At 56.0% G+C, this 57,671-nt stretch carries 46 protein-coding genes and 3 pseudogenes (1 of these 49 running past the window's edge); 30 read left to right on the top strand and 19 right to left on the bottom strand.

What is annotated here, in order from left to right:
• A protein-coding gene (locus ACYASS_RS06230; protein WP_463585488.1) for a valine--tRNA ligase crosses the window boundary here: on the top strand, nt 1–2,061 show its 3' portion. 786 nt of this gene lie to the left of the window's left edge; 2,061 of the gene's 2,847 nt are visible here — the last part of the coding sequence; its start codon lies beyond the left edge, outside the window; it ends in the stop codon at nt 2,059–2,061.
• 170 nt (nt 2,062–2,231) lie between these two features.
• The gene (gene rlmF / locus ACYASS_RS06225; RefSeq protein ID WP_463585487.1) at nt 2,232–3,254 is read left to right on the top strand and encodes a 23S rRNA (adenine(1618)-N(6))-methyltransferase RlmF; all 1,023 of its coding nucleotides are present in this window, start codon (nt 2,232–2,234) and stop codon (nt 3,252–3,254) included.
• 190 nt (nt 3,255–3,444) lie between these two features.
• Here the strand turns inward: rlmF and ACYASS_RS06220 are convergent, their stop codons facing one another.
• Nucleotides 3,445–3,726 carry an HU family DNA-binding protein gene (locus ACYASS_RS06220; RefSeq protein WP_027900723.1) on the bottom strand — a complete coding sequence of 94 codons (282 nt, stop codon included), beginning with the start codon at nt 3,724–3,726 and terminating at the stop codon, nt 3,445–3,447.
• Nucleotides 3,727–4,130: 404 nt separating this feature from the next.
• On the opposite strand from ACYASS_RS06220, the gene yejK reads away from it, so the two are divergent.
• Nucleotides 4,131–5,132 carry a nucleoid-associated protein YejK gene (gene yejK / locus ACYASS_RS06215; protein ID WP_463585486.1) on the top strand — a complete coding sequence of 334 codons (1,002 nt, stop codon included), beginning with the start codon at nt 4,131–4,133 and terminating at the stop codon, nt 5,130–5,132.
• Nucleotides 5,133–5,144: 12 nt separating this feature from the next.
• Nucleotides 5,145–5,495, top strand: coding sequence for a glutaredoxin family protein (locus tag ACYASS_RS06210; RefSeq protein WP_243245526.1), 351 nt, complete (start codon nt 5,145–5,147; stop codon nt 5,493–5,495).
• A gap of 93 nt (nt 5,496–5,588) precedes the next feature.
• Here ACYASS_RS06210 and ACYASS_RS06205 read toward each other — a convergent pair whose 3' ends face one another.
• The 4 genes from ACYASS_RS06205 to ACYASS_RS06190 form a co-directional block, all read right to left on the bottom strand.
• Nucleotides 5,589–6,521, bottom strand: coding sequence for a glutathione S-transferase family protein (locus ACYASS_RS06205; RefSeq protein ID WP_463585485.1), 933 nt, complete (start codon nt 6,519–6,521; stop codon nt 5,589–5,591).
• A gap of 316 nt (nt 6,522–6,837) precedes the next feature.
• Nucleotides 6,838–7,149, bottom strand: a complete 312-nt coding sequence (locus tag ACYASS_RS06200) for a GIY-YIG nuclease family protein (RefSeq protein ID WP_463585484.1) — start codon at nt 7,147–7,149, stop codon at nt 6,838–6,840.
• 44 nt (nt 7,150–7,193) lie between these two features.
• A complete protein-coding gene (locus tag ACYASS_RS06195; RefSeq protein ID WP_463585483.1) occupies nt 7,194–7,679 on the bottom strand; it encodes a nuclear transport factor 2 family protein in 486 nt (161 codons plus the stop codon).
• An 86-nt stretch (nt 7,680–7,765) separates the two neighbouring features.
• On the bottom strand, nt 7,766–8,995 hold the full coding sequence (locus ACYASS_RS06190; RefSeq protein WP_463585482.1) for a CynX/NimT family MFS transporter: 1,230 nt from the start codon (nt 8,993–8,995) through the stop codon (nt 7,766–7,768).
• Between the two features lie 574 nt (nt 8,996–9,569).
• Between ACYASS_RS06190 and ACYASS_RS06185 the strand changes: the two are divergent.
• From ACYASS_RS06185 to ACYASS_RS06170, 4 genes and pseudogenes are all read left to right on the top strand, one after another.
• Nucleotides 9,570–9,782: pseudogene (locus ACYASS_RS06185) on the top strand (DUF6124 family protein); the annotation flags it as partial.
• A gap of 255 nt (nt 9,783–10,037) precedes the next feature.
• On the top strand, nt 10,038–10,520 hold the full coding sequence (locus ACYASS_RS06180) for an Hcp family type VI secretion system effector (RefSeq protein WP_463585481.1): 483 nt from the start codon (nt 10,038–10,040) through the stop codon (nt 10,518–10,520).
• Nucleotides 10,520–11,224 (top strand): DUF4225 domain-containing protein, encoded by a 705-nt coding sequence (locus tag ACYASS_RS06175; protein WP_463585480.1) that lies wholly within the window; start codon nt 10,520–10,522, stop codon nt 11,222–11,224. Before ACYASS_RS06180 ends, ACYASS_RS06175 begins: the two co-directional genes overlap by 1 nt.
• A gap of 674 nt (nt 11,225–11,898) precedes the next feature.
• Nucleotides 11,899–12,459, top strand: coding sequence for a hypothetical protein (locus tag ACYASS_RS06170; RefSeq protein ID WP_463585479.1), 561 nt, complete (start codon nt 11,899–11,901; stop codon nt 12,457–12,459).
• A gap of 75 nt (nt 12,460–12,534) precedes the next feature.
• Here ACYASS_RS06170 and ACYASS_RS06165 read toward each other — a convergent pair whose 3' ends face one another.
• The 4 genes from ACYASS_RS06165 to ACYASS_RS06150 form a co-directional block, all read right to left on the bottom strand.
• Nucleotides 12,535–13,299: an amino acid ABC transporter ATP-binding protein gene (locus ACYASS_RS06165; protein WP_027900712.1), complete on the bottom strand. Its 765-nt coding sequence runs from the start codon at nt 13,297–13,299 to the stop codon at nt 12,535–12,537.
• Between the two features lie 10 nt (nt 13,300–13,309).
• Nucleotides 13,310–14,407 (bottom strand): amino acid ABC transporter permease, encoded by a 1,098-nt coding sequence (locus tag ACYASS_RS06160; RefSeq protein ID WP_122666080.1) that lies wholly within the window; start codon nt 14,405–14,407, stop codon nt 13,310–13,312.
• 10 nt (nt 14,408–14,417) lie between these two features.
• Nucleotides 14,418–15,599, bottom strand: a complete 1,182-nt coding sequence (locus tag ACYASS_RS06155) for an amino acid ABC transporter permease (protein WP_087268992.1) — start codon at nt 15,597–15,599, stop codon at nt 14,418–14,420.
• A gap of 70 nt (nt 15,600–15,669) precedes the next feature.
• Nucleotides 15,670–16,698, bottom strand: coding sequence for an amino acid ABC transporter substrate-binding protein (locus ACYASS_RS06150; RefSeq protein WP_027900709.1), 1,029 nt, complete (start codon nt 16,696–16,698; stop codon nt 15,670–15,672).
• A 480-nt stretch (nt 16,699–17,178) separates the two neighbouring features.
• Here ACYASS_RS06150 and ACYASS_RS06145 point away from each other — a divergent pair, with 480 nt between their 5' ends.
• Nucleotides 17,179–17,835 (top strand): alpha/beta hydrolase, encoded by a 657-nt coding sequence (locus ACYASS_RS06145; RefSeq protein ID WP_463585478.1) that lies wholly within the window; start codon nt 17,179–17,181, stop codon nt 17,833–17,835.
• 575 nt (nt 17,836–18,410) lie between these two features.
• Nucleotides 18,411–19,691: pseudogene (gene rhlB / locus ACYASS_RS06140) on the top strand (ATP-dependent RNA helicase RhlB); the annotation flags it as partial.
• Between the two features lie 126 nt (nt 19,692–19,817).
• On the opposite strand, the gene moaE reads toward rhlB, so the two are convergent.
• The 5 genes from moaE to ACYASS_RS06115 all read right to left on the bottom strand — a co-directional run bounded on the left by moaE (nt 19,818) and on the right by ACYASS_RS06115 (nt 24,040).
• Nucleotides 19,818–20,267, bottom strand: a complete 450-nt coding sequence (gene moaE / locus ACYASS_RS06135; protein WP_463585477.1) for a molybdopterin synthase catalytic subunit MoaE — start codon at nt 20,265–20,267, stop codon at nt 19,818–19,820.
• 2 nt (nt 20,268–20,269) lie between these two features.
• Nucleotides 20,270–20,515, bottom strand: a complete 246-nt coding sequence (locus ACYASS_RS06130; RefSeq protein ID WP_463585476.1) for a MoaD/ThiS family protein — start codon at nt 20,513–20,515, stop codon at nt 20,270–20,272.
• Complete coding sequence (moaC, locus tag ACYASS_RS06125; protein ID WP_463585475.1) at nt 20,512–21,000, bottom strand: cyclic pyranopterin monophosphate synthase MoaC; 489 nt, start codon at nt 20,998–21,000, stop codon at nt 20,512–20,514. Before moaC ends, ACYASS_RS06130 begins: the two co-directional genes overlap by 4 nt.
• Before the next feature lie 177 nt (nt 21,001–21,177).
• Nucleotides 21,178–22,572, bottom strand: a complete 1,395-nt coding sequence (locus ACYASS_RS06120; protein WP_122666088.1) for a PhoH family protein — start codon at nt 22,570–22,572, stop codon at nt 21,178–21,180.
• Nucleotides 22,573–22,903: 331 nt separating this feature from the next.
• Nucleotides 22,904–24,040, bottom strand: a complete 1,137-nt coding sequence (locus tag ACYASS_RS06115; RefSeq protein WP_463585474.1) for a polysaccharide deacetylase family protein — start codon at nt 24,038–24,040, stop codon at nt 22,904–22,906.
• 324 nt (nt 24,041–24,364) lie between these two features.
• Between ACYASS_RS06115 and yaaA the strand changes: the two genes are divergently transcribed.
• The 18 genes and pseudogenes from yaaA to ACYASS_RS06025 all read left to right on the top strand — a co-directional run.
• Nucleotides 24,365–25,144, top strand: a complete 780-nt coding sequence (yaaA, locus tag ACYASS_RS06110; protein ID WP_463585473.1) for a peroxide stress protein YaaA — start codon at nt 24,365–24,367, stop codon at nt 25,142–25,144.
• A gap of 814 nt (nt 25,145–25,958) precedes the next feature.
• Nucleotides 25,959–27,275, top strand: coding sequence for a nucleotide sugar dehydrogenase (locus ACYASS_RS06105; protein ID WP_463585472.1), 1,317 nt, complete (start codon nt 25,959–25,961; stop codon nt 27,273–27,275).
• 106 nt (nt 27,276–27,381) lie between these two features.
• Complete coding sequence (alg8, locus tag ACYASS_RS06100; RefSeq protein ID WP_463585471.1) at nt 27,382–28,863, top strand: mannuronan synthase; 1,482 nt, start codon at nt 27,382–27,384, stop codon at nt 28,861–28,863.
• Nucleotides 28,864–28,904: 41 nt separating this feature from the next.
• Nucleotides 28,905–30,077, top strand: a complete 1,173-nt coding sequence (locus ACYASS_RS06095; RefSeq protein ID WP_463585470.1) for a PilZ domain-containing protein — start codon at nt 28,905–28,907, stop codon at nt 30,075–30,077.
• Between the two features lies 1 nt (nt 30,078).
• Nucleotides 30,079–31,497, top strand: coding sequence for an alginate biosynthesis TPR repeat lipoprotein AlgK (gene algK / locus ACYASS_RS06090; RefSeq protein WP_463585469.1), 1,419 nt, complete (start codon nt 30,079–30,081; stop codon nt 31,495–31,497).
• Entirely contained in the window at nt 31,494–32,975 is a 1,482-nt protein-coding gene (locus ACYASS_RS06085) for an alginate export family protein (RefSeq protein ID WP_463585468.1), read from the top strand. Before algK ends, ACYASS_RS06085 begins: the two co-directional genes overlap by 4 nt.
• A 26-nt stretch (nt 32,976–33,001) precedes the next feature.
• The gene (algG, locus tag ACYASS_RS06080) at nt 33,002–34,618 is read left to right on the top strand and encodes a mannuronan 5-epimerase AlgG (protein WP_463585467.1); all 1,617 of its coding nucleotides are present in this window, start codon (nt 33,002–33,004) and stop codon (nt 34,616–34,618) included.
• Nucleotides 34,619–34,631: 13 nt separating this feature from the next.
• A complete protein-coding gene (locus ACYASS_RS06075; protein ID WP_463585466.1) occupies nt 34,632–36,071 on the top strand; it encodes an alginate O-acetyltransferase AlgX-related protein in 1,440 nt (479 codons plus the stop codon).
• A gap of 8 nt (nt 36,072–36,079) precedes the next feature.
• Nucleotides 36,080–37,201: a mannuronate-specific alginate lyase gene (locus ACYASS_RS06070; protein ID WP_463585465.1), complete on the top strand. Its 1,122-nt coding sequence runs from the start codon at nt 36,080–36,082 to the stop codon at nt 37,199–37,201.
• 203 nt (nt 37,202–37,404) lie between these two features.
• Nucleotides 37,405–38,982 carry an MBOAT family O-acyltransferase gene (locus ACYASS_RS06065; protein ID WP_463585464.1) on the top strand — a complete coding sequence of 526 codons (1,578 nt, stop codon included), beginning with the start codon at nt 37,405–37,407 and terminating at the stop codon, nt 38,980–38,982.
• Nucleotides 38,983–38,991: 9 nt separating this feature from the next.
• A complete protein-coding gene (locus tag ACYASS_RS06060) occupies nt 38,992–40,179 on the top strand; it encodes an alginate O-acetyltransferase (RefSeq protein WP_243245548.1) in 1,188 nt (395 codons plus the stop codon).
• Between the two features lie 14 nt (nt 40,180–40,193).
• Nucleotides 40,194–40,862, top strand: a complete 669-nt coding sequence (locus tag ACYASS_RS06055; protein ID WP_243245549.1) for an alginate O-acetyltransferase AlgF — start codon at nt 40,194–40,196, stop codon at nt 40,860–40,862.
• Between the two features lie 117 nt (nt 40,863–40,979).
• A complete protein-coding gene (locus ACYASS_RS06050; protein WP_122666101.1) occupies nt 40,980–42,431 on the top strand; it encodes a mannose-1-phosphate guanylyltransferase/mannose-6-phosphate isomerase in 1,452 nt (483 codons plus the stop codon).
• 305 nt (nt 42,432–42,736) lie between these two features.
• Nucleotides 42,737–43,201, top strand: a complete 465-nt coding sequence (locus tag ACYASS_RS06045) for a multidrug transporter (RefSeq protein WP_463585463.1) — start codon at nt 42,737–42,739, stop codon at nt 43,199–43,201.
• A gap of 235 nt (nt 43,202–43,436) precedes the next feature.
• Nucleotides 43,437–44,369, top strand: a complete 933-nt coding sequence (locus ACYASS_RS06040) for a hypothetical protein (protein ID WP_463585462.1) — start codon at nt 43,437–43,439, stop codon at nt 44,367–44,369.
• A gap of 160 nt (nt 44,370–44,529) precedes the next feature.
• Nucleotides 44,530–45,342, top strand: coding sequence for an SDR family oxidoreductase (locus ACYASS_RS06035; protein WP_463585461.1), 813 nt, complete (start codon nt 44,530–44,532; stop codon nt 45,340–45,342).
• Nucleotides 45,343–46,714: 1,372 nt separating this feature from the next.
• Entirely contained in the window at nt 46,715–47,479 is a 765-nt protein-coding gene (locus ACYASS_RS06030; protein ID WP_463585460.1) for a hypothetical protein, read from the top strand.
• Nucleotides 47,480–47,653: 174 nt separating this feature from the next.
• Nucleotides 47,654–47,841 (top strand): annotated as a pseudogene (locus tag ACYASS_RS06025) (SDR family oxidoreductase); the annotation flags it as partial.
• A gap of 301 nt (nt 47,842–48,142) precedes the next feature.
• Here ACYASS_RS06025 and ACYASS_RS06020 read toward each other — a convergent pair.
• A complete protein-coding gene (locus ACYASS_RS06020) occupies nt 48,143–48,355 on the bottom strand; it encodes a DUF6124 family protein (protein ID WP_122703880.1) in 213 nt (70 codons plus the stop codon).
• 644 nt (nt 48,356–48,999) lie between these two features.
• Here ACYASS_RS06020 and ACYASS_RS06015 point away from each other — a divergent pair.
• The gene (locus tag ACYASS_RS06015) at nt 49,000–51,060 is read left to right on the top strand and encodes a hypothetical protein (RefSeq protein WP_463585459.1); all 2,061 of its coding nucleotides are present in this window, start codon (nt 49,000–49,002) and stop codon (nt 51,058–51,060) included.
• 201 nt (nt 51,061–51,261) lie between these two features.
• Here the strand turns inward: ACYASS_RS06015 and ACYASS_RS06010 are convergent, their stop codons facing one another.
• The 4 genes from ACYASS_RS06010 to ACYASS_RS05995 all read right to left on the bottom strand — a co-directional run bounded on the left by ACYASS_RS06010 (nt 51,262) and on the right by ACYASS_RS05995 (nt 56,415).
• Nucleotides 51,262–52,134, bottom strand: coding sequence for an efflux RND transporter periplasmic adaptor subunit (locus ACYASS_RS06010; RefSeq protein WP_463585458.1), 873 nt, complete (start codon nt 52,132–52,134; stop codon nt 51,262–51,264).
• A 16-nt stretch (nt 52,135–52,150) separates the two neighbouring features.
• Complete coding sequence (locus ACYASS_RS06005) at nt 52,151–52,351, bottom strand: DUF1656 domain-containing protein (protein WP_463585457.1); 201 nt, start codon at nt 52,349–52,351, stop codon at nt 52,151–52,153.
• Nucleotides 52,341–54,518, bottom strand: coding sequence for an FUSC family protein (locus ACYASS_RS06000; protein WP_463585559.1), 2,178 nt, complete (start codon nt 54,516–54,518; stop codon nt 52,341–52,343). Before ACYASS_RS06000 ends, ACYASS_RS06005 begins: the two co-directional genes overlap by 11 nt.
• A 388-nt stretch (nt 54,519–54,906) precedes the next feature.
• Nucleotides 54,907–56,415 carry an efflux transporter outer membrane subunit gene (locus tag ACYASS_RS05995; protein WP_463585456.1) on the bottom strand — a complete coding sequence of 503 codons (1,509 nt, stop codon included), beginning with the start codon at nt 56,413–56,415 and terminating at the stop codon, nt 54,907–54,909.
• Nucleotides 56,416–56,597: 182 nt separating this feature from the next.
• Between ACYASS_RS05995 and ACYASS_RS05990 the strand changes: the two genes are divergently transcribed.
• Nucleotides 56,598–57,545 carry a LysR family transcriptional regulator gene (locus ACYASS_RS05990; protein WP_122662158.1) on the top strand — a complete coding sequence of 316 codons (948 nt, stop codon included), beginning with the start codon at nt 56,598–56,600 and terminating at the stop codon, nt 57,543–57,545.
• Nucleotides 57,546–57,671: the final 126 nt, after the last annotated feature.

Here is a 57,671-nt window from a genome sequence, read left to right as displayed (position 1 = left end):
TACTGCGACCCTGAATTCGGCACCGGCTGCGTGAAAATCACCCCGGCCCACGATTTCAACGACTACGAAGTCGGCAAGCGCCACAACCTGCCGCTGCTGAACATTTTCGACAAGAACGCCAACGTGCTGGCCGCCGCTCAGGTGTTCAACCTCGACGGCACCCTGAATGAAACCGTGGACGGCACCCTGCCCGCCGAATACGCAGGTCTTGACCGTTTCGAAGCGCGCAAGCAGATCGTTACTGCGTTCGACGCCGCCGGCCTGCTGGTCAGCGTCGACGATCACGCCCTGAAAGTCCCGAAAGGCGACCGCTCCGGCACCATCATCGAGCCGTGGCTGACTGACCAGTGGTACGTGTCTACCAAGCCTCTGGCTGAACCGGCCATTGCTGCTGTCGAAGACGGCCGCATCGCCTTCGTGCCCAAGCAATACGAAAACATGTACTTCTCATGGATGCGTGACATCCAGGACTGGTGCATCAGCCGTCAGCTCTGGTGGGGCCACCGCATTCCGGCCTGGTACGACGAGTCCGGCAAGGTTTATGTGGGTCGCGACGAAGCCGAAGTCCGCGCCAAGAACAACCTGGGCCCCGACGTTGCGCTGCAACAGGACAACGACGTACTCGACACCTGGTTCAGTTCGGGCCTGTGGACCTTCTCCACCCTCGGCTGGCCGGAAAAGACCAAGGCGCTGGAAACCTTCCACTCCACCGACGTACTGGTCACCGGCTTCGACATCATTTTCTTCTGGGTTGCCCGGATGATCATGCTCACCATGCACCTGGTGAAAGACGAAGACGGCACGCCGCAGGTTCCGTTCAAAACCGTGTACGTGCATGGTCTGGTCCGCGATGGCCAGGGCCAGAAGATGTCCAAGTCCAAGGGCAATGTCCTGGACCCCCTGGATATCATCGACGGCATTGAGCTGGAAGATCTGGTGCAGAAACGCACCTCCGGCATGATGCAGCCGAAACTGGCGAAGAAGATTGAAAAGCAGACCCGCGACGAATTCGCTGACGGCATCGCCAGCTACGGCACCGACGCCCTGCGCTTCACCTTCTGCTCGCTGGCGTCCACCGGTCGCGACATCAAGTTCGACATGGGCCGCGTCGAAGGCTATCGCAACTTCTGCAACAAGATCTGGAACGCGGCGCGTTACGTGCTTGATAAAGGCGACGACTGCGGCCAGAACGGCGAAGAAGTCGAGCTGTCGCTGGCTGATCGCTGGATCATCTCGCAACTGCAGCGCACCGAAGCCGAAGTGACCCGTCAACTGGATCAATTCCGTTTCGACCTCGCGGCTCAGGCGCTGTACGAATTCATCTGGAATCAGTATTGCGACTGGTATCTGGAACTGTCCAAGCCTGTGCTGTGGGACGAGAATGCCCCGGTTGAACGTCAGCGCGGCACCCGTCGTACGCTGGTTCGCGTGCTGGAAGTTGCGCTGCGTCTGGCGCATCCGTTCATGCCGTTCATCACCGAAGAAATCTGGCAACGCCTTGCGCCGCTGGCCGGTGCGGAAGGCAAAACCATCATGCTGCAACCTTGGCCAGTGGCCAACGAAGCACGCATCGATCAAGCCGCCGAAGACGACATCGAATGGCTCAAGGGCCTGATGCTCGCCACGCGTAACATTCGTGGCGAAATGAACATCGGGCCGGGCAAGCCGCTGCAACTGTTCCTCAAGAACGTCAACGCCGAAGACTTGCGTCGCCTGCAGGAAAACGATTACCTGCTGAAGAAACTGGCCAAGCTGGAATCCATCACCGTACTGGAAGCAGGCGCAGAAGCACCGCTGTCGGCCACTGGTCTGGTGGGTGAAATGGAAGTGTTGGTGCCGATGGCTGGCTTGATCGACAAAGATGCCGAACTGGCGCGTCTGGACAAGGAAATCCTGCGTCTGCAAGGCGAAGTGCAACGAGTGGGCGGCAAGCTGTCCAACGCTGCCTTCGTCGACAAGGCCCCGCCTGAAGTCATCGCCAAGGAACGCGCGAAGATGGCCGAAGCTGAACAGGCTCTGGGCAAGCTGGCTGAGCAGCATGCGCGGATTGCGAGTTTGTAAATAAACCAGTCAGCCAGCCTTCCACAAGGCTGGCTGATTTATTCAAACCCTGTAGGAGTGAGCTTGCTCGCGATAGCGGTCTGTCATTCACATGATTAGTGCCTGACAAACCGCTATCGCGAGCAAGCTCACTCCTACAGGGTTTTGCGTTTCAACGAGACCTCATCGGCATGACCATCCCGAACACACCAAAACCACCCCGCAAAAAGCCCAAACCGGCGCAGCCAGGCAAACCAGCCGAGCCCCGTGAAAAAGCCACTTTGCACCCACGCAATCGCCATCAAGGCCATTACGACTTCCCCAAGCTGATTAAAAGCAGCCCGGAACTGGGTCAGTTTCTGATCACCAACCCGTATGGCAAGGAAAGCATCGACTTCGCCAACCCGGCCGCCGTACGCGTGTTCAACCGGGCGCTGCTCAAGTCGTTTTATGGCATTGCCCACTGGGATATCCCGGCAGACTATCTATGCCCGCCGATTCCTGGCCGTGCAGACTATCTGCACTTCCTCGCCGACCTGCTGGCTGAGCGCAACGAAGGCGTAATTCCTCGCGGCGCTTTGATCAAGGCGCTGGACGTCGGCACCGGTGCAAACTGCGTGTACCCACTGATCGGGCACGGCGACTATGGCTGGCAGTTCCTCGGCTCTGACATTGACCCAACAGCCATTTCTGCCGCCACTGCAATCATCAAGTCCAACAACCTGAGCAAGGCCATCAGCCTGCGTCAGCAAAGTAATCGCAAACAGATCCTGCTGGACCTGCTCAGCAGCGATGAGCGTTTCGACGTAAGCCTTTGCAACCCGCCCTTCCACTCGTCTCTGGAAGAAGCACAGCGCGGCAGTCAGCGTAAATGGCGGGCGTTGGGCAAGGCAGACCCGAAACGCAAACTGCCGGTGCTGAACTTCGGCGGGCAATCTCAGGAGTTGTGGTGTGAAGGCGGCGAAATCGGCTTCGTCACTCAACTGATCAAAGAAAGCACCCAAGCAGCGAAACAGGTGTTGTGGTTCAGCACGCTGGTTTCAAAGGCGTCGAACCTGCCGATGATTCAAAGCACGCTGAAGAAAGTCGGCGTGTTTGAAAGCCAGGTGGTCGAGATGGGCCAGGGCCAGAAGCAAAGCCGCTTCGTGGCGTGGACCTTTCATGACAAGGCCAGACAAGAGGCGTGGCGTCAGGAGCGCTGGGCGTTGAAATAAACAACCGCCACTCACCTGTGGGAGCGAATTTATTCGCGAAGACGGCGTTACTCACGATAGATATGCATTGAATGTACCGACCTCTTCGCGAATAAATTCGCTCCCACAGGCCCCGTATTTTCAATAGACAGACACAAAAAAGCCGTGCCCGGTTAACCGGTGCACGGCTTTTTCAACAGCAAGCGTGTGCTTACTTGTTGATCGAGTCGTTCAGCACTTTAGCTGGTACGAACTTGATGACTTTCTTGGCAGCGATTTCGATGGCAGCGCCAGTCGAAGGGTTACGGCCAGTGCGAGCTGGACGCTCGGCAACTTTCAGCTTGCCGATGCCCGGCAGAGTGATTTCAGCGCCGTTTTCCAGTTGGTCGGCAACAATCTGGCCCAATTGCTCAAGAGCATTACGCGCGGTGGTTTTTGGCGCGTCGATAGCTTCTGCGATATCGGCGATCAATTGGTCTTTAGTCAGAGCCATGGTGGTGTTCCTTCCCTATCAAATTCATTTGGATTGCAGAGTGCAGCATCGGCCTGGGGTCAGATCATGAACCCGACCCTCCAGTAGCAGCCACGATTAATCGCGAAATGTAGATACTGAAACCGGGCATTGGTTCGGCCCGAACGCACACAAACTGCGGTGCTTGGCGCGCTATGCTGCGCAAGACGGGGCAAAACTAGCACAGAGCCGAGCAAATATCCGCACTAACCTACCCGTTTGGACAGGATTCTGCCGAATCAGCCAAAAAAAACCGTTCAAACACCACCATGAGAGCTAAAACCAAGGGGTGCAGCCGCGTTTCGCGTCCGGGTGCGTTACACTGGCCGCCGTTAACCGAGCAGCGCCGCTCGTCAGTATCCCGCTCACAACCAGCCGAGAAATCCATGCCGATCCGTCATTGCATCGTCCACCTGATCGACAAGAAACCCGACGGTACGCCCGCAGTTCTCCACGCACGCGACTCCGAACTCGCTGAGTCCCAAGCCATCGAGAACATGCTGGCCGACCTCAACGAAAGCTATAACGCCAAACAAGGCAAGGCGTGGGGTTTTTTCCACGCTGAGTCAGGCGCGCATCCATTCAGCGGCTGGCTGAAGGAATACATGGACGGCGGCAAAGACTTCACCGCGTTCAGCCGGGTCGCAGTCGAACACCTGCAAAAGCTGATGGAAGAATCCAACCTGTCCGTGGGCGGCCACGTATTGTTTGCCCACTACCAACAAGGCATGACGGATTATCTGGTCATCGCCCTGCTGCACCACAGCGAAGGCGTCGCCGTGAGTGAAACCCTGGACGTTACACCGTCTCGCCATCTGGACCTGGGCCAACTGCACCTGGCAGCGCGGATCAACGTGTCAGAGTGGCAGAACAACAAAACGTCCAAGCAGTACATCTCGTTCATCAAGGGCAAGAACGGCAAGAAAGTCTCGGAATACTTCCGTGACTTCATTGGCTGCCAGGAAGGCGTTGACGGCCCTGGTGAAACCCGCACCTTGCTCAAAGCGTTCAGCGACTTCGTCGAGAGCGAAGACCTGCCCGAAGACTCTGCCCGCGAGAAAACCAAGACCCTGGTCGACTACGCCAGCAGCCAGAGCAAAATGGGTGAGCCCATGGGCCTGGAAGAACTCTCCGGCCTGATCGACGAAGAGCGCCCACGTGCGTTTTACGACCACATCCGTAACAAGGATTACGGCCTGTCACCAGAGATCCCGGCCGATAAGCGCACTCTTAACCAGTTCCGTCGCTTCACCGGCCGCGCGGAAGGCCTGTCGATCAGCTTTGAAGCGCACTTGTTGGGTGACAAGATCGAATACGACGAAGCCGCTGGCACCCTGATCATCAAAGGCCTGCCAACGCAGCTCACTGATCAGCTCAAGCGTCGCTGAGGACACTCGATCATGCTGATAGGTATCCTGAAGAAGTTCGCCCTGATCATGCTCGTCGTCGTGGTTTATCAGAACTGGGGCAAGATCGAGCACTTCTTCAATCCTTCGGACGCCGTTACCGCGCAAACCCAGGCGCAAGCCCGGGTGGTGATGTACGCGACCGAGTGGTGCGGCTACTGCAAACAGACGCGGCGCTTCCTCGACAGCAAAGGTATCCCGTTCAAGGAGTACGACATCGAGAAGTCAGATGAGGGACGCAAGGCCTACGAAGCGCTGGGTGGCCGCGGCATTCCGTTGATTGATGTGAATGGCACGATTATTCGGGGGTTTAGTGAAGAGGCGATATTGGCGGCTTTGAAATAAACTCGACCGGTAGGAGCTGCCGCAAGCTGCGAATCGCGGTATGTCAGACAGACCGCTTTCGCAGCCTTCGGCAGCTTCTACAGATAACGAACTTCAGTGCTTCTCGATCCGAAAACCAACCCGCGGGAAATGCACATGCACCACACCCGCCCGCTCGTCTTCACGACGCAGAATCAGCTCTTCGCGGCCACTGAACACCAACTCGCCTTCAACCGGATCAACCCCGTAATCAATCGCTGAAACGGTCACGTGATCTCCCGACTTGAAGCCATTGGGATCAGTGAACTGCTCATCCGGCAATGTGGCAGGCGTCGCGTTCAAGGCAATCTCAACCGCATCAGCCGAACTCAACTCGCTCGGTGCGCCATGGCCAAAACCCAACACGCGCCCTAACCACGCCGCCACTTCAGGGTAATCATCGACAAACGGCGCAGTCACAGGAGTTTGTTTGAGGAACCACAGGGTATGGGCAACCGAAAAGTCAGCAATCGACGGCACGCCAAACAGGAAGTCGCCATTGCGCTCCAACTGCAACTCCAGGCGCGTCATCAGCGTTGGCCATTGATGCTTGGCCTGCTCAACGGGCAGACGGGTTGCATTGCCACCCTGGAACAACGCAGCGCGATCAGCGACGAAGGCTTTCACCCCTTCAGGTGGCACCTTGGCAAAGCGCACGGCCAACGACTCAGGCTGGAAGACCAGACTCACCGCGTGCATGAACATGACCGAGTCCGCCCACGCCGCAAAGCTGGCAACCGTAAATTCCTGCCCGTCCGGAAAGAACGCAGGCGAGGCTTTCTCCTGTTCCAGACGGCGGGCCATCAGCGCTGTGTCGCAATAGATATCCGCGCCGATCTGCAGCACCGGAGTTTTGCGGTAGCCGCCAGTCAACGCGGTCAGGTCGGGTTTTGGCATGATCGAAGGGATACTGACGGAGCGCCAGGACAGGCCTTTGAACCCCAGCATCAAACGGGCTTTTTCGGCGAAAAGCGAAGTGGGGTAATGGTGCAGGATGATGTCGGTCATGGCTGGCTTTCCAACAGAAGGTAAGCCAGCAGCTTACCCGGCCAGAAGCACCGAGCCTACCCGACAACCCTGATGGCAGATCATCACAGCGAGTGATCGAAAACGCAGGCTCTTGTAGGAGCTGCCGCAGGCTGCGAACAACCATGTGTCAGACAACCGCTGTCGTAACATCCAACTGAAGTGCCTGAAAAGATATAAATCTGTAGGAGTGAGCTTGCTCGCGATAGCAGTGGGTCAGACACCCATTATTTATCTGATGCACTGCTATCGCGAGCAAGCTCACTCCTACAGATTACGTACGTCCGGAGAATTATGGTCAAGGCGCAGAGCAATACCCTGCCGCCAGACACTCCTTCGCACTCTTCCTCAGCTTCTTGATCAAGCGCTCCTGACGCAACGCCTCGCCCTTGCTCACACACCGCTCAACATAAACAAGCGCCACTGCCGGGCTGGAGTAAAAATAGCGTGCACCTTTGCCACTCTGATGGGCTGCGAAACGGCGCTGCGGATCGTCGCTGATGCCGCAGTACAAAGAACCATTTTCAGCGCGCACCAGGTACACGAACCAGGGTTTGCTGACCGCTGGTTCGGGTGTCTCGTTGACGGATGAGGACAAGGCTTCAGGCATGGCAACAGATCAAATAACGCGAAAGACGCGATTCTATCAGAGGCTCAACGCCCGGCCTGAAACGCTTTGAGGCCCTTCTGGGCCTGGGCGCGGATGGCGTTCTGCACAATCGGCGTCCAGCCGAGCAACAGGCCTTTGATGCCCAAAGCCTGTCGAGACCAGCGCCACAGGTCGAATTGATCGTGATGCTCCGCGATCTTGCCGTCGCGAAAGACGAAGCGCGCCTGGATATCGTTAACCACGGTGTTGCCCGTCTGACTGAACAGATAAGTAGCAACCCAATGTGCAGCGCCACTGCGCTCGTCAGCGCGCACGCAATCAAACGTCAGGGAGAAATCCTTGGCCCGTGACGTGAGCATGCGCCACATGTCGCTGGCCTGCTGGCCGCGCAGTTCGCCAAAGACAGGATCGCTGAACAGCACGTCATCTGTGTAGCAGGCGGCCATGGCTTCTGCGTCAAGGCGGTTGAAGGCCTCGTAGAAGCGGGTAATCAGCGCGTTATTGATCAGGCGTTTATCTTCGTCGCTCATGCATACAGGTCCATTGGAGCAAAAGGTGCCTGCACGATAAGCGGCATTTGGCCGCTTTACTACAGACATTCACCGGGCAAATTCTGCTACTCAACTTTTTCGCTGGTCACATCGACAAACAAGGCGCGCCCCGCGCCCATCCCCGCGATGACTGCACCCAGGCCCAGCACAGCGAATATCCAGCCGACGGCGTCCCAACTGCCGGTCATGTCATGCACGACACCTACGGCGAACGGCCCCATGGCCGCAATCGTGTAGCCGATGCCCTGAGCCATGCTCGACAGGTTGGAGGCCACATGCGAGTCACGCGAGCGCAGAACAATCAAGGCCAACGCGAGGCTGAACGTGCCGCCCTGCCCCACTCCCAGCAGAATGCCCCACGCCCACAAACCTTCCAGCGGCGCATAAAGACAGCCGAAAAGACCGGTCAAGGTCAGGATCATCACCAACAGAATTGGCAAACGCTGATCCTTGCCGCGCGTGGCGAGCCATGGGACGCTCAACGCACTGATGACCTGCACAATGATCGAACCTGACAGCAGCAGCCCCGCGTGTGTCGGCGACAGCCCGCGACCGATCAGGATCGAGGGCAGCCAGCCAAAAACAATGTACGACAGCGACGACTGCAACCCCATGTACAGCGTGACCTGCCACGCGAGGCGATCACGCAGCAGGCCTTTGACGCGATAGACCGCACGATTGCTGTCGTGCGCTTCGCGAGCCTGGGGAAACCAGACAATGGCGGCGATGACTGCAGGCACTAACCAGATACCAAGACCGATCGCCCAACTGTCATTGAAATACTGGCTGAGCGGCACCGTTGAGCCCGCCGCAATCGCCGCGCCCAGACACAACGCCATGGTGTAGACCCCCATCAGAGCGCCAGCTTGCCGAGGGAAGTCGCGCTTGACGATACCGGGCAACAAGACGCCGATAATGCCGATACTGGCACCAGCCAAGAGGCTACCGATGAACAGGCCGGGTTCGCCAAACAAGCTACGCAACGCCAGCCCGCCAGCGAGCGTCAGCAGAATCACCAGCACCACCCGCTCCGCACCAAAACGGCGCGCAAGCAATGGCGCAAGTGGCGCGAACAGCCCCAGACACAACACTGGCAACGTGGTCAGCAACCCGGCCTCGGCGGCGGACATGCCCAGGCTGTCAGACACATCATTGAGTAACGGCGCGATGCTTGAAAGCGCCGGGCGCAGGTTAAGCGCTACCAGCACCAGACCGAGCAAGAGCAGCCAGCGACTTTTAAGCAGTGAGGGTTGATCTTGCAGGGTCGTGCTCGCCGATGGCGCCTTGGTCGTCATTTCATTCTCGTGGGGGCAGGTGATGAAGCAGCGCAGAGCGCCAAAAAGGTGCATCGTGTTGGAGAATGCAGATGAATACAAGTTTCGCGGGGATTGAATACAGATCAAGCCTGTTGGAGCGAGGCTTGCTCGCGAACCACTTAATGAGGTCATTCAGGGATACCGGGTCTTCGTTCTTCGCGGGCAAGCCTCGCTCCAACAGGTCTACGCTTGACCGAACATCTGCGCAGCTCTGATTCTGCTTTACATGCATCTGCCGCAACACATTGCCAGACCTGATCCCTTCCCCCTGCCAGACCTTTCCGAGAAACTTGTCCCTCACTTGCGCCTGTAAATCCGGCTCACTAGGCTGCGTCGGTCGCTGCACATCAGCGATCGGGTTTAGTCGCCCGGACCAATAGGCGCACAGGTGCTCACCATTATGGTGGCTGTGCGCAGGGCATCTTCGGGTGCGCCGGTTTCTCCTATTGTCCGGTCGACTAACCTGCTGCACAGCCGCCACCCTTCGTTTAGTCGCGAAGCGTGCTGGCTCCGTATCCAATAGGAGTTGTACATGCTTAACACCAACACCGATTCAGCCGCCAAAACCATGGCCCATGCCGCCGACCTGCTGCGTTGCGCAGCGGCCACTGCCTATGAGTCCGCCGATCACTTGAGCGGCAGCAAACGCGACCTGGCGTTTTCGGTGGTGCACTTGATTGATATGGCGCGCGGGGCGGTTGAGAAATCCCTGCTCAGCACCGAGAAACCTTCGGCAACTCCTATCAAACAAAATATAACTACCTGATTTGGAATACTTTTTACTGTAGGAGTGAGCTTGCTCGCGATTGCGTAAGGTCGGGCAACAATTTATCGAAACAAAAATCGAATCGCGAGCAAGCTCACTCCTACAAGGTTCATGCTTGCTTCGCGGCAGCGTGGTATCAGAAACACCGGGCCGACGCTTACGCGCAACGTCCTTCAACAATCACAGAAACGCCCTACATAACCCTTGAACCCTCCTCCCTAAACTGATCGGCCATTTATTTCAGGACGATCAATCATGGCTCATCCCATTTACATGACCATCAAGGGCAAAGAACAGGGCGATATTTCCGCCGGCTGTTCAACCCCAGAGTCCATGGGTAACAAATGCCAGGAAGCACACCTGAACGAAATCATGGTGCTGTCCTATACGCACCAGATGGCCAACGTCGCCAACATCGACCGCGCCACGCACATGCCCGTCGTCATTACCAAGAACATCGACAAGTCATCACCTTTATTGGCACAGGCCTTGGCGCAACGGGAATCCGTCACCTGCAAGATCGATTTCTATCGCACCACGCCCAATGGCAGTCAGGAGAAGTTCTACAGCGTCGAGATCAAGGAAGCGGTCATCGAAAACCTGATTGTCCAGACACCTCACGTCACCCTCGATAACGACGCCGAACCCGTCGAACAACTGGCCATTCGTTATGGCGACATTAGCTGGACTCACCACGCAGCAGGTACTAGCGGTTACAGCTACTGGGGCGAGTCCTGATGGCAGAGCCTAAGTCGAATACGTCCGAGACCAAGCAGCTTAAACAGGCCGCTGTTGCGCTGACGAATCACGCTTGTACGTTGAGCATGCAGAATATTCAGGATGGGATGTTGCGGCTGCAATTTAATCGGGAAGTTGCGTATTACGCGCAGGGGATTGTTCGGGATGTTGAAGGTGGCAAAAAAAGTATTCTGGAGGGTTTAAAGGCATTCAGAGATAAACATACATTACTGACAAGCCACCAATGGACAGTCCTCTCTCAATCTGTAGGCCTAGTCGCAGGAGGGTTTCAGTTCGCAGGTGGAGTCGCAATATGTACTGCATCAGGTGGAGCCGCATGCGTGGGAGGTGCGTTCATGATTGCGCACGGCATGAACAACATCCACGAAAACACAGTTAACTTATGGCAGGGCAGGTCCGACACAGTGGGCGCAACTAGAATGATATACCGCAAGGCATCTGAATTTCAGGGTTACGGAAAAGCAGGAGGTGACGTTGCTTATGGAGTGATTGACATAGGCACCTCATTGTTAGGCGCATTCAGAAATACACTAAAACCAGACGCCTGGAGGTTATTTAATTATATGGACACTGACTACGCGAGAGCTTACAAATTCACATCAAAGTGGGTTCTTGGGTTTGATGCTGCGAGCGGGATCTTCACGTCTAGAGGCATTCACGACAGCCTAGAGCAAAACAATTGATTGAACTCACCTTATACATTATTTTCTTCGTTATCAGCACCCTCCTCTTCCTACCTTCAATTTGGGCGAAGCGCGCCTCATCTCGCATCGACTTCACTATTACTTCATATCGTATGTTTTTCACCTACAACATAGCGTTTATGATCATACATATCGGCATTTCCAGAACAGGAAACATACCACTAACCAACATCGAAGACGCTCCTTTCGTCGACTTATTCTCATTCATCATCGCGCTAGCATACGGGTACATGATGGCAAGCTTACGCAAGCCAGATAAACACCCAAAAAATACGCATGTATTCCATAAAGCGTTAGACGGAACCAAAATACCTCTAACCATAAATATAGATCGAATATTGTATTTTTTAAGGCTATCAATTTTCGTCTTATGCGGCGCAGGTTTTTACACAGCGGTTTTTAATTACATCCTTTCAGAGCTCATAACACTGGAGCCCCAGCAGTGGAGGATGGTTGGGTACGTCACCTACCCTATCTGCGTCGCACTAGGTATTTGGTGCGTACGTATTCACCATAGAAAACACGGACGCACGTTGTAGATAGAGAGCCATTCATATGAAACAACAGTGAGAAGAAGGTAACTTCATGATGCTATCGACGTAGAAGCCTCCGCCCGACTACATAAAAGCTCCAAAATACAGGTAACCTATTACATGAGCGAGACCATACACCCCGCAGCATTCATTACTCTGACTTTATTGCTTTACATACCGGCCCTTTGGGCAAGATTCTTATTAGACCTTGAGAGATTTTTCTTACTGAAGCTAGCTATTCTTGTCCTATACAACATTTTTATAATGATCACACTTAGAGATTTCATCAACGAAGGGGACATCCCTCTTCTTGGCGCAAACGACAGCGAAACATTAAAATCCTGGGCATCATTCATGGTCGTCGCACATGCTTTCACATTTATCCTTCCAAAAAAATTCAACCGCTGGCTAATGAAAGACAAGCCCCCTACTACGCTTTTTGTAGATATCGTACCCAAGCAAAATACCAAACCAACGAGAAGACAAAGGTTCTATGCCTTTGGAGTGTATTTGCAAATAATGTTTTTTTCGATTTTTTACACCCTCAAAATTCTGACGATGATTCTGTATTTTGCCCCACTCAACCCACTACCTCTTCTCATCACCGGAGTGCTGTTTTTTATATGCGTGAGAATAGGTTTCCAGGAAGATCGGAACAAAAAATTCACTCCCTATTTTTAATAATGAATGTGCTTTTTAACACCCATAAAAAAACCCGAACACACGTCCGGGTTTTTCAGTCCATCACTCAACCGATCAATGCAGGATCTGGCTCAGGAACAGACGCGTACGGTCACTTTGTGGATTGTCGAAGAAGTCGTTCGGCGCAGCCTGTTCGACGATTTCGCCTTTGTCCATGAAGATCACGCGGTTGGCCACGGTGCGGGCGAAGCCCATTTCGTGGGTTACGCAGAGCATGGTCATGCCTTCTTCTGCCAGACCAACCATGGTGTCCAGCACCTCTTTCACCATTTCCGGGTCGAGTGCCGAGGTCGGCTCGTCGAACAGCATGATTTTCGGCTTCATACACAGCGCACGGGCAATCGCCACACGCTGTTGCTGACCGCCGGAAAGCTGGCCCGGGAATTTATGCGCCTGCTCTGGAATGCGTACGCGCTCCAGGTAGTGCATGGCGATTTCTTCAGCCTTTTTCTTCGGCATCTTGCGCACCCACATCGGGGCCAGTGTGCAGTTCTGCAGAATGGTCAGGTGCGGGAACAGGTTGAAGTGCTGGAACACCATGCCGACTTCGCGGCGGATGGTTTCGATCTGCTTCAGGTCCGAAGTCAGCTCGGTGCCATCAACGATGATCTTGCCTTGCTGGTGCTCTTCCAGACGGTTCAGGCAACGAATGGTCGTGGATTTGCCCGAGCCCGACGGGCCGCACAAGACGATACGCTCGCCCTGACGCACGTTCAGGTTGATGTCCTTGAGCACGTGGAACTGGCCGTACCATTTATGGACGCCTTCCATCCGGATCATGCCTTCGGCGCCCAGAGGCTTGGTGATAACTTCACTCATGTCAAAACTCCTAACGCTTGTGGCCTGTGTCCAGCTTACGTTCCAAGTGCATGGAATAGCGGGACATACCGAAACAGAAGATCCAGAACACCAGGGCTGCGAAGACATAGCCCTCGGTGGCCATACCCAACCACGACGGGTCGGCGGTGGCTTGCTTGACGCTGTTGAGCAGGTCGAACAGGCCGATAATGATCACCAGACTGGTGTCTTTGAACAGGGCAATGAAGGTGTTGACGATGCCGGGGATAACCATCTTCAACGCCTGCGGCAGAATCACCAGGCCCATGCTGCGCCAGTAACCGAGGCCCATGGCCGCGGCAGCTTCGTACTGACCTTTAGGGATTGCCTGCATACCGCCCCGAACCACTTCAGCGATGTACGCCGACTGGAACAGGATCACGCCGATCAAGGCCCGCAGCAGTTTGTCGAAGTTCATCCCTTCCGGCATGAACAGCGGCAACATCACCGAGGACATGAACAGCACGGTGATCAACGGCACGCCGCGCCAGAACTCGATGAACGTTACACACACCACGCGCACTGCAGGCATGTTGGAACGACGACCCAGCGCCAGCAAAATACCCAATGGCAAAGCACCGGCAATACCAACGGTGGCGATCACCAGCGTCAGCATCAGACCGCCCCACTGGCTGGTGGCCACGTGGGTCAGACCGAACGCTCCGCCGCTCAGCAGATAGAACGCAACAATCGGGTAAATGATCAGGAAGCCAATCGCGTAAATCGCTTTACGTGGGAACTTCGAGATGAACAGCGGTGCCGCACCGACGATGGCCAGAATGGCGGTCAGGTCCACCCTCCAGCGCAGTTCGGTCGGGAAGTAGCCGTACATGAACTGGCCAAAACGCTGTTGGATAAATACCCAGCACGCGCCTTCCTTGGTGCAGTCAGCCCGTGTGGTACCGATCCAGTTGGCGTCCAGCAAAGCCCAACTGAGGATCGGCGGAACCACCAGGTAAATCAGGTACAGCGAGAACAAGGTCAGCAGCGTGTTGATCCAGCTGGAGAACAGGTTCTGGCGCATCCACGCCACAGGGCCGAACACTTTGCCCGGTGGTGGCATATCAGGTTTGAAAGTATGAGTCGTCATGCGCGTTTCCTCACCGCTCGATCAGCGCAATGCGCTTGTTGTACCAGTTCATCAGCAGGGAAATGCTGATACTGATCGCCAGGTACACGCTCATGGTGATGGCAATTACTTCGATGGCCTGACCGGTCTGGTTAAGCACGGTACCGGCGAACAGCGAAACCATTTCCGGATAACCAATAGCCGCCGCCAGCGAGGAGTTCTTCGCCAGGTTCAGGTATTGGCTGGTCAACGGCGGGATGATCACACGCAGTGCTTGCGGGATGATGACCTTGCGCAGCGTCGGCCCGGGGCGCAGGCCCAGCGAGCGAGCTGCTTCCGTCTGACCGTGGCTGACCGACTTGATACCCGAACGCACGATTTCAGCGATGAACGCTGCGGTATAAACCGTCAGTGCCAGGGTCAGAGAGATCAGTTCCGGAATCAACACCCAGCCGCCAACGAAGTTGAAGCCTCTGAGCTCTGGCACTTCCCAATGCACCGGTGCGCCAAAAATCAACATGCTCAAAGCCGGGATTGCCAGAAACAGCGCCAGGCCAGCCCAGAACTTGTGGAACGGCTCGCCAGTGGCTTCAAAGCGCTTGTTGGCCCAACGGGTCATCGCCACGATAGCGACGATGGCCACGATGATGCTGGTCACGAATGGCCACGCACCTTCAGCGGCAATGGCGCTCGGCATGTTCAAACCGCGGCTGCTGATAAAGAACATGTCGAAGTAACCATGCGCTTGCCTTGGACCCGGCAGGGTCAGGAACACAGCGGTGTACCAGAACAGGATCTGCAACAGCGGCGGGATGTTACGGAAGACTTCCACGTAGACAGTTGCCAGCTTGCTGATCATCCAGTTCGGTGACAAGCGTGCAACGCCGATGATGAAGCCCAGGATTGTGGCCAGGAAAATACCGATGACCGACACCAGCAGCGTATTAAGCAAGCCGATGACAAACACCCGGGCATAGCTGTCCGCTTCCGTGTAATCGATCAAATGCTGCGCAATGCCAAATCCGGCACTGCGTTCAAGAAATCCAAAACCCGAGGTAATACCACGGTGCTGGAGGTTGGTCTGGGTGTTGTCGAACATGAACCAGCCCAACGAGACCACCGCCAATACGGTGATGATCTGAAATAACCACGCGCGCACTTTTGGGTCGCTCAAAGAGAGCTTTTGCTTGGGTGCGACGATTTGCTTTTCCATGAAGTGCCCCAGGAAAAATGAAACAAAACGGCGCCCGACAGCCGGTGAAGGCTGGCGGGCGCCGGGTCAATCAACGAATTGGTGGAGCGTACTGGATGCCGCCGGCATTCCACAGAGCGTTCTGGCCGCGCTTGATTTTCAGCGGGGTGGATTCGCCCAGGTTGCGTTCAAACACTTCGCCGTAGTTACCGACTTGTTTAACGATCTGTACTACCCAGTCTTTCGGCAGTTTCAGGTCGGCACCGTAAGCGCCATCAGCACCCAGCATACGGGCAACGTCAGGGTTCTTGGTGGACTTGGCTTCAGCTTCAACGTTTTTCGAAGTCACTTTGGCTTCTTCGGCGTTGAGCATTGCGAACAGGGTCCATTTCACAATGGAGAACCACTCTTCGTCGCCTTTACGCACGACTGGGCCCAGAGGTTCTTTGGAGATAACTTCTGGCAGAACCACGTAGTCAGCCGGGCTGGCCAGTTTGCTGCGCTGTGCGTACAGCTGCGACTGGTCGGAGGTCAGCACGTCGCAACGGCCGCCTTCCAGGGACTTGGCGCTTTCGTCAGAGGTGTCGAAAGTGATCGGGGTGTATTTCAGACCGTTCGAACGGAAGTAGTCGGAAACGTTAAGCTCGGTGGTAGTACCAGCCTGGATACAGATGGTAGCGCCATCCAGTTCCTTGGCGGACTTGACGCCCAGCTTGTTGTTTACCAGGAAGCCGATGCCGTCGTAGTAAGTCACACCAGCGAATACCAGACCCATGCCCGAATCGCGGGAGCTGGTCCAGGTGGTGTTACGCGACAGAATGTCGATCTCGCCCGATTGCAGCGCGGTGAAACGCTCTTTGGCGTTCAGTTGGCTGAATTTTACTTTGGTGGCGTCACCGAAAACGGCAGCAGCAACAGCGCGGCATACGTCGGCGTCGATACCGGTGATCTTACCGGTAGCATCAGGAACGGAGAAACCTGGCAAACCGTCGCTCACACCGCACTGTACGAAGCCTTTCTTCTGAATGGCGTCCAGTGTTGCGCCCGCCTGAGCGAAACTGCTAACACCGAGTGCTGCTGCAGCGGCTACTACGGCCAGGGTGGATTTCAACATCTTCATTCAAACCTCCAGTTTTGCTCTTTGTTGTTTAGGCGCTTCAATCCCGTCGCACCCTTGTGAGGCATTGACAACCCGTGCTGGCTTATTTTTGGGTCATCCGACTTTAGGCCAGTTCATGAGCCGGGCGTGAGGTCATCTCATCGCTCGCATTCATGATCTTAGACGGCTTACAGGATTCAAGCCCCATGATGTTCCTGAACCAATCCGGTACAGGATGAACCGTGCCGCAAATCCTGATGCATGGACTCCGTGCTTGCCCCCGTTGCGTATCGGTAATAGCACAATAGTGTTACCGATCGAGGTAAGCGCTTCACTCCCCGGTTTTTTATAGCAAACGCCGTACCAGCATGGTGGCGATGTCGAATTAGCGACAGGTCAAGAGAAAAACTTGTAACCTTGCGACATCTTCTTTCATTTTTAACAACTCGCGCACCGCATTAACGCACTGCAAAAGAGCGAGCGCACCCGGATAGAGCACTCATGACTAACCCGCTGATTCTCGAACCTGTTAACACTTCAGACGCATGCGTCATCTGGCTGCATGGCCTGGGCGCAGATCGCTATGACTTCATGCCGGTGGCTGAAGCGCTTCAGGAATCGCTGCTGAGTACGCGGTTCATCCTGCCCCAAGCGCCGAGCCAGGCTGTGACTATCAACGGCGGCTATGAGATGCCGAGCTGGTACGACATCAGGGCTATGAGCCCCGCCCGCGCTATCGATCACGATCAACTGGAGGTTTCGGCGCAGACCGTTCTGGACCTCATCGAAGGGCAGCGCAACAGCGGAATCGACCCGGCGCGAATCTTCCTCGCCGGCTTTTCTCAAGGTGGCGCGGTGGTACTGCATACCGCTTTCAAACGCTGGCAAGGTCCATTGGGTGGAGTACTCGCCCTTTCTACTTATGCCCCGACATTCGGCGAGCAACTGCAACTTTCGGACAGTCAGAGACGCATCCCGGTGTATTGCTTGCATGGCACTTTCGACAATGTCGTGCAGAAATCCATGGGCATTGCCGCGTATGAGTGTTTAAAAGCGCAAGGCGTAACCGTGACATGGCAGGAATACCCAATGGAACACCAAGTGTTACCGGAGGAAATTTCTGACATCCGCGCCTGGCTGACCGACCAGCTCGGCTGATTGGGAGCTTGCAGGGCGCAAATCCCTAGGAGCGGCACGCTGCCTCACGGCAAACGGGACCTGTAGGAGCGCGCTTGCCCGCGATTCGGTTCATCAGTCGATGAATCTATCGCCTATGCTTACGCTATCGCGGGCAAGCGCGCTCCTACAGTAAAAAACACTCAAAATCAGATAGTTATTTGTTGTTTTATAAGACGCCGTTTGTTGGTGAGACGCAGGGCCTGCCTAGTCAGAGACTCCGCCCTCCCGGTTAAAGCCGGCCCCACAAATTTGGGCATATGTAGCCCGTTTGGCATGACACTACGCCGCGCCCGATTCTTGCTTTACACTGCTCGGCGTACATTCCTTAATCAATTGACGAGATGACCGTGCTCAAAGCACTTAAAAAGATGTTCGGAAAAAGCGAGGCTGAGCCGCTCGCCGCTGGCCCTGTTACTCCTTCCCCTGCCCCGCAAAGCAAGACTGAAGGCCACTCAAGGGATCATAGCGCTGCAGCCACAGCACCTGCCCGCACCCGCGCAGACGTTAAAGAGCCGAGTGCACAGGCTGAAACGGCGGATCAGGCCGTTGCTGCCAAACCCAAGCCTGAGCGTCCACGTCGCGAACGTGCGCCCAAGCCGGTTGTTACTCCCTGGAAACTGGAAGATTTCGTCGTCGAACCTCAGGAAGGCAAAACCCGCTTCCACGATTTCGCCCTCGCCCCGGAATTGATGCACGCGATTCAAGACCTCGGTTTCCCTTATTGCACGCCAATTCAGGCGCAGGTACTGGGTTTCACGCTCAAAGGGCAGGACGCCATCGGCCGTGCGCAGACCGGTACCGGTAAAACCGCCGCGTTCCTGATCTCGATCATCTCGCAACTGACCCAGACACCGCCGCCCAAAGAGCGTTACATGGGCGAGCCTCGCGCACTGATCATCGCCCCCACACGGGAACTGGTCGTGCAGATCGCCAAAGATGCTGCGGACCTGACCAAGTACACCGACCTGAACGTCATGACGTTTGTGGGCGGGATGGACTTCGACAAGCAGCTCAAGCAGCTTGAAGCGCGGCATTGCGACATTCTGGTTGCCACCCCTGGCCGTCTGCTGGACTTCAACCAGCGCGGCGAAGTGCATCTGGACATGGTCGAAGTGATGGTTCTGGACGAAGCCGACCGCATGCTCGACATGGGCTTCATCCCGCAGGTGCGCTCGATCATTCGTCAGACGCCACACAAAGGCGAACGGCAGACCCTGCTGTTTTCAGCGACCTTTACTGACGACGTGATGAACCTCGCCAAGCAATGGACAACCGAACCGGCCATCGTTGAAATCGAAGCCGAGAACGTCGCCAGCGAGAACGTCGAGCAGCACATTTACGCGGTCGCCGGTGCTGACAAATACAAGCTGCTTTACAACCTGGTCACCGATAACGGCTGGGAGCGCGTGATGGTCTTTGCCAACCGCAAGGACGAAGTGCGTCGCATCGAAGAACGTCTGGTACGTGATGGCGTGAACGCCGCGCAACTGTCAGGCGATGTGCCGCAACACAAACGCATCAAGACGCTGGAAGGCTTTCGCGAAGGCAAGATTCGCGTACTGGTTGCTACTGACGTCGCCGGTCGCGGGATTCACATCGACGGTATCAGTCATGTAATCAACTTCACCCTGCCGGAAGTGCCGGATGACTACGTACACCGCATAGGCCGTACAGGCCGTGCAGGCGCAGCAGGTGTGTCGATCAGCTTCGCCGGTGAAGACGACTCTTATCAATTGCCCGCGATTGAAGAGAAACTGGGTCGCAAGATCAGCTGCGAAACACCACCGACCGAGTTGTTGCGGGCAGTGGTGCGTAAGCCAGCACAGCCGGTTTAACAGCCTTGGCTGGACCTGTAGGAGTGAGCTTGCTCGCGATAGCGGTATATCTGCCAAGACTTTGTTGACTGATACACCGCTATCGCGAGCAAGCTCACTCCTACAGTTATTATTTCGGCTTCAGACTTACTTCCACCGCCCCGCCGCTGCTTTATCACTCGCCCGCCCCTCGACCCACTTCGGCCCTTCTGACGTGTTTTCCTTCTTCCAGAACGGCGCACGGGTCTTGAGGTAGTCCATGACAAAATCACAGGCCTCAAAAGCTGCCTGACGATGGGCACTGGCAACGCCGACAAACACAATCGGCTCACCCGGCTCCAATGCGCCAACCCGATGCAGCACTTCAAGCCTGAGCAACGGCCAGCGCTGTTCAGCCTCGATCACAATCTTGCCCAAGGCTTTTTCAGTCATGCCGGGATAGTGTTCCAGGAACATCCCCGACACTTCCCGCCCTTCGTTGAAATCCCGCACGTAGCCGACAAAACTCACCACCGCACCAACGCCAACATTGGCCGCGTGTAACGCGTTGACCTCGAAGCCTGGATCGAACTGTTCCGCCTGAACCCGAATCGCCATGATCAGCCCCCGGTCACGGTGGGGAAAAACGCCACTTCGTCACCCGCCTCCAGCGGCTCATCCAGCTGACACAGTTCCTGATTGCGAGCGCACATCAGGTTCTGCTCGGCCAATACCAGCCAAATCCCACCGCGCTCAAGCAAATGCAGACGCAGTGAATCAATACTGGCGAACTCGCCGTCGACCTGCTCGCTGTCGATACCCAGGGTTTCCCGGTAACGGGCGAAATACTGGACGGTGATGCTCATGACACCTCCGATGCCGTGTCGTCGGCAATGAAGTGACCGCTTTTTCCGCCAAGCTTTTCCAGCAAACGTACGTTCTCAATGACCATGCCGCGATCAACCGCCTTGCACATGTCATAGATGGTCAGCGCAGCGACGCTGGCAGCGGTCAGCGCCTCCATTTCCACACCGGTCTGCCCGGCCAGCTTGCAGCGGGCGACGATGCGCACAGCGTCTTCACCTTCGGCGCTGAGCTCCACCTTGATGCTGGTCAGCATCAACGGGTGGCACAGCGGGATCAGATCACTGGTCTTCTTCGCCGCCTGAATACCGGCGATGCGCGCCACGGCGAACACATCCCCTTTGGGATGCCCACCGCTGACGATCATCTGCAGGGTTTCGGGCAGCATACGGATTAATGCTTCGGCCACTGCCTCACGGGACGTCACGGCTTTATCAGTGACGTCGACCATATTGGCGCGACCTTGGGAATCGAGATGAGTGAGCACAGCGTTACTCCTGAACAGGAGCGGGGATTGTAAACCTAAACAAAGCAACCGACAGGGCATGAAACAATTGTGGGAGCGGATTCATCCGCGAAGAGGCTATCCCAACCGACACATTTATGTGCCTGAAACGGCCTCTACGCGAATGAATTCGCTCCCACGGGTGGGGATCTTCAATGCTTACAAATGCGACTCCGCATATTCAGCCAGGATTGAGCGTGGCACGCCTTGCAGGGAGATGTGCACGCCGTTCGGGAAGTCTTTGAAGCGCTCCGTGAGGTAGGTCAGCCCGGAACTGGTGGCCGACAGGTAAGGAGTATCGATCTGTGCAAGGTTGCCCAGACAGACCACTTTTGAACCAGCGCCGGCACGGGTGATGATGGTTTTCATCTGGTGCGGGGTCAGGTTCTGGCATTCATCGATCAAAATCAGGCTTTGCTGGAAGCTGCGACCCCGTATGTAGTTGAGGGATTTGAACTGCAACGGCACTTTGCTGAGGATGTAATCGACGCTGCCATGGGTGTTCTCGTCATCCATATGCAGCGCTTCAAGGTTGTCGGTAATGGCGCCCAGCCAAGGCTCCATTTTTTCCGCTTCAGTGCCCGGCAGGAAGCCGATTTCCTGGTCAAGACCCTGCACACTCCGCGTGGCGATGATGCGCCGATAACGCTTGCTGACCATGGTCTGCTCAATCGCAGCGGCCAGCGCCAGGATGGTTTTACCCGAACCGGCAGCGCCAGACAGGTTGACCAGATGAATATCCGGGTCAAGCAAGGCAAACAATGCCAGCCCCTGATAGATATCGCGCGGTTTGAGGCCCCAGGCCTCCTGATGCAGCAATGGCTCCTGGTGCATGTCCAGAATCATCAGCTCGTCGGCCTTGACGCCTTTGACCCAGCCGACAAAACCCTGCTCGTCGATGATGAACTCGTTGATATGAACAGCGGGCAGTTGCTCAGCAAGCTGCACGCGGTGCCAGGTACGGCCGTGATCCTGACGGGTGTCGACCTTGCTGACCCGGTCCCAGAATGAGCCAGTCACGTTGTGGTAACCACGGGACAGCATCGACACGTCGTCGACCAGTTGGTCGGTGCTGTAGTCTTCGGCCGCAATACCACAGGCTCGCGCCTTGAGCCGCATGTTGATGTCTTTGGTGACCAGCACAAGACGCAAGTCCTTGTCGCGCGCATGCAGGTCGATCAATTGATTGATGATGATGTTGTCGTTCAGGTGTTCAGGCAGAAGGCTATTGGGCTCCTCGCGCTTGCTCATCATGATTGACAGAAAGCCTTTAAACACGCCGGTGCCACGGTCGATCGGTACACCCTTCTCGACTTCCTCAGGCGTGGCTTCGCCCAGTGTTTTGTCGATCAGGCGGATGGCTTGACGGCATTCGGCAGCGACCGAATGTTTACCGGCTTTGAGCTTGTCCAGCTCTTCCAGCACGGTCATGGGGATGGCGACGCGGTGTTCTTCGAAGTTCAGCAGGGCATTTGGATCGTGAATCAGTACGTTGGTATCGAGCACGTAAAGGATTGGCTGGTTAGAAGAAGGGGTGCGTCCGTGATCATCCATACTCGCTCACCTTTATAAAAGCCAGGCGACGCAGATTACTCAAACTGCGCCACGAAAAGGCCGCCGGGCTCTCTCCTTAAGGCAGGAGAGAATTGCTCAAGATGGAGTCTTGGAGGACGCCACCTGTGTTGCAGGTTTCGGCGGTCTGATAGTGGTAATACCGCAAAACCCATGACAGAAAAAAGCTCTTTGACACTTTTTTGAAGTTTATTTCACAGTATGACGAATAGCCCTTGGCGACCTGCGCCAGCCCGTTTACAGTCGGAAGTCCGCCCCACCCGAAATCCTCCGAAAATTCGCACACCGCCTGCTCTGAAATCAACGCAACCCCTTATTCTGCGGGCCTTTCAGGGATATTGTGACAATCATCCCAAATCAACTCGCTTTGCGCGGTGCTTGCCATCAACAACGGTACTGCTGACTGCACCCGGGCACTGGCGTCATGAAACACCACTGTCCCGCGCCGCCACAGCAACATCAGGCTCACCACCCGGTCGGTGATTTGCTCGGACGTCAGGCGGCCGTTGCTGTCTTGTGCGTCGATGTTCCACAACGACACCCGCAGATTCTGATCGCGGAAGAACTGCCCGCTGTCAGCGCGGCGATGGCCATACGGCGGACGAAACAGCGGGATGAAGTTGTCGGGTAACAGCTGCTGAGTCAGGGCTTCACTACGCAGCACAGAGCTTTGCCATTCCAGCCACTGGCTATGGGAGCGATACTCCCAGCCTTGAATGCCCACACACTGCAGACGGTACAAAGACTGCAAGGCGGTGCCCGTAGTGGCGGCCAGACGGTCTTGCAGGTTTTTGCCCAACACAAAGAACGTCGCGTTCATTTTTTGCTGGCGCATGAAATCAGCCAGCCAGTCGGTGCCGCCGTCAGCGCCGGTGGGACCACTTTCGAAATTAAGCTGGAAAGTACGATCCGGCATGTTATCGCCGCTCAGCTCATCAGAGTTATAAAGGGCGATTTCACTGCTGGTTTGTGGAAACAGCGCTGCCAGATACATCAGCTCATTGAGATAGCGCTCATTAAAGGTCGCGCTGGGCGCAGCCCAGTTGGCGTAGAAAGAATCACTGGCGATGGTGAACTCGCCCGCACGCTGACGCAGTTGATCCATGTCTTCGACCAGCACGCAGAACGATGCATCCTGAGGGCAGCTCTGCTGCGCATTCTGGTAACCCTCCAGCAAGCGGTTCCAGAGGCGCTGCCGCAGCAGGTTCAATGACGGCACATTGATGTATCTGAGCCCCAGGCGGCGCTTGAGGGTCTCCTCATCCAGCTGCTCGCTGAGCCAAAGCTCATGGGCAAAGCCGAGGATCTGCGCGCGTGAAGCGACATCGAAAAGGTCAGGCGACTCCAGCCGTTCCGGCCAGAGACTGCGGTCGATAGTCGCCACCGGCGGCACCGCCGCATTGGCCTGCACCCAGAACAGACACGCGCAAACTGCTAGAAACTTACGCAACACCAATCGCTCCCTGAACATGAACCCGGATTAGCGCCGCACTATAGCTGATATGAGTAGAGTGGCTGATATCCAGGCCGATACAAATGCGTCCGCGCGCCCTTGAAACGGCGCTGTCCGGTAGGAGCGAACCTGTTCGCGAGGCGGTGTGCCTGAAGAACCGCGTCAGCCCTCTCGCCAACAAGTTGCCTCCTGCCTGAACCGGGCGACGCGGCGCTCCTGCAACCTTGCGCCTCATTTCAAATCACACACCTATCACCGTCATAGCTGGAGTCAGACTCCAACAATCCCTAGAATCCCCCAACGATTAAAGGAGACGACCCTATGCTGATGGTGATTTCCCCGGCAAAAACACTTGATTTCGACACCCCGCCGACGACCGAGCGCTTCACCCAGCCACAGTACCTGGACCATTCCCAGGAACTGATCCAGATACTGCGTGAATTGACGCCTGCGCAGATCGGCGAGCTGATGCACCTCTCGGACAAGCTCTCAGGCCTGAACGCCGCCCGCTTCGGCAGTTGGACACCCGCATTTACTCCCGAGAACGCCAAGCAGGCCTTGCTGGCGTTTAAAGGCGACGTTTATACCGGTCTGCAAGCGGAAACCCTCAGCGACGCCGAACTCAGCTATGCCCAGGACCATCTGCGTATGCTGTCCGGGCTTTACGGCTTGCTGCGCCCGCTGGACTTGATGCAGCCCTATCGGCTGGAAATGGGCACCAAACTGGCGAACGGCCGAGGCAAGGATCTGTATGCGTTCTGGGGCACGCGTATCAGTGAATGGCTGAACGAGGCGCTCGCGGAACAAGGCGACGACCTGCTGCTGAACCTGGCGTCCAACGAATATTTTTCAGCGGTTAAACGCTCAGCGTTGAACGCACGCATCATCGATACCGATTTCAAGGACCTGAAAAACGGCCAATACAAGATCATCAGCTTCTACGCCAAGAAGGCTCGCGGCATGATGAGCCGCTTTGTGATCTCGGAAAAAATCAACACGCCGGATGCACTTAAACAGTTCGATGTGGGTGGCTACCGCTACAGCAGCGAACAGTCCACGGCGACCAAATTAGTGTTCCTGCGCGATACTCCCGACGCATAAAGCGGTCCTGCCAGGCGTGAATCCCCTCCTGATCGCGCCTTTTCTTCCCCTTGCACCATCGTGCAATTTGCGATTTGCCAACTTACTGTCGTCAGGTTTATGACGCATTTTTTTAGTTGGCGATTTTCTCAAAAAATTAACAAATTTTTTGCGTACTAGCCTTTGGCTTATCACTGGTAGTGGCATTGTCACACCCACTCAACGGGAGCGCTTGAGAACTAAGGGCTTCAGAGCAGGTGACATCAATGTGCAACTACGCGATCAGGACGCGTAAAAAAAGAAATTCTCAAAAAGAGGACGAGTGGCCCGGAACTTATCCCGAAACCAGACGCTCCTACATCCCGTAACAATTCTCGTCATCCTTGTGAGAGATCACTTACAAGCGACGTAGAAAATCCGGAAGTTGCCGTTTAATAAACTGACCTCAGGTTCAGCGGCGGTAGAGACTCAGGAGATTGAATCACCGCTATACGCCTTAGTCGTTTGGCAAAGCACTGTTCAAGTGCATAGCGCAATAATGAGGCATGGCAGCCGAGGCTCTGGCCCGGGCCTGTCAGCCACAAGCTTGCGATAGCACCAAAGGAGTGGTTTACCACATCCCAGAGCAAGGCCCTGAGGCTGTTACAGCCAGGTTACTTGCCGTTCAAGACTCAGCAGTATTTGAGATTGCCTTAGTTACTTCTGGCACTCACCTTTTTTAAATATGCCTGCGCTTGTTGTGAGACTTCTTCAAGTCACACTTTCGAGTGCGCGATAACTGCTGGCCAAAATTAATATCCAGCCAACTTATGGCGTGTAAATCGAGGAGAGTACGATGCGTATCAGCATCTTTGGTTTGGGTTATGTCGGTGCAGTCTGTGCCGGTTGCCTTTCAGCGCGGGGTCATGACGTTGTTGGTGTGGATATCTCTGCTGCCAAGATCGACCTTATCAATAACGGCAAATCGCCAATCGTAGAACCTGGTCTGGGCGAGCTCCTGGACAAGGGCATTCGTACCGGGAAGCTGCGCGGCACCACGGATTTCTCCGAGGCCATCCGCGCCACTGACGTGTCGATGATTTGCGTCGGTACACCGAGCAAGAAGAACGGCGACCTGGAACTCGATTTCATCGAATCCGTTTGCCGCGAAATCGGCTTCGTACTGCGTGAAAAAGACACTCGCCACACTATCGTTGTGCGCAGCACGGTTCTGCCAGGCACTGTTGCCAACGTCGTGATCCCGATCCTCGAAGACTGCTCCGGCAAGAAAGCCGGTGTCGACTTCGGCGTTGCAGTGAACCCTGAGTTCCTGCGCGAAAGCACTGCGATCAAAGACTACGATCACCCGCCAATGACCGTTATCGGCGAGTTCGATAAAGCCTCCGGCGACGTGCTGCAAGCCCTGTACGAAGAACTCGACGCACCGGTTATCCGCAAGGACATCGCCGTTGCCGAGATGATCAAGTACACCTGCAACGTGTGGCACGCCACCAAGGTCACTTTCGCCAACGAAATCGGCAACATTGCCAAAGCGTGCGGCGTCGATGGTCGTGAAGTGATGGAAGTGGTCTGCCAGGACAAGCAACTGAACCTGTCCCAGTACTACATGCGTCCAGGCTTCGCTTTCGGCGGCTCCTGCCTGCCAAAAGACGTCCGTGCCCTGACCTACCGTGCTGGCAGCCTGGATGTTGAAGCGCCTCTGCTCAACTCGCTGATGCGCAGCAACGTATCCCAGGTTCAGAACGCTTTCGACATCGTGGCGTCTCACGACACTCGCAAAGTCGCGCTGATGGGTCTGAGCTTCAAGGCCGGTACTGACGACCTGCGTGAAAGCCCGCTGGTAGAGCTGGCTGAAATGCTGATCGGTAAAGGCTTCGAGCTGAGCATCTTCGACAGCAACGTTGAATACGCTCGTGTTCACGGTGCGAACAAAGACTACATCGAATCGAAGATCCCTCACGTTTCGTCCCTGCTCAACTCGGACTTCGATGCAGTCATCGAAAACGCCGACGTGATCATTCTGGGCAACCGTGATGAGCGCTTCCGTGCGCTGGCCGACAAGGCTCCAGCGGGCAAGCAGATTGTGGACCTGGTCGGCTTCATGACCACCACCACTGCCGAGAACGAAAGCGCTGAAGGTATCTGCTGGTAAAACAGCTGCAAGCTACAAGCTTCAAGCGGCAAGCCAAAAGTTCAAGCTGCAACCCCCACTTGGGGCTTGCAGCTTGAAGCTTGCAACTGACCTAGGGATACCAGATATGCACAGGCTAAAACATGGCCTTCTACAGGCCGCAGGTTGGTTGTTCTACCTGAGTTTATTAGGGGCACTCGCCACCGCGCTGCCTACCAGTATCTTTGACTCACAGTCGAAGAACTTTATTTTCCTGATTGGCGCCGTCGGCATCTGGCGCTACTCAATGGGCGCTACGCACTTTGTGCGCGGCATGATCTTTCTCTACATCGTGTATCCACACTTGCGTCGTAAAGTGCGCAAGCTGGGCAAATCGGCGGACCCGTCTCACGTGTTCCTGATGGTCACCAGCTTTCGTATTGATGCGCTGACCACCGCTCAGGTGTACAGCTCGGTGATTCGCGAAGCCATTGAGTGCGGCTTCCCGACCACCGTGGTCTGTTCCCTGGTAGAAATGTCGGATGAGCTGCTGGTCAAAGCGATGTGGGAAAAGGCCAATCCGCCTGAGCACGTCAAACTGGACTTCGTACGGATTGCCGGTACCGGTAAACGTGACGGTCTGGCGTTCGGCTTCCGGGCTATTTCCCGTCACATGCCGGATGACCGTGCAGTGGTTGCCGTGATCGACGGCGACACCGTGCTGTCTGAAGGTGTCGTGCGCAAAACCGTTCCGTGGTTCCAGCTGTTCGGCAATGTCGGCGGTCTGACCACCAACGAATTCTGCGAAGTCCGCGGCGGCTACATCATGAGCGAGTGGCACAAACTGCGCTTTGCTCAACGTCACATCAACATGTGCTCGATGGCCCTGTCCAAGCGCGTACTGACCATGACCGGTCGTATGTCCGTGTTCCGCGCAACCGTCGTGACCGACCCGGAATTCATCGCCGACGTTGAAAGCGACTCGTTGCACCACTGGCGTCTGGGTACCTTCAAGTTCCTGACCGGTGATGACAAGTCCAGCTGGTTCAGCCTGATGCGCCTTGGCTACGACACGTTCTACGTGCCGGATGCAGCGATCAATACCGTTGAACACCCGCCTGAGAAAAGCTTCCTCAAGGCCAGCCGCAAACTGATGTATCGCTGGTACGGCAACAACCTGCGTCAGAACTCGCGTGCACTGGGTCTGGGCGTTCGTCGTCTGGGCGTCTTCACCAGCATCGTGCTGTTCGACCAGCGTGTGTCGATGTGGACCTCCATTCTGGGTCTTACCGTCGCGATCATCGCCAGCTTCAAATACGGCGGCATGTTCATCCTCATGTACCTGCTGTGGATCGGCATCACGCGCCTGATCCTGACCCTTCTGCTGTCCTGCTCGGGACACAAGATCGGCCCGGCCTACCCCGTGATTCTTTATTACAACCAGATCGTCGGCGCACTGATGAAAATCTACGTTTTCTTCCGCCTGGACCGCCAGTCCTGGACACGCCAAGACACAAAACTCAGCCGCGACATGGCCAGTTTCCAGGGTTGGTTCAACACCTGGTCATCCCGAACCATGACTTTCTCGGCTGGCACCATCTTCGTCGCAGTGCTGTTGACGATGGTTTAAACCGGGCCAACGGATTAATCGCTTAAGTAGGAAAAATAGCCATGAATACAGCCGTGAATGCAAACGTCGTACATGAATCCGAAGCCCAGCGCCAACACGCACGGGTCAAAATCCCGGCCAAGCTGCGCTTGCTCAATGGCGCGCCAAACGCGCCCCTGGTTCGCATCGAGGACTTGTCGGCTGGCGGCCTGAGCTTCATCGCCCCGGCCCAGCAGAAGCCAACAATCGGTGAAGTTATCAAGGGTCGCCTGCAGTTCCTGATCGACAACCTTGGCCTGGCCATGGATGTCGAGATGCAGGTTCGCTCCATTGATGCTTCCACCGGTCGTGTGGGCTGCCAGTTCCAGAATCTGGAAGTACAGGACATCGCCACCCTGCGTCACCTGATCACCTCTCACCTGAGCGGCGATATCGTGAGCATGGGCGAAGTGCTGGCGACTCTGCAGCGCGACAACTTCACCAAAGCACGCAAGGTCAAAGGCAGCGGCGACGGCATGAGCGGTCTCGGTCGCTTGCGCGCAGTCACCTTCAGCCTGGGCATCTTCATCGTCGGCCTGGCGGCATTCGGTTTCATCTTCAAGACCGTTTACAGCCTGTACTTCGTCAGCCACTCCTCGGCCGGTCTGGTGACCTTGCCAGCCATGGACGTGACCATGCCGCGCGAAGGTACTGTGCAAAGCCTGGTAGCCGTTAACGCTCCGGTCGCCAAAGGCGCGCCAATGGCGTCGTTCAACACCAGCATGCTGGAAATGCTCAAAGGCAGCCTGAACGGCGACGACCTGCAGCCAGCGAAAATCGAAGAGCTGTATGGCAAGCAAATGGCCGGCACCCTGACCAGCCCATGTGATTGCGTCATCGCCAAGCAACTGGTTGCCGATGGTCAGTTCGCTGCCAAAGGCCAGGTGATCTTCCAACTGGTGCCGCGTAACACCGCTGCCAATATCGAAGCTCGCTTTACCTATCGCCAGTTCAACGACGTCAAACCAGGCACCCGCGTGAACTTCCAGGTGGCCGGTGAAGACAACGTGCGCAGCGGCAAAATCATCAGCAGCACCAACCTGAGCGAAACTGATCTGGCCACTGATATCCGCGTACAAATCAAGCCTGACGAAGTGCTGGACACTTCCCTGGCTGGCCGTCCGGTAGAAGTCACCAGCGATCGTGGTCCATCGATGAACTGGCTGATCGACAAAGCCATGGCCGCGGGTCTCTAACATGCGTAGCCCATTACAAAGATTGTCGAGCCCTACACTGTTGAGCCTGGCCGTTGCCATCGCCTTGACCGGCTGTGCCGGCCTGCCCGATCAACGCCTGGCCAATGAAGCCCTGAAAAACGGCGACACCGCACTGGCAGAGCAGAACTATCGGCAACTGGCGGACCTGGGCTACAGCGATGCGCAGGTTGGTCTGGCTGACATTGCTGTGCAGAGCGGTGATCCGCAGCGCATCAAGGAAGCAGAAGCCACTTACCGTGCCGCAGCTGAAACCTCGCCACGTGCCCAGGCTCGTCTGGGTCGCCTGCTGGCCTCCAAGCCAGGCGCGACCGAAGCGGAGCACCATGAAGCCGAAGACCTGCTGAAAAAGGCCTTCGCCAGTGGCGATACCAGCTCGCTGACGCCGTTGGCCATGCTTTACCTGCAATTCCCGCACAGTTTCCCGAACGTGAATGCCCAGCAGAAGATCAGCGAGTGGCGTGCACAGGGTTACCCGGAAGCCGGTCTGGCCCAGGTGCTGCTGTATCGCACTCAAGGCACTTACGACCAGCACCTGGATGACGTAGAGAAAATCTGCAAAGACGCACTGAGCAAAGTCGACATCTGCTACGTCGAGCTAGTCACGGTCTATCAGAAACGCGGCCAGAACGACCAACGTACTGCGGTGGTCGACCAACTGAAAAGTGCTTACTCGGTGGGCCGTGTCGGCGCCCAGCGTGTCGACAGCGTCGCCCGGGTTCTGGGTGATGCGTCCATCGGCACGCCGGATGAAAAAACCGCCCAGCAATTGCTGGAGCAGGTTGCACCGGGTTACCCCGCTTCGTGGGTGACACTCGCCAAACTGCTTTACGACTTCCCCGAACTGGGCGACGTCGACAAGATGATGGAATACCTGGACAACGGCCGTGCAGCGGATCAACCCCGCGCCGAACTGTTGCTGGGTCGTCTGTATTACGAAGGCAAATGGGTACCGGCTGATTCACAAAAAGCCGAAGCGCACATGAAGAAAGCCGCAAGCGGCGGCGAGATTTCCGCGCACTACTACCTGGGCCAGATCTACCGCCGTGGCTACCTCGGCAGAGTGGAATCGCAAAAGGCACTGGACGAACTGCTGATCGCTGCACGTGGCGGTCAGAACAGCGCTGACTTTGCCATCGCCCAATTGTTCTCCCAAGGTAAAGGCACCCTGCCTAACCCGGTCAATGCCTGGGTCTTCAGCCAATTGGCATTGCAGGCTCCAGAGCCGACGCCAGCTGCCACTGAACTGGCGCAGGAAATCAGCACCGCATTGCCACCTGAAAAACTCGCCACCGCCCAACGGCTGTTGCAGCAAGAGAAAAACGTCCGGGGTATCACCAGCCAGAACGCGCTGGCCATGCAAGCCCTGAAAGAAGAAGACGGCGAGGACGCACCACTATGAAGTTGAATCCCCTGATGGCCGCTGGCCTGGGTCTTGGCTTTACCCTGCTTTGGGCCACGCCGACACTGGCGGCCCTGACTGAAGAAAAGAACTTTGGTCTGGAAGTGAAAATCAGCGGCCAGGCCGAAGACGACCGCGATCTGGGCACACGCTCGGGCGGCGACGTCAACGGTCTCGGTCTTGACCTGCGTCCTTGGGTCTATGGCGAACGTGGCGCCTGGAGCGGCTATGCAATGGGTCAAGTGGTGACTGCCACTGACACCATTCAGACTGACCCTCTTGAGCAAACCGACTCCACCACCCAGGAAACCACTCAGGCTCGCGGCAATGCCAGCGAGCGCGAAGTCGACAAGAGCTACCTGGCCTTGCGCGAATTCTGGATCGGTTACAGCGGCTTCACACCGTACCCGGGCGAAATACTCAAGGTCGGTCGCCAGCGTCTGCGCAACGACGACGGCCAGTGGCACGACACCAACATCGAAGCGGTGAACTGGGTTTTCGACACCACCCTGCTCAAAGCAGACGTGGGTGTGGCTCAACGCTTCAGCGAATACCGCACAGACCTGACTGAACTGTCCCCGCAAGACGAAGACCGTAAACACATCTTCGGCGACGTCAGCTATCAGTGGATGCCAGGTCAGTGGGCCGGTGTGCGTGCACACCACAGCCAGGACGACGGCAACCTGAAGAAGTCCGGCGAAAATCTGGACGACCTGGACAAGACCTCCAATGGCGATCTGACCTGGCTGGGCTTGCAAGCTAACAGCGACGCTTACAACCACCGCAATACCAACACGATCAACTACTGGGGCAGCGTGACCTGGCTCTCCGGTGATCGCAGCCAGATCGCAGCCAACGCACAGCCAGACGGCACGTACCAGGCAGGCGACAAGACCAACAGCAACGTCAATGGCTGGGCCACTGACCTGGGTCTGCGTTTGCGTCTGGACCCGCAATGGCAAGTCGGCGCGGCTTACTCACGCGCCAGCAAGGAATACGAGCAGAACGGCCTGGAATCCAACCGCTCGAACTGGACCGGTACGCGCTCGCGCATTCACCGCTTCGGTGAAGCGTTCCAGGGCGAAATGGCCAACGTGGAAAGCGGCTCGCTGTTCGCTTCCTGGCAGATGCAGGATGAATACGATGCGTCGTTGATCTATCACAACTTCCGCCGTACCGATGGCAAAGCGCGCATCGGAACCTCGGGCATCAACGCCGTGGGCGCTGATGAAAGCGGCGTTCTGTCGTCCCTGCCACTGACCACAGACGGCAGCAAGGATCTGGGTCAGGAAATGGACCTGGTCGTAACCAAATACTTTAAAGGCGGTCTGTTGCCTGCGGCTCTCAGCCAGTCGATGGATGAACCTTCAGCGCTCGTCCGTCTGCGTGCCGGTGTTTTCAAACCGGGTGATGCGTATGGCAGCGAAGTCGACAGCTACATGCACCGCGCCATCGTCGACGTCATCTGGCGCTTCTGATGCAACCGCGAAAGGAGTGCGATGAGATGAACAGTCAAGCAAGCAGTCTGCGCAACCGCGCATGGCCACATGCACTGCTCGAAAGCGCAGTGCTGAGCGGCGCGCTGTTGCTCGCCAGCTCCGCCATGGCCGCCACTGTGCCGGTCAACCCGGTCCCGGCGACCAGCCCTGGCATGGTCAAAGAACTGCAAGAAGCCAAAAGCTACACCATCAGCAGCCCTCCGGTTGAGACGCTGACGATGGAGAAACCTGTGTTGCCGGACATCTCCGGCTACACCGCCGAAGCCGCCGCGAAGAAAATCGTGCGCAGCAAGCCTGGCAAGGTTCGCATCACGCGGATCATGGAAGAAGTCGGCCTGAAGGAGTTCGTCGGCGGTGACAACAAGATGGCCGAATGGGTAGCCCGTCAACAAGGCATCCCGCAAGCGATCGTCATCGAAGGCGGCTACGTGAACATTCAGGACCTGGCTAAAAAGGTCCCCAAACAATACCTGAGCGAAGTGTCGCCGGGCGTCTACCTTGCCCGCCTGCCGATCCTGGTCAAGGCTGACGCCACCTTCGACGTCGACAAGAAAGCGCACGAGCTGCGCCTGTCACAAGAGAAGGGATCGTTTCTGGTCAACGAAGGCAAGCTGTTCATGAGCGATACCCAGCTCAACGGCTGGCGCGAGAAGACCAACAGCCTGGCGACCTTCCGCAAGCCTGATGAATTCCGTCCGTTCCTGCTGTCGTGGGGTGGTTCCGAGACCTACATCATCAACACCAAGATGGCGAGCCTGGGCTACGACCAGAGCAAGTCCTACGGTGTGAGTATTTCTCAGTACACGCCCAACATGGTCAAGCAGATGAACAAGCCTGATCCGACCGGCTGGATCGTCGGCTCGGAGTTCTCGGACATGTGGTACGGCTTCTACTGCTATGAAACCAAAGACTTCGTCGTCAAGGGCAGCACCTACCGCGACAACATCGTTTACGGCATTGACCCGCATGACCGTTCCCACGGTCTGATCATTGCCGAGAACAACGTCTACGGCACCAAGAAAAAGCACGGGATCATTATTTCCCGTGAGGTGAACGACAGCTTCATCTTCAACAACAAGAGCCACGACAACAAGTTGTCCGGCCTTGTTCTGGACCGTAACAGCGTCAACAACATCGTGGCTTACAACGAGATCTACAAGAACCACACCGACGGCATCACCCTGTACGAAAGCGGCGACAACCTGCTGTGGGGTAACAAGGTCATTGCCAACCGTCGTCACGGTATTCGCGTCCGTAACAGTGTGAACATCAAGCTCTACGAAAACATCGCTATGGCCAACGGCCTGCTGGGTGTCTATGGGCACATCAAGGACCTGAGCGACACCGACCGCGACATCGCCCTTGACCCGTTCGACACCAAGGTTTCGTTGATCGTGGTGGGTGGTGAATTGACCGGCAACAGCTCCGGCCCCCTGTCGATCGATTCGCCTTTGAGTATCGAACTCTACCGCGTGGCGATGCTGGCTCCGAGCAAGACCAGCGGCATCAGCTTCAACGGCGTTCTGGGTGAGCGTCAGGACGAGATTCTCGACCTGCTGGTGCGCCAGCAGAAAGCCGTGCTGATTGACCCGGTCGAAAGCCAGAAAGAACTTCAGGACTGAGAAGGTATTTTATATGCACGCACACTTGATCAAGTCACTCAGCCTGTCCGGCCTGACCGCAGCCCTGATCGCAATCAGCAGCGGCGCACGAGCAGACGAAGTGCAGGCGCCCAACTTCACGGCCGAGCCATGCTGCCAGCTGTGCCCGGCTGCGCATGACGCCAGAAACTACACCACGCGCTACCAGCAGAACTTTACAACACTGGTACAGGCTGAGGGTGACTGGCTGTTCCGTACCCAGGAAGACCTGCGTACCGAGTTCAACACCACGCCTGAAGGCTATCGTCGCATGCAGCAATTGCACGATGCGTTCAAGAGCAAAGGCGTTGAGCTGGTTGTGGTTTACCAGCCAACCCGTGGTCTGGTGGATCGCAACAAACTGTTCCCGGCTGAGCGCGAAAAGTTCGACTACGAAAAAGCGCTGACCAATTACAAAGCCATGCTCGGTCGCTTCGACAAAATGGGCTACTGGGTTCCAGACCTGTCGCCACTGACCAACGAGCAACAGGCTCACGATTTCTACTTCCGCGGCGACCAGCACTGGACGCCATATGGCGCACAGCGCACGGCAAAAATCGTTGCTGAAACCGTGAAAAAGGTTCCGGGTTACGCCGACATTCCGAAGCGTGAATTTGAAAGCCACGTTTCGGGACGCATGGGCAAAACCGGTACGCTGCACAACATGGCAGCGCAATTGTGTGGCAACACCTACGCCATCCAGTACATGGACCAGTTCACCACCGAGCCTAAAGGCGAGGCTGGTGACGGCGACCTGTTCGGTGATTCCGGCAACCCGGAAATCACCCTGGTCGGTACTAGTCACAGTGGCAAGAACTACAACTTCGCCGGCTTCCTGCAGGAGTACATCGGTGCCGACATCCTGAACGTCGCCTTCCCCGGCGGTGGTCTGGAAGGTTCGATGTTGCAGTACCTGGGCAGTGAAGATTTCCAGAAACGTCCACCAAAAATCCTGATCTGGGAATTCTCGCCGCTGTACCGCCTGGACCAGGAGACCATCTACCGTCAAATGATGTCGCTGCTCGATAACGGCTGCGAAGGCAAACCTGCAGTGATGAGTGCCAGCACCACGCTGAAGACCGGCACCAACGAAGTACTGGTCAACGGCAAAAACGGCATCAAAAACATCCGCAACGGCAGCAACCAGATCGACATCCGTTACGCCGATACTTCGGTGAAGGTCCTGCAAGCCAGGCTCTGGTACATGAACGGTCGTCACGAAGATCTGAAAATCGAAAAACCGGAAACATCCGATACAGACGGGCGCTTCTCCTTCGAACTGCGAACAGATGAAGACTGGGCTGACCAGCAACTGCTCGCACTGGAAATCCAAGGCCCGGAAGCGGGCACTGCACCCCAGAAAGTCGAAGCGAAAGTATGCAAACGCAACGTGTTCCCAGCCACTGCGCAGCAAACCGCGCAAGCCGGGTTATGAGGCTACCTATGCACACTCCGAAACTGATGTTACCTACCCTTCTGTCGCTGGCCATCATGGCCGGCACAGCGGGTGCCGCAAGCGCCGCGAACCTCGTGCCGCCCAAGGGCTACGACGCTCCTATCGAAAAAATGAAAACCGGCGACCACAACTTCAGTTGCGAAGCCATTCCCAAGCCTTACACCGACAAGCTGGTGTTTCGCAGCAAATACGAAGGTTCAGACAAGGCGCGTGCGACCCTGAATGAACAATCCGAAGAAGCATTTCGCAGCGCGACCAAAGACATCACCACCCTTGAGCGTGGTGTCAGCAAAGTCGTGATGCAGTACATGCGCGATGGTCGCCCTGAACAGCTCGATTGCGCGCTGAACATGATGACCACTTGGGCCAAGGCCGATGCGCTGGAATCCAAAGACTTCAACCACACCGGCAAGTCGATGCGCAAATGGGCATTGGGCAGTATGTCCTCCGCTTACCTGCGCTTGAAGTTCTCCGATTCGCATCCATTGGCCAACCGTCAGGGTGAAGCGCAAATCATTGAGGCCTGGTTCAGCAAACTGGCTGACCAAGTGATCAGCGACTGGAGCAACCTGCCGCTGGAAAAAATCAACAACCACTCGTACTGGGCGGCATGGTCGGTGATGGCAACTGCCGTCGCCACTAACCGTCAGGACCTCTTCGACTGGGCGATCAAAGAATTCAAAGTCGCCGCCAACCAAGTCGACTCGGAAGGTTATCTGCCTAACGAGATGAAGCGTCGTCAGCGTGCCCTTTCCTACCACAACTACGCGTTGCCGCCACTGGCCATGATCGCCAGCTTTGCGCAGGCCAACGGTGTAGATCTGCGTCCGGAAAACAATGGTGCCCTGAAACGTCTGGCCGATCGCGTGCTCTCTGGCGTGAAAGACCCGGAAGCCTTCGCTGCTAAAAACGGCGAAAAACAGGACATGACGGACCTCAAGAAAGATCCGAAATTTGCCTGGCTCGAACCGTACTGCGCGCTCTACACCTGCAGCCCGGAAGTGCTCGAAGACAAGCATGAAAAACAACCTTTCAAAACCTTCCGCCTGGGCGGTGACCTGACCAAGGTCTACGACCCTGAGCATGAGAAGGGCGACAAAGGCGGTTGATACACCAACCAACTGTAGGAGTGAACTTGCTCGCGATGACGTCGGATCAAACAACCTGGATCTGACATGAGATATGCGGTGTTTGATATGCCGCTATCGCGAGCAAGCTCACTCCTACAGTGTTACGCGTTAACCCCCACATTCGTGTGGGGGGTCTGGGGGGGCTTTGGGCCCTTGACTGATGGATAAACGGAGATATCAGGATGGTGTTCTCATCCAACGTGTTCCTGTTCCTGTTCCTGCCGATCTTCCTCGGCTTGTATTACTTGAGCGGGCAACGCTATCGCAATCTGCTGCTGCTGATTGCCAGTTATGTGTTCTATGCCTGGTGGCGTGTGGACTTCCTCGCGCTGTTCATCGGCGTAACGGTGTGGAACTACTGGATCGGCCTGCAGATTGGTGCGGCAGGCGTTCGCACCAAGCCGGCTCAACGCTGGCTGTTGCTGGGCGTGGTGGTTGACCTCGGTATCCTGGGCTACTTCAAGTACGCCAACTTTGGCGTCGACAGCATCAACGCAATGATGACGTCGGTCGGTCTGGAACCCTTCATCCTGACCCACGTGTTGCTGCCGATCGGTATCTCGTTCTACGTCTTCGAGTCCATCAGCTACATCATCGACGTGTACCGCGGAGATACACCCGCCACACGCAACCTGATCGACTTTGCAGCGTTTGTAGCCATCTTCCCGCACTTGATTGCAGGCCCCGTGCTGCGTTTCCGTGACCTGGCTGACCAGTTCAACAACCGCACCCACACCCTGGACAAGTTCTCTGAAGGCTGCACCCGCTTCATGCAGGGTTTCATCAAGAAAGTGTTCATCGCCGACACCCTCGCCGTTGTCGCCGACCACTGCTTTGCCCTGCAAAACCCGACTACCGGCGATGCCTGGCTGGGTGCGCTGGCCTATACCGCGCAGCTGTACTTCGACTTCTCCGGTTACAGCGATATGGCGATTGGTCTGGGCTTGATGATGGGTTTCCGCTTCATGGAAAACTTCAAACAGCCGTACATCAGCCAGTCGATCACCGAGTTCTGGCGTCGCTGGCACATCAGCCTTTCCACCTGGCTGCGTGACTACCTGTACATCACTCTGGGCGGTAACCGTGGCGGCAAGTTCGCGACCTATCGCAACTTGTTCCTGACCATGCTGCTGGGTGGTCTGTGGCACGGCGCCAACATCACTTACGTGATCTGGGGTGCATGGCACGGTATCTGGCTGGCGATCGAAAAAGCCATCGGCCTCAACACCGCACCACGTACTTTCAACGTAATGCGCTGGGCCCTGACTTTCCTGATCGTGGTAACCGGCTGGGTGATCTTCCGCGCTGAAAACCTGCACGTTGCCGGCCGTATGTATGGCGCGATGTTCAGCTTCGGTGACTTCAAACTTTCCGAGCTCAACCAGGCCAGCCTCACCGGTCTGCAAGTGGCGACGATGGTCGTGGCTTACGCAACTCTGGCCTTCTTCGGTCTGCGTGATTTCTACACCAACCGTCCTGCTGAAAAAGCGACCAGCCAGAACACACCTGATCTTGGCGTACAGGCCGACGGCCCTGCCACTGCACAGCCAGGCATGATCAAAGCGGTGCCGGGTGACAAACCAGAAAGCATTCATCTGCCGGGCTACACCGTCGGCACTGAAGCTCAAGTGCAGCCTGCTTACTGGGTTGCCGACTGGCCACGTTACGCAATGCGCGCGCTGATCCTGCTGCTGTTCATTGCTTCGATTCTCAAACTGTCGGCGCAAAGCTTCTCGCCGTTCCTTTACTTCCAATTCTGAGGACCCGCCATGACCCGCTCATTACGCATCCTCTACATCGCCGTGTTCCTGGCCATCCTGCTGATCCTCGGCATCTGGTCGCTACGCAGCTTTGCCAGCTTCTCGACGACGCCGGAAACCACCGTGCTTAACGGTAAGTGGACCAAGGCTGCCGAAACGCACTACGACGAAGAGTTTCCGATCAAGCGCTTGGGCACCAACCTCTGGGCAGCGCTGGATTACAAACTGTTCAACGAAGGTCGTCCCGGCGTAGTGCTCGGCAAGGATCAGTGGCTGTTCACTGACGAAGAGTTCGATGCCATTGCCAACGGTGACAAGAACGAAGCGGAAAACCTGGCAATCATCCAGGGCGTACGTGACGAGCTGAAAGCCAAAGGCACACAGCTGGTGCTGGCGATCGTGCCTGCCAAAACCCGCTTGTATCCGGAGCACATTGGCGACAACAAACCCGCCACGTTGCACACCGATCTGTATCAACAGTTCCACGCACAAGCTGCGCAAGCCGGTCTGGTCGCGCCTGATTTGCTGGCACCGCTGCAAGGCGCCAAGCAACACGGCCAGGTCTTCCTGCGTACCGATACTCACTGGACGCCAATGGGTGCCGAAGTTGTCGCGCAGCAGTTGGGCGCAGTCATCGCACAGCAGACGCCCTTGAGCGGCGAACCTGAAAAGTTCGTCACCCAGGCCAAGGAAACCGCGCCATATAAAGGCGACCTGACCAACTTCCTGCCCCTGGACCCGTTGTTCAGCAACCTGTTGCCGCAACCGGATCAACTGCAACAACGCAGCACTGACCCGGTAGCAGCCGAGACTGAAGGCGACGATGCGCTGTTCGCGGACAGCGATGTAGCGGTCGGTCTGGTGGGGACCAGCTACAGCGCGAACCCGAACTGGAACTTCGTCGGTGCGCTTAAAGAGGCACTGCACAGTGATGTTGTGAACTACGCGGAAGACGGCCATGGCCCGATCCTGCCGATGCTCAAATATCTGCAAACCGACGCCTTCAAAAACAGCCCGCCACAAGTATTGATCTGGGAATTCCCGGAGCGTTATCTGCCCGTTCACAACGACCTTGCGGACTTTGATCAGCAGTGGATTGCACAGCTAAAAAAAGCTGCTCCTGACGCGATTAAAACGCAACAAAACGTCGTTCAGAACGTCAAATCTTCCGACTTGCCAAACCAGGCTCAAAACTGAGAGGACTACCCAAAATGACCTTACAGAATTCGAACATTCGCACTGCCAAAAAAAGCCTGCTGAAGACCTGCGCACTGGCTGCCGGTATCAGCCTCTTCACGCTGCAAGCCTTCGCCGGTGACTCCGCACTGTACGGCCCCACCGCACCAAAAGGCTCGACCTTTGTGCGTGTCTATAACGCCAGCAGTTCCGAGATCAGCGCTTCGGTTGGCAACACCAACATGAACGAAGTTGCGCCACAAGGCAGCACCGCTTTCAGCTTCATGCCACAAGGCGATTACACCGCAAAACTGGGCAGCCAGAGCGTGCCGGTGAAGCTGGCCAGCGACAAGTATTACACCCTGGTCAACAACGCCAGCGGCAAGCCACAACTGGTTGATGAACCACCGTTCAAAAACAAGCAGAAGTCGCTGGTCCGCGTGCAAAACCTCAGCGACAAGGCTCTGACCTTGAAGACCGCTGACGGCAAGACCGAAGTGGTCAAAACCGTTGCCGCCAAAGGCACCGGCGAGCGTGAAATCAACCCGGTAAAAGTCAGCCTGGCGCTGTACGACGGCGACAAGAAAATCACTGACCTGAAACCGGTTGCCCTGGAGCGTGGCGAAGCCGCCGTGCTGTACATCACCGGTAGCGGCAGTGGCCTGTCTCCGGTGTGGGTCAAACCACCGGTAGCGACTCGCTAATTACGGATTAGTTGGTCGGTCCGATCCATCATCGGGCCGACCGACGCGGAACAAAAACAAGACTGAAACGACAGACCGACGTACAGCCCTATTTCGAAATGCTCTTGGAGAAACAAAATGATTCCAGTGATCTTGTCAGGCGGTAGCGGTTCACGACTCTGGCCGCTTTCGCGTAAGCAATTCCCAAAACAGTTTCTGGCGCTGACCGGGAACCACACCCTCTTCCAGCAAACCCTCGAGCGCTTGAAGTTCGAAGGCATGCAAGATCCGATTGTGGTCTGCAACAAAGAGCACCGTTTCATCGTTAACGAGCAGCTCAACGCACTGGGTCTCGAAACCCAGGCAGTCATCATGGAACCCTTCGGCCGCAACACTGCACCGGCAGTGGCGATCACCGCCATGCTGTTGCTCAGCGAAGGCAACGACGAGCTGATGCTGGTCATGCCTGCTGACCACGTGATCGAAGATCAGAAAGCCCTGCAACGCGCACTGGCCCTGGCTACAGTGGCGGCCGAGCGTGGCGAGATGGTGCTGTTCGGCGTACCGGCCACCAAGCCGGAAACCGGTTATGGCTACATCAAATCCACTGCCGATGCCCTGCTGCCGGAAGGCGTGAGCCGCGTATCGCACTTCGTAGAAAAGCCTGACGAACAGCGCGCAACCGAGTTCGTTGAAGCCGGTGGTTACTACTGGAACAGCGGCATGTTCCTGTTCCGCGCCAGCCGCTTCCTGGAAGAACTGAAAAAGCACGATCCGGACATCTACGACACTTGCATGATGACCCTGGAGCGCAGCAAGCACGAAGGCGACACCATCGACATCGATGAAGCCACTTTCGCCTGCTGCCCGGACAACTCCATCGACTACGCCGTGATGGAAAAAACCCAACGCGCTTGCGTCGTGCCATTGAGCGCTGGCTGGAACGATGTTGGCTGCTGGTCGTCGCTGTGGGCTGTGCAGGAAAAAGACAGCAACGGCAACGTCACCAAAGGCGACGTGGTTATCCAGGACAGCCGCAACTGCATGATCCACGGCAACGGCAAACTGGTGTCGGTGATCGGTCTGGACAACATCGTCGTGGTCGAAACCAAAGACGCCATGATGATTGCTCACAAGGACAAGGTTCAGGGCGTCAAGCAGATGGTCAACACGCTCAATGAGCAAGGCCGCAGCGAAACCCAGAACCACCTTGAAGTCTATCGTCCATGGGGTTCTTATGACTCCGTCGACATGGGCGGCCGCTTCCAGGTCAAGCGCATTTCGGTAAAACCGGGTGCCAGCCTGTCTCTGCAGATGCACCACCACCGTGCCGAACACTGGATCGTGGTATCGGGCACCGCACAGGTCACCTGCGACGAGAACGTGTTCCTGCTCACCGAAAACCAGTCGACCTACATCCCGATTGCTTCGGTTCATCGCCTGAAAAACCCAGGCAAGATCCCGTTGGAAATCATCGAAGTTCAATCCGGCAGCTACCTGGGTGAAGACGACATCGAACGTTACGAAGACGTTTACGGTCGCTCCGCTCAACTGGAAGCCGGCGTCAAGACGCAAACCATTGCACGTTAATCTGCTGTTTTAACTGCAATCGGCAACGAGCAGTACACCTCAACAACCTTTTGCGTATCCCCATCCGCAGTAGGTTGTTGAGGTTTTTTTTGGCCTGCGATTTTGATGGGTATCGGACTGGGTAGGAGCGAATTCATTCGCGAAGAGGCCGGTAAATCCAATACATCTGCGAGGGCTGTCAGAAAGCCTTCGCGAATAAATTCGCTCCTACAGGCTATGCGCGTCAGATCCTGTAGCTCCACCATTAGCAAACCCCGCCCCGCTTTCGGTACGATGCATGCTCATCTGTTCACGAGGCGCGACTCATGCTGTTCGGCGCATTGCTTATCATCACCTGGCTTGTCCTGTTGCTGCGGTATCCGGCCAAGGCCTTGCCTGTCTCACTGGCGGCGGCGGCTGGCCTGGGTGTTGTGGCGATGGTGGTCATCTGGCAAGACAGTCGTGAAACCCGCCGCCTGGAGCATCTGGGGCTGCGGATGAATTACGCCCCGGACCAATGCCCTGTTGGTAAGCCATTGCTGGTACTGATCGATAACACCAACGACGTCCCGCTGCGCGAGCTGCGTTGGCGTGTGGCCGCGTATGCGCCTGGCGATACCGTCAACCTCACCGACGACGCCTACGCAGGCCCTCGCTATCAAGGCCCCGGCGATTTACAGGCCGGTAGCCAATGGCAGGATTGTTTGCCGCTCCCTCCCCTGCGCCAAGGCTATCGCCCACAGACGCTGGAGTTTCGGGCTGAGCATTTACAAGGCAGTTTTGGACGTTGATCCCATAAGGTGACTTTAAACATGACCCGGTACGCGATTGACACTGCTCAAGTATAAGAGCTAGCTATAGCGACGTACCATAATAATTACAGCCTCTAAACCGAGTCACTTCTTCGGCAGCTAATCATCATTAGAGATAACAATTAAAGCCAAAAAATATAAACGTACGCTGCTGATATCAATAGCATTTTTTTGCCGCCTAACGGAAACTACTTTTACTCAACGACAAAACGCAATGCTGCTGCTAAAAATAATATTAATAAAACAATTAGCCACCTTAACAGTGGATCAGTCTAAAAATCCACATAGGCAAAGGTGCTTTGCGGAATGGCGTCTCAAAAGACAGAGTAAAAATAGTATGGCTACTTTCAAAGCAGGACGGGTGTTCGTTGATCCTTATGGTCTGATTATGATTAATACGCTCATACTAGACCCGTCGACGCAAAACCAACAAACCCGACGCAATATCGTATGGGATGCAAGCGAAGCTAAATGCATTAATTTTAAAAAAATCACGGCGGACATGGGCTTCACGCTCATTCTGTACAACCCCAATGCCGTCGAAGAGGTTCAAGGTAACTACTCTAAATATACAGGAGAGCTGTACATTCTACCGTTGGACATACGCGAGTTCCCACACGAGGTGGAGCTCGATCCTTACATTTCAAGCGTCAAAGTTTTTATACTGGTGCTCACCAACACCTCGGCTAACCGTTATTGGGGGAGGAAAATCGAATACCTTTATCCGCGTCACGACGTACCACTGATGATGCTGCGCGGCTTGCTGTCCAGAACCTTTAACGGCGAGGGTACAATGCAAGAAGTTATAACCCCGCTATTATATGACAACATCCCCATCAATCATCCTGCATCAGGGGGTGAGAAGCCTGTCAACACGGAGCTCCTGAGTTCAGAGCTTGAGAAATACAAGATACCTGCAGCCAGCGCTGGCACTGATTTCAACTTACTGAGTTTTGGCAGGCCTCTCGACTGGAATAAATCAGTCGAAGAGAACAGACTTTCAAAAAATGAAACTGTGTCCTGTCGACTCTACAGACGGGGTAATAAATTGACGGCTTATCCTGGTTCAGAAAAAACAGACTTTGGTTTCATGGCGTTTGATGCATTCCTTGATATCCTTATCGATTCCATAGGAGGCGCAATATGACGCTGTGCAACCTTAAAACCAGTTGACTGCACGCCGACTCAATTCTTATAGCTCGGCGGAGGATGACTGAGTATTTGCAGGAAAAGGCGGGAGCCCTTTAGCAGCCGATAGAATCTCTGTCATTCTTACAGCCCACCGATCATCCACAAGGACTCTAAGCATGCCCAACATCCTCATAACAGGCTGCTCCAGCGGCATAGGCCGCGCCTTGGCGGATGCCTTTAAAGTTGCCGGTTATGAGGTTTGGGCCACCGCGCGCAAGCCTGAAGACGTTGCTGCGCTTAACGCAGCGGGTTTCACGGGCGTGCAACTGGACGTCAATGACGGCGCTGGGCTGGCACAATTGGCGGCCCGGTTTGATGGGCTGGATGTGTTGATCAACAACGCCGGTTACGGGGCCATGGGACCGTTGCTTGATGGCGGCGTCGATGCCATGCAGCGCCAGTTTGAAACCAATGTGTTTTCGATCGTGGGCGTGACGCGTGCGTTCTTTCCAGCGCTGCGGCGCAACAAGGGCCTGGTGGTGAACATCGGTAGCGTATCCGGGGTGTTGGTCACACCGTTTGCCGGTGCCTATTGTGCGTCCAAAGCAGCGGTGCATGCCTTGAGCGATGCGTTGCGCCTGGAGCTGGCGCCCTTCTCGATTCAGGTGCTGGAAGTTCAGCCGGGCGCCATCGATACGAGTTTCGCGAACAACGCCAGCCATGAAGCCGAATTGCTGATTAGCGAGCAATCGCCATGGTGGCCGTTACGTGAAGGGATTCGGGCAAGGGCCAAGGCCTCACAAGACAATCCGACTCCCGCCACCGATTTCGCCCGTGATGTGCTGCGCGCCGTGCAACAGCACGAGCCGCCTCGACTGCTGCGCTCGGGCAACGGCTCGCGGGTGTTGCCGTTGATGAGTTGGTTGTTGCCTAAAGGCTTGCTGGATAAAAAACTGCGTCAGCGGTTTGGGTTGGATAAGAAGTTCTAACCGATCTAGCAGCTTGAAATGCAAATCACCTGTAGGAGGTGGGTGACCTGGACTCAACCGTACCGTAAGCGATTGAAGCCCCACATGCGCGCAATTTTTTACGGCGACACATCAACTAATCACACTCATGTTGTGATAGTAAAGTTATCGAGTAACATATAGTTAATACCAGACCCAGCACTTATTTTTATCAATTTTATTTTTTTGCCGTCACCGTGGGCGCGCTGCCAACTCCCGACGATAAAGTCGCTGTTAGCAACAAGTTTTCCCTGCTCATCGTATGCGCGCCATGATTCCCTTTCGTGGGGGGCCTCGCCTCCTGCATGGGCGCCAAATACAACCTCAGATGCTGGTTCATTTAGTACAAAATTTATATATCCCCCCCACCCCAATGGGACGAACCTGATACAGCCCCCCCTCAATAACAGTTGGAAGTGGAGAAGGATCTTCTCGGTACACACTGACGTCGGCTTGAGCAAGGTTAACGTGAAAGTGCGCGAATGCACGCGAGCTTCCTTCGGGTATAGGGCCTGGCTCGCTTGTTTCGAAGTCCTCCGTCAACTGAGTGGGGACAGATTTTGATTGAGTAGCCATGGTATCAACTCCGTTGATTAATAACGCGTTCCTGACAAATCCTTAATGTCAGAGCTCTGGATGACGCGTCTTAATAATCGGTGGTATTGAGAAAACTGTCCACTGTCAGAATTGACAGCGGCTAGACTCATCGGCGATTGAAAAAGCGTGAAAGCTCAGAACTCAGTCTATGGGGTGCGAATGACCTTACCGCTCACGGAACTTTAATTACCTTTTCGAGTATTCCTGACACGCGCTGTCTGGCGGCAAACAGGTGACTTGTAGGAGCTGCCGAAGGCTGCGATGACTGAGCATTTACAAGGCGGTTTTACTGACAAATGAGAGATGACGGCATATAGTTTAAATGGCGTGAGCAGTGGACGCTATTTGACTAAAATTCAGCACATATTTTTCATGCTGATTCACTCTATTAGCGTTTGGCATCACTCCAGACTGCAACCTCGAAATCAAAATAGCCAACAGAAATCATCACAACATCAAAACGATCTAAAACCCACCCTATTGATTAATCATGACTTTTCTTTGAAAGCTGGTATTCACCTCCTCTTTTTCAGCGACACCTCCACCTAGAACTGCTATTACTTTACTGACCGTGAGCAATACCCCCTTAAGCGGCAGCTTAATGACAGCCCAACAACATTGAAAGGCCCAACCACTTAACGCGTATTATACACGGCACACCCACAATTTAACGCTGACCCGTTAGTAGATTGGTGTTGGCCAGTGTTTGGTCAGCAATTTATAATTTTAAAAAACCATTTATAAGGATGGATTAATCATGGCTAACTACAGTATTGGCTTAATCACAATCAGCCCCTTTGGCGAGTTCTTGCTGCTCACTGCTGACAACGTACAGCTTGACATCTCACACGCTGAATGCGCCAATTTCAAAAACCTGGATGGGCTTCTAGATAACAAACTGTGCGCATACGACCCCTCCAAAACGGCAGCGCGCGTAGGTAATTATCCGACCCTCACAGGCAAACTTTACCTCCTGCCCCTTGATAAAAGTAGATTAGCGGTCGATGACACTATCGCCCCAGGAACACGTGCTACAAAACTCAGGCTCTTCATACTCGCCAGGGCCATAGGGACAGGACATATATCGGACGATTACTTTATTGGCAGGAAGTTCGAATATTACGTTAACCTCGATGATCCACTGCTTCCGCTTAATGAATTAATAGCAAAAACCTTACACGGTGAAGGCGTAGTTCGAGCCTCGATCTGCAATGCTTTATTTGACGACATACCCGTTAACTTTCAGGATATTTACAAACCCGATGGAAAACTTATAAATTCACGCATCAAGGGATCGGAAATGGCTTCATACAAACTCCCTTGGTATACAGTCAACTCAAACGTTATTGCAAACGCAGGCCGTCCTCTGGAGTGGGAAAAAACCCCAAGGGAAAACAATATATTGGAAGGCGAAGTCATCCACGGAAATTTGTACAAAGTAGATAACAAGCTGCAGGCTTATCCTAAAACACCAGACCTGACGACAAAGATTGTCAGCGCCTTTGTAAATCTTTTCTACTAGTTTTCGTTATCCTCAGCTAAATTCAACCTCCACCAGTGAGTCATCAAACAGACTCATTCAGCGATTTACTTTAGAGTGAGGTAATAGTCAAACTGCAGGTTAACTTATGTCGGCCGTCCTGATCACCGGCTGCTCCAGCGGCATCGGCCTCGCCTTGGCTGATGCTTCAAAGTTGCCGGTTATGCAAACAACGCCAGCCATGAAGCTGAATTGCTGATTAGCGAGCAATCGCCATGGTGGCCGTTACGTGAAGGGATTCGGGCAACGGCTCGCGGGTGTTGCCGTTGATGAGTTGGTTGTTGCCTAAAGGCTTGCTGGATAAAAAACTGCGTCAGCGGTTTGGGTTGGATAAGAAGCTGTGAGGGGACTTCGATGTTGAAGGACTCCCCACCGTGGGAGCGAATTCATTCGCGAAGGGGCCAGCACGATCAATACCTATCTATCGCCTGTTATGCCGCCTTCGCGAATGAATTCGCTCACACAGAGGCCGGGCTTCACGTAGGACCGGCTTTAGCCGGGAGGGCGTCGGGACATCCGCTGAACTTCCCTCGCCTGAAATACCGTCCTCCCGGCTAAAGCCGGTCCTACAAGATCAAGATCAGCGTTGCTGGCGGACGTAGAATCTCCCACAGGATTAGAAACCCGGCGTTATATCGCGGCTAATCAGCGGGACTCCACCCGCGCCAATGAGCGCTCCAGTTCGGTCTTGGCCATACCAATCAGGTGAACCACCGAGAAGGCTAGATCACGTTTGGGACCGTTAAGGCTGTCGCCGGTTTCGTAGGCAGTGGCGGCTGCGCAACGCAGCAGGTCACTGACGTGCTGCAGGGACTCTTCAAGCGTGGGTTGTGGTGGATCTGGCGTTACTTTGATCATCTGATTAGGCCTTTTGCTAGGCCACCGAATGATCGCTGCTAAACAAGCAAAGGTGGCGACTTTGATACGGGTTAGCAGACCGGCGACCCAATCCAATAAACCGGCGCACCCGAAGGTGCCCCGCACAAAGCCGCCATAGACGGTAATTGCACTGGAATTCAAGTCAGACAGGCTGCTAAACCCGATCGCTGATACTCAACGACGGACGCAGCCTAGTGCCCGAAATCCGCCTGCGCAAGGGCTCGGGATTTTCTCGGAAACTTCACTCAGAAGAAAGGGAAAAGACCGCAGGAATGGGGTGTAGGACGGGGGTATTTGGTTAGCTGAAGTTACACAAACGACGCTCATTCATGCGGGGGCCAGGCTTGGTCTGGGCGCAATGTCGTAGGACCGGCTTTAGCCGGGAGGACGTTGTTGCATTTGTTAGATATCTTTCAGCAGAAATACCGCCCTCCCGGCTGAAGCCGATACTAAGGGATCTCCACAGCGGCTAGCACCCGGCGCTGAGAGCACGTCTGCATCCTGCGCCTTTACCCCGCGATAACAAAGAAACGTCCTACAACTGCGCAAAGTCCCAACCGCTATATTCCATAGCCCGAGCAGAGCAATGGATGCACTGCGCACAGTCTGTCAAGGAATGACACATGAGCACTGCAGTTACAGTCCCCGCCGATATCGACCATCTGGCCAATGATCTGTCCGAATTGATCGACGCGGTCTCACAACCTCGATTACTTTCCCCTTTTGCTTTTATCGATGATTTCATTCGCACAGCAATAAAGCGCTCAACGATGCATGAGCCGCACAAGGCGCTGTTCACCAGCACCACGAAGATCAATGTTGAATACACCGACTCTCGTCACAGCGGACTCATCGGCGTCAGCCCTCCCCGCTCCAGGATCGCCACCTTTGAACTCCATCAGATAGTCACTGACTTTTTTCGCCACGACCTTAAGGGTGCAACCTCCATACGCATCCGCTGGCCGCCTGCGTTCCCGCCCGAATTGCGCAAGCTGTTCGACACCGTGAACCTGCAGGCGCGCTATATCAGTGAGGTGGAGGCCCACTTTAATCGCCCTAATGTCAAAGAACTTTCCCTGCTGCTCACGCGGCACGAACTGGATAACATTATCCGTCGATATCTGGAGCACAGAGCCTCAACCACGACCCTGATTGCACTCGCCAATGATTACTTGGGCGGCTGGATCGAACCCTGGCTTGTGCAGTTTGAGGGGACGTCGCGAGTGAAGCTGGAACGGGCTGTGTTTCTGCCAACACCTGAATACTTTGAAGACCAGACAATAGAAGGTTTACTGGTATTTCTCGGCAATGAACCGCAGCAACAATCGGTCTACGAGATACCACGTGATTTCGGTCAGTTTCGTGCACTGATCGAAAGACATGCCTCGTTGCGCAACAAAGTATTGGCGCGCATCCCGCTCTATCAGCGACTCAAGCCGGGAAATGACGAAGTCAGATATGTCCGCAGGTTCGAGACCAAGTATTACTGGATCGCTCCCATTACTTTCCATGCAAGCCCTGACATCGCCAACGCGCTGTTTGACCTGAGTTATCAACGCTTGTTGTCTGATATCGATACGCTGGTGTCGACGGATGCCGAGCGCCTCACTGACTCGGCTCTAGAGTTCAGCGGCTATCTTCTGGCGGGCCTGTCACTGGGTATCACGCTGCCGGTCAGTGTCAGTCTGGTGCCGATCAGGTTGATAGCAGCTTTCCTGCTGGGCGTCGCCTCGGCAGCCAGCGATGCAGTGAGGGCCGAGCTGGAAGACCTGCCCGAAGTGGCAGCTGATTTGTACCGTGCGGCTATCATCGGAGCACTCGCTGAGGTCATTGGCCCTCTGGTGTTGAAAGTGGTCGGCAAAGGGCTTTCAGCGCTGGCGAGAACCCAGCTTGCACAGAAGCTCAGAGTGGCCCTCAACGCAAAAAAACTACCGTCTTCGGCAACGCCCTATTTGATCGATGCCCTGGAGCGCACGAAACACTCGGCAAGACTGGGCGCGTTGGAATTGAAGCTCAACGCCGACTTTAAAAAAGGCCCGCAGGCCACGCAGTTATGGGTTGAAAAGCACGGGCATTTTTCACAGCAATTCATTGAGTCGCATGACATCACGGTGTATCGCGGCTTTGTTTTTCGCGGCGATACCCGCGCCCCCGAGGTCATCTTCAAAAAAGGTTTCAAGTTACGAACACCTGCCGCCGATCTGCAAAAAGATATCCATCAGGCGACCGGCGTGCGCGGCGGGTTTGGCGGCGGCCGCGACGCCCTGGACCCGGATGGCAGAGGCATTTCGACGTCGGTTTTCTATGACAAGGATCACGTGGGAGCCTTCACCTATGGCGGTGCAAAAGGAGGCCACACTTACCTTGTCGACGCGCGCAAGCTCGACGGTTATCACCTTTATGCCAATGACTTTGCTGCACGCTACCCGCAGTCCCCACGCTTGAATCTGGCTCCGGTTGAGATTAACTACGCAACCGACATACCGCCCTCCGCGATTGTCGGTGCCTACGACAAGGATGGTGTTTTCATTGCCAACCTCGACGGGCTGCGCAGGACAGCGGGGATCAACCAGGCGCGACTGGAGCGAGAGCTGACCAAACGCACGTTCAGCCGTGCGATTCAGAAAACAGCGGCTGACGAGGCAAGGCTGGGGATTGAGGCGACACTCAGGTTGTTCTCCTGAAGCTCAATCAACGATAAAGCCGTGCGCCTGTGATGCGCCTAAGGCCTGGTGATGTACCTGATAAATCCGGGCGTCCTCATCGCGAGCAAGCTCAGCTCCCACAACCGCGCACCGAAGTGGAAGCTTCTGTGGGAGCTGAGCTTGCTCGCGATGCAGACGACTCGGTATGCAGCCTTGAACCCAGTCAGCTTTAATTGCTCGTTAACCGTCGGAATGCCCAACCTCTGGATTCACAATCACCGTACACGTCGTCCCCGCCGACAGCAGCACGTCGCTGGGCACTTCATCCAGATGGATACGGACCGGCACGCGTTGCGCCAGGCGCACCCAGTTGAAGGTCGGGTTGACGTCGGCGATCAACTCACGGCTCTGCGGATTGTCGCGGTCATAGATGCCGCGCGCGATGCTTTCCACGTGACCTTTGAGCAACTGACCGCTCATGAGCTGCATGTCCGCAGGGTCTCCGACGCGGATATGCGGCAACTTGGTTTCTTCAAAGAAGCCGTAAACCCAGAACGAGTTCATGTCGACAACGGCCATCTTCGCTTCGCCAATGCGCGCGTAGTCGCCGCGATGCACATTCAGGTTGGTGACATAGCCGTCCACCGCTGCCAGCACCCGCGTGCGGCGCAGGTTTAGCTCGGCAGCCTCCAGCCCGGCCAATGCCAGCTGATAATCGGCCTGGGCCGACACCGCGATGTTGCTCGCGTCGTCGCGGCTTTCGGTTGAGATCACCAGATTGTCCATGTCGGCACGGCGCTTGGCGTTGACCTTGCGCATCTCCCATGTGGCCTTGCGTGACGCTACCAATGCCTGCGCCTGTTTGACGGCCACCTCGTAATGCTCGGGATCGATCTGCATCAACAGCTCGCCTTTTTTCACCTGCTGGTTATCACGCACCGGCACATCCACCACCGTGCCGCTGACATCAGCGGCGACGTTGATGATGTCGGCGCGCACCCGGCCATCGCGGGTCCAGGGCGTGTCCATGTAGTTGACCCACAAGGTGCGCCCAATCCAGATGGCAAGAGCCAGGACCAGCAACGTGGCGATAAGACTGAAGAGCTTTTTCATCAGGGCTACTCAAGAATCAACGGTAAACGGTCAGCGCCATGGCGCCGAAAATGCAGGTAAACAGGCTCAGACGCAGCAACGCCGGGTGCCAGAAAAACCGGTACAGATCAAAGCCCGCCAGCAGCCGGTCCAGCGCCCAGGCGAGTACCACTGCGACCAAAAACAGGACCGTCACGCTTGGCATGTACAAACCATGAAAAGCAATTTCACGCGGCATGGAGCAGTCCTCGCCGCTGCCCTTCAAGGGAATGCGCGGCCAACGGAGATTGGGGGTCCAGTAGTGACGAGCGAATGAAGTGCAAGTAACTCTTCACCCGGCGCAGCACTGAGGTATCGAAGTGCGGAGCGAAGGGTTCGTCGCTGCTCTGCACACGATTGATCGCGTGATCGACGGCTGCCAGTGCGCGCTGCCAGTTGCTGTGATCCGGCTGGATAAACAAACGGATTAATGCGCGCCCCATCACCCGGATCGCCACCCGCCAGGATTGCCATGACGCGTAAGCCGGATGGACCGGGAGGGTGTCCTGCTCGCGACGCAGCTCGATAATCGCGTGACCGATTTCCAGCACCACGAACATCCAGTGCAACAACTCACGCTGCACCAGTGGTTTGCCCGCTGCCAGCCCGTAAGCTTGATGCATCAGGTCGCGGGTCTGGCTCTCGAAACTGGAGCCCAGACGATTCAGCGGCGCGCTGATAGCGAACACCACCTGGCGACGCAAATCGCCTTCCAGCTGTCGCCACATCCAGCGGGCGTTAGGCGGCAGGATGATCGCGCCCGCGGCGGCACACAGCAGCATGCCGATGACCATGGCGATGTAGTCGTTAATGAAGGTGTAGGGGTTGTAGATCGTCAGATTATCCGGCACCGAGCCAATGCCGAAGAAGATCAACAATCCCAATCCGTAACCTGACCACTGCGGCCGCGAACCCAGGAATGCGCCGAGCATGAACACCGGAGCCAGGAACAGGCAGAGCAACGGGAAACCGTCGATATTCGGGAAGATGAAAAAGGTTTCGATGAAGCCCAGCACGGCCCCGAGCAAAGTGCCGCAGGCCATCTGAAACGACATGCGGCGCGGGTTGTTGGTAGTGGACGATAACGCGACTGTGGCCGCCGACACGAGGATCATGGTCGCGCCGCTGGGCCAAGCGGTCGCCACCCAATAGACACTCATGATCGCCAGAATGAACGTTGCACGAATGCCTGCCGCAGCTGCCGTCATCCAGCTGGTTTTGGGCAGGAACTCTTCTTCCCACTTTTCCCGGATGTGTTTGTGATCGGCCAGTGAGGCGTGGGTCTGTGCATAGTCGTGCATATCGCTGACCAGGCGGTACAGCAACTCATAAGCGGTGTGAAAATCCAGCAGTTCGGCTTCGCTGGGCTGTATGTCCTCAAGGGCCGTACGCTGGGCGCGAACCCGCTCCGGCAAATCAGCCTTGAAGGCTTCCAGTTGCTGAACCAGTTGCGCGGCATCCTCTGGGGTAAGAAAACGATTGGCGAAACCGTCGAGCAATTCGGCCAAGGCTGCGAGGCCCGGTTGTGCAGTAATGAGCACCCTGCTGACGCCATCACCCCGCACGCGTTCGAGTAGCTGATGCAAGGCGTTGAAGCGCGTGGTGATGGCCATGAATTCGCTGTTCAGGCGGTTAAGCCGTCCGTTACGACGACGCATGTGCGGGTCTTCAAAGATAGTCACGCTGCGCAGCCCTTCCAGGCCAATCGCCTCGGCGACGAAACGCACGTTGCCGGTTTCAAATGCATTCCGAGGGTTAACACCACGCAGGCCATCGGCGACGAAGCGCGCGAATATGCCGAAGCGGGAATACAGAGCGTTACGCATCGCCGCACCAGAGCTTTGCGGCAGGATCGCAGCGGTGACGGCAGTGGAACAAACGATGCCGAGGCTTATTTCCAGCACGCGCCAGACCGCCGCCATGAACGAGCCTTCCGGGTGCGCCAAGGCGGGCAGGCCGACCATCGCAGCGGTGTAGCCAGCCAACACAAAACCGTAGGCGCGAAAGTTGCGATAACGCGCTGCGCCTGCCGAACAGAAACCCACCCACAGCGCGAGGCTGCCGAGGAACAGTTCGGAGTTTTGTGCGAACAGGGCCATGAGCACGACCATTACCGTGGAGCCAGCCAGGGTGCCAAGCAGGCGATAAAAGCTTTTGGCAAATACATGGCCGCTCTGCGGCTGCATGACGATGAACACCGTAATCATCGCCGTGCGCGGCTGCGGCAATTCCAGACGCAGGGCCAGCCAGTAAGTGAGGAAGGCTGCGATCAGGACCTTGAAGATGTAGATCCAGGTCACCCCGTCGCTACGCGCCCAACTATTGAATTCCCGGCGCCATGGGAGTTGGGTGATTCGGTTCAAGATGTCACGTACCTGTTGCGGCGAATGACGATCAATTGTGGGAGCGGCGCTTGCCCGCTCCCACAAGTACAGCGTTCGCTTGAGGTATTCACCGTTTGGCTATAGCGGGCATGCCCTGTTTTACCGGCAGGATCGCAATCCCCGGTAGGAGGCAACTTGTTGGCGAGACGGTCGAAGCGGCGCGTCATATGAAAAGCTTCGCGAACAAGTTCGCTCCTACCGGTATTGGGTTCGCAGGGAGTCTCGAGGATGATCTGCGTTGCCCCGCCTGCATGAACGCAATCCCCGGTAGGAGGCAACTTGTTGGCGAGGCGAGTTAAGCGGCGCGTCATATAAAAAGCCTCGCGAACAAGTTCGCTCCTACCGAGATCGAGGGGGTCAGTAGAGATATTCATTGGCCAAACACCGCCAGCGCTGCCGGGGTTTTCGGCGCTTGGGTGTTGTCTTCGGTTGGGGCGTCGTTGCCTGCTTGCAGCCCACCGCCCAACGCCACGACCAGTTCCGCATGAGCCGTGAGGCGGGCGGCCTGGACTTGCTGTTGAATCTGCTGCTGATGAAACAACAAGGTTTGAGCGTTGAGCACGTTGAGGTAATCCGTCAGGCCACGCTGATAAGCGATCATCGCGATGTCGTAAGTCTTCTGCGCCGAGGCCACTGACTCACTGACAAACACCTGTTGCTTGTCCATGGATTCACGGCGAATCAACTGATCGGAAATGCTCTTGAGGGCGGTTATCAGCGTCTGGTTGTATTGTGCGACCGCCATGTCATAACCCGCCGATGCGTCCCCCAGTTGCGAACGCAAACGCCCGCCATCGAAGATCGGCAAACCCACCGCAGGCCCGGCGCTATAGTTGAATTTCTTACCCGCCAGAAATTCCAGCATGCCGCCGCCAGTGGCCATGTAACCCAGATTGCCGACCAGATCGACGTTCGGATAAAAATCCGCATGCGCCACATCAATGCCTCGCGCTTGAGCCGCGACCGCCCAGCGGCTGGCTACTACGTCCGGACGCTGACCGAGCAATTGCGCAGGTAAAGCCGAAGGTAATTTCAGGGCCGTTGTGAGGGACAGCGTCGGGCGATGAAGGTTAGCGCCCTCCCCCGGACCTTTGCCCGCAAGCGCTGCCAGTTGATTGCGGCTCAGGGCAATGGCTTCATCCAGCGCGTCGATTTGCCGATGGGTTTCCGGCAACGGCGTTTCAGCCTGACTGACTTCAAAGTGGGTACCAATACCACCCTTCAGCCGACGCTGCGCCAGATCGAGAATCTGTTGCTGCTGCGCAAGCGTGGCTTCAACGATGTCGCGCTGAGCGTAATCGAGCGACAGCTGGATGTAGGCGCGCACGATGTTGTCCTGCAATTCGAGCTGCGCCTGACGGGCCTGAGCAGCGCTCATGTGAGCCATGTCAAGGGCCTGTTCGGTCGCGTTGCTTTCACGCCCCCAGAAATCCAGTGAGTAGCTCAACCCGAGGGACGCATTGTTGTCCCAGGTGGTGGTATTGGCGAGTGCGCCGGGGCCGTAAAACTGATCCGTCGCCCAATCGTGACGTTTGAGCGACGCCTCACCATTGATGTGCAACGACTCGGCGGATTCAGCCAGGCCCGCCATGGCTTTGGCCTGACGGACCCTGGCCGCTGCCATGGCCAGGCTCGGCGCACCGGCGGCGGCCAGATCAATCCAGCGATTGAGCTGCGGATCGTTATAGGCACGCCACCACTGAGCGGCTGGCCAGTGCGCATCCCGGTCAGCGCTGCGGATGGCAGCGTCGGTGGCCAGGCTGTCGACAGGCAAAGCCTTGCCTTTTGGTGCGATCCCGCCGGTTCCGATGCAGCCGCTGATGACTAACGTTAAAGCCCAGACACTGAAGGGCGCGGCCCTTCTGATGATGCGACGCACAACGGTACTTCCCGACGTAAGGTGAAAATGACCCAAGTGCCGCGATTCTAGGGTCCGCCACGAACGCCGATAAGCCGGGAGAAGTGCGATTCTTTGTTACAGAAACGGAGATAATCCTTAGGTATGCTGACATGGGTCAGTTACTTCGTGTCACAATTTGCCATCTCTCCAGAGAACTGCCCATGGATACCCTGCAAAACATGCGTGCGTTCAGTTGTGTGGCGCAAGCGGGAAGTTTCACGGCCGCTGCCGTTCAGCTCGACACGACTACCGCCAACGTTTCGCGCGCCGTCTCAAATCTCGAAGCACACCTGCAAACCCGTTTGCTCAACCGCACCACACGCCGAATCGCGCTCACAGAAGCCGGCAAGCGTTATCTCCTGCGGTGCGAACAGATTCTGGGGTATGTGGAAGAAGCTGAAGCCGAGGCCAGCGATGCTCATGCGCGGCCTGCTGGCCAGCTCAAGGTGCATTCGATGTCCAGTGTCGGTCAGCATTACGTGATCGATGCAATCGCCCGTTACCGACGCAACCACCCGGACGTGTCTTTCGACCTGACCATGGCCAATCGCGTGCCGGATCTGCTCGAAGAAGGGTATGACGTGTCCATCGTGCTTGCCAGTGAGCTGCCGGATTCAGGCTTTGTGTCGCAGCGTCTGGGCATCACTTACAGCATCGCGTGTGCATCGCCGGAGTACGTCAAAAGCTTTGGCATCCCGCTCAAGCCCACTGACCTGCTCAACCATGCATGCCTGCGACTGGTCAGCCCGGTGTTCCCGCTGGAAAAATGGCTGTTCGATGGCCCGGAAGGTCAGGAAATGGTCACCATCCATACCTCGCCATTTCTGGTCAACTCGGCAGACGCGATGAAGACAGCGATCAGCAGCGGCATGGGCGTGGGGATTTTGCCGATCTATTCCGCCATCGAAGGCCTGCGCAATGGCACGCTGGTAAGGGTCCTGCCCGAATACCGCTCGCAGGAGCTGAACCTGTACGCCATCTACCCGTCGCGCCAGTATCTGGATGCGAAGATCAAGACATGGGTTGAATACCTGCGCGGTTCGCTGCCGGACATCCTGGCCGCCCATGAGGCAGACCTGCATACGCATGCGATGCGCTCCATCGCCTGATCCTTGAAATGAAAGTGTCCCTGACACCACGCTGTCGCGAAGCAAACATTAGACCTGTAGGAGTGAGCTTGCTCGCGATAACGGTAAATCGGTTGAGAAATTACCGTCTGTCCTGACGCTATCGCG

Source organism: Pseudomonas sp. HP_14 (assembly GCF_055283875.1).
The sequence above is the reverse complement of the archived record's forward strand: the minus strand, read 5'-3'. Positions and strand labels throughout refer to the sequence as shown.

Bases quoted from the DNA above. Each gene is read 5' to 3' on its own strand.
- ACYASS_RS06065 (WP_463585464.1), top strand. From the start codon at position 37,405: ATGGTGTTCTCATCCAACGTGTTCCTGTTCCTGTTCCTGCCGATCTTC.
- ACYASS_RS06190 (WP_463585482.1), bottom strand. From the start codon at position 8,995: ATGACGACCAAGGCGCCATCGGCGAGCACGACCCTGCAAGATCAACCC.
- ACYASS_RS06130 (WP_463585476.1), bottom strand. From the start codon at position 20,515: ATGAGCATCACCGTCCAGTATTTCGCCCGTTACCGGGAAACCCTGGGT.
- algG (WP_463585467.1), top strand. From the start codon at position 33,002: ATGAACAGTCAAGCAAGCAGTCTGCGCAACCGCGCATGGCCACATGCA.
- ACYASS_RS06200 (WP_463585484.1), bottom strand. From the start codon at position 7,149: ATGCCTGAAGCCTTGTCCTCATCCGTCAACGAGACACCCGAACCAGCG.
- ACYASS_RS06220 (WP_027900723.1), bottom strand. From the start codon at position 3,726: ATGGCTCTGACTAAAGACCAATTGATCGCCGATATCGCAGAAGCTATC.
- ACYASS_RS06155 (WP_087268992.1), bottom strand. From the start codon at position 15,599: ATGGAAAAGCAAATCGTCGCACCCAAGCAAAAGCTCTCTTTGAGCGAC.
- alg8 (WP_463585471.1), top strand. From the start codon at position 27,382: ATGCACAGGCTAAAACATGGCCTTCTACAGGCCGCAGGTTGGTTGTTC.
- rlmF (WP_463585487.1), top strand. From the start codon at position 2,232: ATGACCATCCCGAACACACCAAAACCACCCCGCAAAAAGCCCAAACCG.
- ACYASS_RS06210 (WP_243245526.1), top strand. From the start codon at position 5,145: ATGCTGATAGGTATCCTGAAGAAGTTCGCCCTGATCATGCTCGTCGTC.
- ACYASS_RS06035 (WP_463585461.1), top strand. From the start codon at position 44,530: ATGCCCAACATCCTCATAACAGGCTGCTCCAGCGGCATAGGCCGCGCC.
- ACYASS_RS06030 (WP_463585460.1), top strand. From the start codon at position 46,715: ATGGCTAACTACAGTATTGGCTTAATCACAATCAGCCCCTTTGGCGAG.
- ACYASS_RS06040 (WP_463585462.1), top strand. From the start codon at position 43,437: ATGCTGCTGCTAAAAATAATATTAATAAAACAATTAGCCACCTTAACA.
- ACYASS_RS06095 (WP_463585470.1), top strand. From the start codon at position 28,905: ATGAATACAGCCGTGAATGCAAACGTCGTACATGAATCCGAAGCCCAG.
- yaaA (WP_463585473.1), top strand. From the start codon at position 24,365: ATGCTGATGGTGATTTCCCCGGCAAAAACACTTGATTTCGACACCCCG.
- algK (WP_463585469.1), top strand. From the start codon at position 30,079: ATGCGTAGCCCATTACAAAGATTGTCGAGCCCTACACTGTTGAGCCTG.
- ACYASS_RS06170 (WP_463585479.1), top strand. From the start codon at position 11,899: ATGAGCGAGACCATACACCCCGCAGCATTCATTACTCTGACTTTATTG.
- ACYASS_RS06015 (WP_463585459.1), top strand. From the start codon at position 49,000: ATGAGCACTGCAGTTACAGTCCCCGCCGATATCGACCATCTGGCCAAT.
- ACYASS_RS05990 (WP_122662158.1), top strand. From the start codon at position 56,598: ATGGATACCCTGCAAAACATGCGTGCGTTCAGTTGTGTGGCGCAAGCG.
- ACYASS_RS06205 (WP_463585485.1), bottom strand. From the start codon at position 6,521: ATGACCGACATCATCCTGCACCATTACCCCACTTCGCTTTTCGCCGAA.
- ACYASS_RS06050 (WP_122666101.1), top strand. From the start codon at position 40,980: ATGATTCCAGTGATCTTGTCAGGCGGTAGCGGTTCACGACTCTGGCCG.
- ACYASS_RS06165 (WP_027900712.1), bottom strand. From the start codon at position 13,299: ATGAGTGAAGTTATCACCAAGCCTCTGGGCGCCGAAGGCATGATCCGG.
- ACYASS_RS06175 (WP_463585480.1), top strand. From the start codon at position 10,520: ATGGCAGAGCCTAAGTCGAATACGTCCGAGACCAAGCAGCTTAAACAG.
- ACYASS_RS06060 (WP_243245548.1), top strand. From the start codon at position 38,992: ATGACCCGCTCATTACGCATCCTCTACATCGCCGTGTTCCTGGCCATC.
- ACYASS_RS06195 (WP_463585483.1), bottom strand. From the start codon at position 7,679: ATGAGCGACGAAGATAAACGCCTGATCAATAACGCGCTGATTACCCGC.
- ACYASS_RS06160 (WP_122666080.1), bottom strand. From the start codon at position 14,407: ATGACGACTCATACTTTCAAACCTGATATGCCACCACCGGGCAAAGTG.
- ACYASS_RS06010 (WP_463585458.1), bottom strand. From the start codon at position 52,134: ATGAAAAAGCTCTTCAGTCTTATCGCCACGTTGCTGGTCCTGGCTCTT.
- ACYASS_RS06075 (WP_463585466.1), top strand. From the start codon at position 34,632: ATGCACGCACACTTGATCAAGTCACTCAGCCTGTCCGGCCTGACCGCA.
- ACYASS_RS06070 (WP_463585465.1), top strand. From the start codon at position 36,080: ATGCACACTCCGAAACTGATGTTACCTACCCTTCTGTCGCTGGCCATC.
- ACYASS_RS06055 (WP_243245549.1), top strand. From the start codon at position 40,194: ATGACCTTACAGAATTCGAACATTCGCACTGCCAAAAAAAGCCTGCTG.
- ACYASS_RS06105 (WP_463585472.1), top strand. From the start codon at position 25,959: ATGCGTATCAGCATCTTTGGTTTGGGTTATGTCGGTGCAGTCTGTGCC.
- ACYASS_RS06145 (WP_463585478.1), top strand. From the start codon at position 17,179: ATGACTAACCCGCTGATTCTCGAACCTGTTAACACTTCAGACGCATGC.
- ACYASS_RS06150 (WP_027900709.1), bottom strand. From the start codon at position 16,698: ATGAAGATGTTGAAATCCACCCTGGCCGTAGTAGCCGCTGCAGCAGCA.
- moaE (WP_463585477.1), bottom strand. From the start codon at position 20,267: ATGGCGATTCGGGTTCAGGCGGAACAGTTCGATCCAGGCTTCGAGGTC.
- ACYASS_RS06045 (WP_463585463.1), top strand. From the start codon at position 42,737: ATGCTGTTCGGCGCATTGCTTATCATCACCTGGCTTGTCCTGTTGCTG.
- ACYASS_RS06005 (WP_463585457.1), bottom strand. From the start codon at position 52,351: ATGCCGCGTGAAATTGCTTTTCATGGTTTGTACATGCCAAGCGTGACG.
- ACYASS_RS06020 (WP_122703880.1), bottom strand. From the start codon at position 48,355: ATGATCAAAGTAACGCCAGATCCACCACAACCCACGCTTGAAGAGTCC.
- ACYASS_RS06180 (WP_463585481.1), top strand. From the start codon at position 10,038: ATGGCTCATCCCATTTACATGACCATCAAGGGCAAAGAACAGGGCGAT.
- yejK (WP_463585486.1), top strand. From the start codon at position 4,131: ATGCCGATCCGTCATTGCATCGTCCACCTGATCGACAAGAAACCCGAC.
- ACYASS_RS06120 (WP_122666088.1), bottom strand. From the start codon at position 22,572: ATGGATGATCACGGACGCACCCCTTCTTCTAACCAGCCAATCCTTTAC.
- ACYASS_RS06085 (WP_463585468.1), top strand. From the start codon at position 31,494: ATGAAGTTGAATCCCCTGATGGCCGCTGGCCTGGGTCTTGGCTTTACC.